Source organism: Bacillus sp. P14.5 (assembly GCF_003316765.1).
In the GTDB taxonomy this organism is placed as follows: Bacteria; Bacillota; Bacilli; order Bacillales; family Bacillaceae_B; genus Rossellomorea.
This window is the reverse complement of sequence record NZ_NIJF01000113.1, coordinates 1-57,671: the sequence shown is the minus strand read 5'-3', so window position 1 is coordinate 57,671 and position 57,671 is coordinate 1. Positions and strand designations below refer to the sequence as shown.

Here is a 57,671-nt window from a genome sequence, read left to right as displayed (position 1 = left end):
GGTGCATGGCCCAGAGAGTATAGCCCAAGAGTTAATGTATTTGGAATTGTAACTCATGATATTGTCAGAAATCATTGCGCCGGTCGGGGCAGCCTTAACCTCACTGGCTTCCTGCTGATTGCACACTGGTAACCCCCATAATTCACATGCTTTAAAAAGCCTCCTATGGTAATAATAGGCTGTTTTTGCAAGGCTCTTATCGTAAACTTTGTTGCTATTTGATACTATTACGAAGAAATATCTATACCAAGAAGGAAAAAATACGGTAATCATGAAAAGAAAAGATCTGCTCTCCCCGGATACTAAGGTATTTCTCACTATTCAGGAAGACCATCTCTTTTCTTACTTACCGGGGCTTTTTTGTGAACCAGGGCGTTCACTTACGAATAAAATTAAATAGCAGCAAAATTTTCAAAGAATGCCAAATAAAAAAGCAGATTCACTAGGAACCTGCTCATCCGTTCATTAACAGAAACTTGCACCAACGATGATCAAAAGGATAAACAAGACAACGATCAATACGAATGTTGAGCCGTATCCATATCCTTGGTTTCCACAGCCATAACCATACCCATACATAGTTATCACCTCTCTTTATTTCTGGCTTCTACAGTATATGTAGAGATGATTACCTATGTATGGGCTCTTTAATCACCTGTCTGAGGACCAATCATATAAATCGATGGTTAATTTGCCCGACGAATCAGATTGGGCAAGAAAAACGTTTTCCAATATGAAGTGCCTGAGCTTCAGCTGATTTACAAGCCATGCTTCTGTGCACCCAGCATTCCTCAGTCCATTTTTTACGATTTCTCCGTCACTGATGACAGAATGGATCGGAAAAACATTTAATGAGGTTGGGTAAACGTCTTCATAGAGTAGGGGCTGCTTTTCCTTTTTAAGAAGCACACTTAGCTCGCCATTACTATCAAGAAAGGCAAATTCCACATCAGATACCCTGTAGATATTCTTTTTCCTTAACTGTTCAAGCAACTCATCCAAGGAAATTTTTTCTTTCTTTAATGCCTTCTCAATGATATTCCCTTCTTCTATGAACACTGTCGGATTACCCTCTACAAAGTGCCTGAATCTGATACTTTTAAGAGAAATGAAAGAAAAATAAATGACACGGAGAACCATAGGAAGATGCTCATCAACCCTTCAAGCAGCTTCAAGTCAAGATCCATTGACAGTGTCCCTGCGATGCTTCCAACGATAATACCGGTAAAGTATTCAAAAAAGATAGCTGTGAAAGCTGCTTCTTTCCTAGTAATTTCGTTATAAAAAATAACGCAATCAAGACAAAAAGGCTTCTAAGCGCCACCTCTAAATATTCAGACACCTGCCCTCATCCTTTCGGCTTGAAAATCAATGCACCGATGAACCCAAAAATGATGGCAGCTGAAATACCTGAGCTTGTCACTTCAAACATTCCTGTAAGCACGCCAACCAGACCATGCTGATCCGCTTCCTGCATCGCTCCTTGAACCAATGCATTGCCGAAAGAGGTAATTGGAATCGTTGCCCCTGCACCCGCAAAGTCAATTAATGGCTCATATAGACCAAAGCCTGCCAGGATTGCCCCAATAACGACCAGCAGACTTAATGTATGAGCGGGTGTCAACCTGGCAATATCAAACAAGAGCTGCCCTATTACGCAAATGCTGCCGCCTATTATAAATGCCCAAAAAAACATTGCCAACATGGTGTTTGCCTCCTTTCGACTGATTAGATATATTCTATTGACACGGCATGTGCTATACAGGGTATTGACTCACCCTGTTGAAACGTCAGCGGAGACAAAAGCGCACCAGTCGCAACCATCAAGATTCTCTTGTATACACCCTTTTTCATTTGGTTAAGCAGGTGTCCATAAAATACTGTGGCGGAACACCCCGGGCCGCTGGCACCAGATTGTACGGGCTGATCTTGTCCATAAATCAGCAGACCGCAGTCCTGGAATTGCGTTTCCGTCAGGTTGAATCCCTTTTGCTGAAGCAATTCCTTAGCGGTTTTCCGGCCGATTTCAGCCAGGTCTCCTGTAATAATTAGATCATAGTAAGAAGGATCTCTCCCTAAGTCTAGAAAATGAGCTGATATCGTGTCAGCGGCTGCCGGCGCCATGGCCCCTCCCATATTAAAAGGATCTGCCAGGCCCATATCAACGACCTTTCCGATTGTGGCAGAAGTGACTCTGGGAACAGGGCCCTTTTCACCTTCACTATTTCCCACAACAGAATATCCTGCGCCAGTGACTGTCCACTGAGCGGTAGGCGGTTTTTGGCCCCCATATTCAGTAGGGTAACGAAATTGTTTTTCCACGGCTGAATTATGGCTTGAAGCACCTGTGACGATATAATCGGCCCCTCCTGAATCCACTAAATATGAAGCTAACGCAAGTCCCTCCATAGACGTTGAACATGCTCCAAATATACCGAGATAAGGAATTTCATTTGTCCTGGCCGCAAAGGAGGATGGCGTAATCTGATTGATCAAATCTCCTGACAGGAAAAATTGAATTTGATTTTCATGCAGTTCTCCTTTTTCCAGTGCCAGTTTCACTGCATCTTCAATCATTAAGCGGTTTGCTTTTTCATATGTGTTTTCTCCCATCCATAAATCATCATAGAAGCGGTCAAAGTCTTCGGATAGCCTCCCTCTTTTTTCAAAGGGACCTCCAACCACTCCTGTGGAAACGATGGCTGGCTTATTTTGGAATGCCCAAGACTGCTTCCCTCGTAACATCAGATCACCCCCCATTTAATCAGCAGCGTTTTGATAAGCGCTATGACAAAAGCAGAAAATACACCAAAGACAATGACAGAACCGGCCAGCTTAAAAATATTTCCTCCCACACCAAGGACAAGCCCCTCTGTTCTATGTTCAATGGCTGCTGATATAACCGCGTTACCAAATCCTGTTACCGGTACTGCGCTTCCTGCACCGGCAAACTGTCCAAGATGATCATAAATGCCAAAACCGGTCAGCAGCATCGAAAAGAAGACCATGGTTGCGACTGTCGGATTGCCCGCTGTCTGCTCTGTAAAGTTGAAAAAGTAAATGTAGAAATACGTTACTGCCTGGCCGACCAAACAAATTAGGCCTCCCACGAAAAAAGCCTTAACGCAATTGAGGAGCACTGGCCTTTTTGTTTCATGCTTTTTTTCAAGCTGTTCATATTGCTTCTGGTGAGGGGTTTTTGTTTTCTTAACCATCACTTGCTCCTTTCTAGGTTAGCTCCTCTTTTAGCTTAATGATTTCCTGAAATCTCTTTTCTGCTTCTTTATTAGATATATTTTTTTTCTTCATTTTATCTTTGAGTCTGACCGTCTCAAGAAAAATCTTATAGTCACTGGAAACGATGAAATTTTCATCAGGGTATTTCTTTTCCAGTTTTTTTGTCATCTTTTTTTCGATTTTCTTCATATGAAACCGATGGGTATGCTTTACCTTATAGGATACAAGGATTTCCTCCTTCCCTTGTATGACTGCTACATCGTAAAGTTCTTCAAGCTTTGCAATATCTTTTTTGACTGCATGACCGATACTATCCGTTTCTGGATTTTCCACAAGTTCCACTGGCGGCGGATCTGTTACCTTAATCAAGGCTCCCTTGCTGTCTGCGCCGTCTTCCTTATTTGCAGCACAGCCTGAAATACATAACGTTATAATCAGTAGACCGAGCAATTGTTTGTTCATAGTATCCCCTCTATTTGTAGTATGGCTGTGTGTCAGAATCATCTGCAGAAGTAAAGATTTAAATATCCAGTATATATAGATGTGCAAAAAGCAGCTTGCTTATATGTAGTCTTATATTCTGCAAAGATGGACAATTTTATGAATAAAAAAGGCCTGGTTCTCATTAACTAAACTTTCTTAGTTAGCTGTGAACCAGGCTTTTTATTAAAAAAACTTACAATTATTGTGTGGTTAATTTTGTTTTTTCTTTTTGCCGCACCCGCAGCCTATTTTCTTTCTTTTAGATTTTACAGGCTTAATTTGTGAAGCGGATTTCTTCATCATCTTTATTCTTCCTCCTCCAATGATGGAAATTCAGAAAACAGCGCCTTCTTCTGGCAAGTGTTCGCAAAGCAAAAAATATCTACACCATTCTATGCAGCAGAATTAACGCTTGTTCTCTTATTTCAAGAAATCCACTTTTGTATCAAGGTTTCAATTATCGATGCGATTCCGGCAGCAGCCAAAATGGTGATGAGCGGATAGGCTATAGCAGGGTAGAAAATATAGAGTCCATAAAGCCCTCCCGCTGCCCATATGCCCGTGCACCAATGACAGCTGAGCAATTCGCCCATCCAGTTCTTCGGGACTAAATATACTTCCACATTCCCTGCTTTGTCCCTCTCTTCCTCTTCCTCAAAAAAAGGAGCCCGTAAGAACTCCGTGATTTTGTCATAGACAATCAGGTGCGTCAACCGGAATACAGCCACTCCTAAAACGGCCATTTGCATTAAAGTCAGATCCACTTCTTTAGCTCCTTTTCATTGACTTAAAATTACGCGCAATCCCCCTGGTCAAACACTATGGGTATGTCACAGAGAGAAGAAAAGACGGTTTTTCTTTTTTCTCTGTGTTATTTAACCCCAAGGGCCTGAGTCCTTTACAAGTAAAAGTTGAAAGTCATGTTCTTGTTGAGTAACTAGTGGTGAAAAAAGTGAAAATTTTTCCGTTAATTGCAGGCAAAACTTCAATTTGTTGTTGAATAGGAGAAGTTATTTCCCTTACTTGAAGAAAAGTACTCTCTTTTCAGCATTTTGACTCTATTTAGAGAAGATTTTTTTATTCGAGCTGTTTTCGCTCCTATTAAGTAAATTAAAGGAATTTAATTTCTCTATTTGAAATGCTCTTTTCTAAATTTTATTGCTTTTGGTTTCCTGTTTTACCTAAAAGCGCAAACGCCTGGATCAGCCCCGACCGGCAAATGTCCCTTAAAGAAAAAAAGCGCTCTTTCCTTTTATTCTCTTTGGGTTTTTTAACCCAGAGAGGCTGAGGGTGAAGCTCGATGCGGATAACACAGTTAAGAGGCGGGTTTTACAATTTCAGAATCAAATGTGACACACCGCCTATTTTGACGAAAAAAGGGCTATTATCCGTAACTTAAACTCCTTGGCTACAATATGTTATTAGTGTAGCGATAAACAATTAAAAGGAGGATTTTCTAATATGGGTTGTGGAAAAAGAGATGATGTAGGTGGAATCCGTACAGATAACTGTGTGTGTGAAGTAGTACGTGCAATTAAAGACATCCAGGATGCTGCGGTAGCTGATGATTGTCTGGATTGTACTACCAGCTGTTTCCTTGAGCCGCTTGGCGATTTGAACAGCCCTGCTATGAGACGTCGTGCAGATACTCGTGTGTTCACACTGACAAATAAAAACGGTGAACTATTTAAAGCATTGTTCAAACAAAAAGATGGCCAATGTGATGCAAACTGTGTAACGATTTATTTCCGTGTGGAAGAAATTTTCGATAACTGCTGTGCAACGTTGAGAGCTTTAAGACCTAACAAAGATATTATCAACGACTATGGCAAATTGGATTATGGCGCAATCTGCCATGTGGACGAATGGTTCAGAACAAACAACTGTATCACTGTTGACCTGAACTGCTTCTGTGCGATTCAATGTATCGCGGATGTTGACCTCGATATTTGTGAATAATTCTTAGAAAGCCTGCCGGAGAAAAACATCCGGCTGGCTTTTTCCTTTTAGACATTCATCATAAACCAATGATCTTGATGGCTCGTAGTGATTTCCGCTTTACGTCTATTTCATCTCCCTGGAACGTTTTTAGGACAAGCGTATCTCCTTCAGCACTGAGCAAGATTCCCTTATACCTTTCTTCTTCGGTAATAAATTCACAAGGGAACGGTGCTTTTCCGTTAATATAACGGGAAAGATACGTGATTTTCTCATCAAGTTCCATCTCCCTGAATGGTTTCAGAGGTTTGAAAGAGTAGGTTTTTTGCTTTTGTTCCAGGTTGCTATCCCCTGGCTCTGAATTCCCACTTTTAAGACTGTCAATGGCTTCCTGCTGAGCTTTTTCTTGCGCCGGCTCTTCTCCATATAAAGTACCCAGCTCTTCTTCAAAGTGAGAACGTTTCTTTCTCCTTGGCTTTTTTATTCCTGCTTCTGCAGAAGGCTTTTCCAAAGGTTTAGGTCTCGCCTCTTTTGAAGAATAGGATTGCTGCATATTAGCCCTCGATTCTTTAAATGCGGGCTGCTGGATGTATAATAAGGGTGTTTTTTATGGTTTTCAGGATTTTTTTTCATGAGCTGCACCTCCCGTGGTTCATTCCTTTTACAATGTATGCAGCAAATGCCTATAGGTTTCTTGAATGTTTCCAAATTATTTTATTGCGGCTTCCATCAAAAAAAACAATAGAGTTAGCGGCATGCTAATTGCTAATTCCCCGCGGGCTAATATTACGAGATACTGCCGCTGAATCTGGGCAAGGATTGCGTAAGGAAAGTGTTAACACAGGATTTTAATTGTTCTTAAACAATAAAAAAGTTCAAAAGCGGCTGCCTTTGAACTTTTTAGTCATTCGTTTACTGTTTGTTAACCAAGTACATGATATCCTGAATCTACATGAATGTTTTCTCCTGTGATTCCGCGGCTCATATCGCTGAATAGGAATACAGCTGCATCCCCTACTTCTTCTTGTGTCGTATTTCTGCGGAGCGGAGCTCTCTCTTCAATTTCTTTCAGGATTGTATTGAAATCACCTACACCTTTTGCAGAAAGAGTTCTGATGGGACCAGCCGAAATAGCATTGACACGGACACCTGACTTTCCAAGATCACTAGCAAGATATTTGACACTTGCTTCAAGAGAAGCTTTGGCTACGCCCATGACATTATAATTTTCGAGAACACGCTCTCCGCCAAGATACGTTAGCGTTACAATGCTGCCGCCTTCAGTCATAAGGTCTTTCGCTGCTTTCGCCACAGCAGTGAGTGAATATGAACTGATGTTGTGGGCCAGCAGGAAGCCATCCCTTGTTGTGTTCATGTAATCACCGGCTAATTCTTCTTTTTTAGCAAATGCGACACAATGCGCAATGCCATGGATGGCGCCCGCTTCTTCCTTAATTGTCTGGAAGCATTTTTCGATATCCTGATCATCAGTTACATCACATTGAAGGAAAAGGTTATCGCTGCCTTCAAGTGTCCCCGCCAGATCCTTGACACTCTTTTCGAATCTCTCGCTTGCATATGTAAAAATCAATCTCGCTCCAGCCTGATGAAGGCTTCTTGCTATCCCCCAGGCGATACTTCGTTTATTCGCTACACCCATTACTACATATGTTTTTCCTTGCAATGAAAGAGTCATATAAATCCTCCTTAAATTAATACATGTTATTAGTACCTGATACTAATTTTATCCCATTTCTTTCAGGAAAGAAAGTAATTGGAACAAAAAATAAATGCACTTTAGAAATCAACCAAAGAAGAGGACGAAACCATAATTGGTTCCGCCCTCTTTTTCTTCTATAATAGTTGCTTTTTTCCCTTACCAGTACATTCCCTTGTATATCTTCATTCTCAATCAGCAATACTCACAAAATTCCAACTCACGCTTCAGTTCATCTACATATTCTTTTGAACCTGTTACAATTAATCGGTCATTCATGTGTAATTCTGTATCACCATGAGGGACGATCGAATCTTTTCCTCTGAAAATACGGACAAAGATGACGTCCCCGGTAAAAGGAAATTCCCTTAAGGTCATACCTTCAAACTGGATGTTCATCATTTTGATTTCATACAGTGATGTTTCCTGATTAGTAAAGATGTTCATTACGGAAGGAGACTCAATAAGAGCTTTCAGCAAAGCCTTTGTAGAAAGCATGACTGAGAATACCTCTATGTCGTGCTCTCTCAGCATCTCTTCCAAATCAGGGCTTTCCACCCGAACGATTACGCGATCGATTCCCGACTCTTTTGCAGCAATTGCCAGTGTTGCATTCTGGTCTTCATCACCTGTCGAAATGACGATGATATCTGTGTCAAAAACATTATTTTCCTCAATTGTTTTCAATTCAAAATTATCCATTTCATTTATCTCAAACAAAGAGTCGGAAATACTTTTGTTCGATTTGTCCTGTCTTGTATGATACAGCACCGGCACATATAGGGATGACTTCAATTCCCTGGACACAGGAAGAGTCATCTGGTTGGCACCAAGGAAAGAAACTTTAATTTGCTTTTCCCCACTCGCTTCTTTAGGGAAAAGCTTTTTAAACACTATCGGAGTAACCAGACAAGTAATAACGGCTACCAATATTAATGTACCGCTCATTTGCGCGGTGATGATTTCCATGCGCTCTGCTATTTTGGCAGCAGCGATGACTAATGACAGCGTCGATGTTAACAGGAATGCCGAAGCAATCGTCGTTTTGTTATCATACCATTTCCTTAAAAGGAAGACTGGCAGAAGCTTTGACAACAGAAACGCCAGCATCAGCAATGGAATCAAAATAAGCATTTTAGGGTCACTCAACAATGACCAAAGTTCAAGTTCTACCCCAACCATTACAAAGAAAATCGGAATGAGGAACCCATAGCCGAATGAATCGAGCCTGTGAACCATTTCCTGGTTAGGAGAAAGCAGGGACACCAGCACCCCTGCGAGGAACGCTCCAAGGATGTTTTCTGCACCAACCGATTCAGATACTGCGACGAGCAAGATGATCAGTGTAAAAATAGCCCTTGTGCCTATTTGGGTCGTTCCGGTGGATAATGTCTTCATTAAGGCATTATTTTTAAATCGTTTTGCCAGGAAGTATAATAGAACTCCCGCACCAAACAACAGAAGCAGCAGCCACATGTTGCCATGACCTTCACCATACAGTGAGACAAATACGGCAAGCAGAATCATCGTCACCAAATCGGCAATCACGGCTACCAGCAAGATGATCTGGCCTATGCCGCTTTTCATGATATGTGCTTCCTTTAGAGTGGGTACTACAACCCCGAGTGAAATCGTTGAGATGATAAGCGTCATCAGGAAGGCATTATCAATCAAGCCTGCCAAAACGAATAAATATGATAATCCCAGCGAAACAAAAAAGATTCCTGCGAAAATCCACATTGAAACCTTAAGCCTGTTCGGTTCTGGTTTCCCGCTTGGAAGGACCTGTTTTTCTTTCCATCATTCGAAAAAGCAGAAAAATCAATTTCCAGCCCACTTAAAAACATAAGAAATATAAAGCCCAGAGTTGACAGTGTTTCCAGCCACATGTCCTGTTGGACGAGGTCAAAACCACTCCTGCCGATAATAAGGCCGACTATGATCTCTGCAATTACCACTGGAATAAAGTTAAGCTTCAATCTATGAAGCAATATTGGCGTAATGAATGCCGCAAGAATTACAATGACCAGTGAAGCCACTGATGCACCATGTTCCATACCCTTTCCTCCTCTTCTATACTAAATAGTTCATGAATAGCGTTGCCATGCCAAAATAAATCATGATACTGATAATGTCATTTATAGTGGTGATAAACGGCCCGGAAGCCACCGCAGGATCCACTTTTAGTTTGTGCATCAGAAGCGGCACAAGCGACCCTGCCAATGTGGCCACAATTAAGGAAACCATGATGGAAATACCGACAAGAAATCCTAAAAACAATTGTCCTTTCCATACGTATACAGTAAACATCACAACTATTCCACAAACCGTTCCGGTGATTAATCCTGTACCAGCTTCACGGACCACCAGCTTCCATTTGCTTTCTTCCTCCAAATCACCGGTGGCAATCCCCCGGACGGCCACTGCGAGTGCCTGTGTCCCCGTATTTCCTGCCATTCCGGCAATCAATGGAATGAATACAGCCAATATGGCTACCTTATCAAGAGTCTCTTCAAACCTTCCTATCAGACTCGCTGTGAACATTCCCAGAAATAACAATGCTATCAGCCATGGCAGCCGCTTCTTTGCGGCAGTGAACGGATTACGGTCCACGGTATCCACATCTGATATACCTGCAAGCTTAGAGTAGTCATCTGAAGCTTCTTCATCAATGACGTCAATGATGTCATCAACAGTAATGATTCCCAGGAGATGATACTGAAAATCAACAACAGGCAGGGCCAGGAAATTATAGTCTCTCATTTTTCTGGCGACAGCCTCTTGATCTTCTCCAACTGATACCGATACCACCCGGTCACTCATGATCTCGGCAATCATCATTTCATCATCACTGATGATCAAGTCACGCAGGGAGATGACTCCTGCCAGCCTTCTGAATTCATCAACCACAAAGATATAATAAATGGTTTCTGCATTAGGTGCCTCATTCTTCAAAATCGTCATGGCAGAACGGACCGTCTGGTTAGCCGATATTGCTACAAACTCGGTGGTCATGATGCTTCCCGCGGTATATTCCTCATAATGAAGGAGTTCTTTTATTTCCCTGGCAGATTCATCATTCATGATGGTCAGGTAACTTGCCACCTGGTCTTTATCCAGTTCATTGAGCACATCGACAGCATCATCGGCATACATGTTAGACAGCATGTCCGCAGCATAGGCCGGATTCATTTCGGAGAGTATATCCTGATACTCTGTTTCGTCTTTGTCAAGGCTTTCGAATAACTCAGCCATTTCTTCTGGCGATAAATAATGATACATCTTTAACCGCAGAGCATCATCTATTCTTTCAAAGTACTTTGCTTGGTCATACGAGTGGAGTGAATTAAATTCTTTTCGGAAGATCTCCATCTGTTCATTTAGAAGGGCCGAGGTCAAGTACTCTTCATCGAGCTGGACTTCTCTTTTATCTTGGTTTTCTGCCGCCATCGGCATACCCTCCTTCTTGCGGTTTCAATGTTTATTTTAAAGTGTCTATTTTAAAGGCTATTTTCTTAAACTTTGCTGCTATTATATACGAACTTCGTAAGATAGCGCTATTACTCATCAGAAATATTCTGGTAAGCAAGAAGAAAAGAGCTACTCCCCATTTAGAGCTTATTTCTAAATAGTTGTTGCTTTAGAATACGATTTTACCTTCATTCCCCCTTTACGCAGGGGATTGAAGCGGAAAGCGTACGATCTCCTGCGGGACTAGCGGTACAGGTGAGACCCAGGTAACATACCCACTGGAACGCAACCATGAATCCAATTCCCGCGGCCAGCCGCGCGGAGTCGTTCGCCTGGAGCGGAAATCCATTAATTCTCAATAGCCGCACTCTTTGCGAAAAGAGCGGTCCACGCCATTTGGAGAGAAACCTCATAGTATCCAGGGGTGAAATCAGGCTCTTAGGATTTTACCGAGAGCAGCAATCTATACGAATACTGCTATTTTAGCATGAAGCTTCAGTATACTTTCTTTATAGGAATAAAAAAGAAAAGTGCCGTTTAAAAATATAGGAAAAGAGAATTATTATAAGAGGAGCAGGCACACCTCTGTGTGTGTACTCCTGAACTATAATCCTTTAAGGTCACTAAAGCAGTCCTAATTATACTAGCAAATTCTAAAAAAAATGTCTCCCCTAAAAGATTATTCGCTGAATTAAAAATATTATTTACTTTTGTTTTTATAGAAAGGAGAGGACTTATGAAAATAGATATTATCGGTGATATCCATGGTTGTTTTGACGAATTTAAAGAGTTGACGGGCAAGCTTGGATACCAGTGGAATTCAGGGATTCCGATCCACCCTGATGGCAGACTGCTTGGATTTGTGGGAGACTTAACAGACCGCGGTCCCAACTCCCTGAAAGTGATTGAAACGGTTTGGAAGCTGGTGAAAAATAAACTGGCTTACTATGTTCCGGGGAATCACTGCAATAAGCTGTACCGCTACTTTCTGGGGAACAAGGTCAAGATTCTCCATGGCCTTGAAACAACCATTGAGGAATTAGGCAGGCTTACGGAAAAAGAAATGGCACGATACAAGAAGATGTTCATTGAGCTATATGAAAATGCACCACTCTATCAACAGCTTGATTCAGGGAATTTAATTATTGCCCATGCCGGAATCAAAGAGGAACTCATTGGCAAGCAAAATAAGAAGGTTAAAACGTTCGTCCTGTATGGAGACATCACAGGAGAAACTAACGAAGACGGCACTCCTGTCAGAAGGGACTGGGCATTCGATTATAAAGGGGAAGCCTATATTGTGTATGGACATACACCATTTTCTGAAGTGAGAAACATTAACCGGACCTATAACATTGATACCGGTGCCGTATTCGGCGGAAAGCTTTCCTCCTTTTCATACCCGGAGATGACAACTGAAAGCGTAAAATCGAGCATGCCTTATACGGCAGAAAAATTTCGTGATGTTAACCCTGATAAATAAGAACATGGAGAGCCCGTTCAGCGCATACTAAGATAAACATAGGGTCTCCCTGCTCTTCCAGTATGGAAGCCAAGAGTAATCTTCCTAACCTCCAAATTGCAAAATCAAAACCACCAGTGAGAACTGGTGGTTTGCTCTGCGGCTTGAATCCCCTCTTACCGGCTTAGCGCAAAAAGACCCGCTGATTGATTTCATCAGCAACTTATCCCCAATGAAAAATTTTTAAGAAATAAGGGAAGAAATTCCGCTTATTTTTAAAAAGGGTACCAAAAACAGCTAAATTAAGCGGAGAGATTCCGCTTATTTGCTAAAAAGATGTAGAAAATGGTCCATCAGCTGTACTCAAGCGGAAAAATTCCGCTAATCTACCTCATATGGAAGCCAATTTTGCAGCTTAGCCGGAGAAATTTCGCTTATTTTAGATTAAATACATGTCCTTCACAGGTAAACCGCCTGCTTGAATGGTAAGAAGCGTCAGGGAAACCTGCTTATCCCTCTCGAAGGAAGATTTCTATACCCCGCTATATACTCGCTGGCCACCCGGCATAGGACCGTTAAAGAACAAGCCGGCTGTACATACAGCCGGCTTGTTCTATGTGTCTCTGAGCAGACTTTTCATATCTTCAGGCAGCGGAACTTCAAAATGAAGCTGCTCATGGGTCATCGGATGAAAGAAAGAAAGGGAAAAGCAATGCAGGGCCTGCCTCTGGATTTCTTCAGCATTTCCTCCATATAAGGTATCCCCCAGCAGCGGATGACCTGTATATGACATATGAACCCGGATTTGATGAGTCCTCCCCGTTCCCAATACTAAGGAGAGGTGGGCAAAACCTTCAAACTGATTAATGACGGTAAAGTAAGTAACCGCAGGCTTTCCATCCTGCCTTACTTCCCTTTCAATTATCGAGGTTTCTTTTCTTCCGATGGGTTCATTTATCGTTCCTTCCACCTGCAAAAAATGACCTTGTGCAAAAGCTTGGTATGATCTCTTGATTTCTCTTTTTCTCTGCTGCAGGCTCATTAAGTGATGGATGTGCCGATGCTTGGCGATCAAAACAAGTCCCGAAGTATCCCTGTCAAGCCTGGTGACTATATGAATCGCAGAACCTATATCCTTTTTTAAATAATACCCGTGCAGACCATTGGCAAGGCTTCCGGCAGGATGTTCCCTTGAAGGAATCGTACTCATGCCGGAAGGTTTATTGACCACCAATACATCTTTATCCTCATAAATGATATCCAACTGAAGGTCTTCCGGACTTAAAGCGGCGCTTTTAGGCTCCGGAGGAAAGACAACAAGCAAATGATCCCCAGGCTTAAGTCCATGACGGACAGTGGCCTCTTTCTGATTCACCATGATCTTTCCGCCTGCATATTTGATATCTGTCAGCATTCTTTTTGAAATATCCTTATCATTCAGGAATGTTTTAATATCTTTTCCTGCTTCATTATGCGAAATGCTCCATTCCATTTTGTACCTGATCATATGTTATCAATCATCAGCGATGAAGGAGTCCCTGACTCTTTTCCAGAAAGGAAACGGCCGGAATCTCGCAAAGCGGATTTTTTCATCAGCAACCCTGTATTGAATCGATTTAACATCTTTATGCAGAAGCGTCAGGTGATCAATCGTAATCATGAAATCAGGTACATTGACTGGTTTAAGCATGCATGTATGATGTGCCGGCAAAATCAAAGGAGAACCGATTGTCCTGAATACCCGATTGTTAATGGAAGCCATTTCAGCAAGCTGTATGGCAGGAATCGAGGGATGCAGTATGGCTCCGGCTAAAGCTTTATTATATGCGGTACTGCCCGATGGTGTAGACAGGCAAAGGCCGTCTCCCCGGAATCGTTCAAAGTGCTGACCTCGTATCTCAACGTCCATTACCAGAGTCCCTTCCACACTTTTCACTGTCGATTCATTCAATCCCAGATATCGTGTTTCCTTTCCGCCATTTTGATAACGGATGATCGTTTCCAGAAGAGGATATTCAATAATCTGGTAAGGTGTTTTCGCTATAGCGATGACAAGCTTTTCAATTTCCTCAGGCACCCAGTCGGCATAGAATCCAAGATGTCCAGTATGTACTCCAACAAAAGCGGTCTTATCAAGTCTTGAACTATAACGGTGAAATGCATACAAAAGTGTACCGTCACCACCGACTGAAATGACGATATCCGGTTCTTCTTCGTCATACACCAACTCAAAATCCTGAAGATACGTACGCATTTTGTGCATCAGTGTATTCGACTTTGGATCTCCTTTAGAAGTGATTGCAAATTTCATATTGGCTACACCCTTTTTTTAGATTCTTTTCCCTCTCCCTCAAGGCCGAAACTTATTGCCCTTTAGGTTTCCGGCTTTTTTCGTCCTGATCTTTCTTATTAGAGAAGAATCTTTGAGCTTCCTGGATTTCTTCCCTGATGAGGGACATTTCCTCATCCAGCCTGAATGCAGCTTCAGCGGCTCTCATCAGTCTCGTTCTGATTTCATCTGGAAACTGGCCGCGGTATTTATAATTAAGAGAATGCTCAATTGTAGCCCAAAAATTCATCGCCAGTGTCCGAATTTGAATTTCAGCGAGAATGATTTTTTCCTCATGGACCATCTGGACGGGATACTCGATTACAACATGGTAAGAACGATATCCACTCGGTTTTTTGTGCGATATATAGTCCCTTTCTTCTACTATGCGAAAATCGTTTCTCGCCCTTAATAGGTTCACAACAGCATGGATATCCTCAACAAATTGGCACATTAACCGCATCCCGGCAATATCTTGCATTTCAGCACCAAGCTTATCCAGGGGAATCCCCTTTTCGTTCGCTTTATCCAATATACTGGCAATGGGTTTGACCCTTCCCGTCACAAACTCAATAGGGGAATGCGTCCGCTCCAGTTCATAGAGACCCCTCATCCCTTTAAGTTTGATCTTCAGCTCATCTACAGCCTGTTTATAAGGTCCCAAAAACTGTTCCCAATGATTCACTACATTCACCTCTTCTTACGATGGCTTATCAGATTATGTTAAAAAGATGCTCATGAAAGTCTTATCTTTCTATTACACTCTTTTCAGAAAGGCCGGGACTGTTTTAAAACTAGTGGATCTCCGCTCCAGGCGGACGACTCCGCGGGGCGGGCGGTGAGCCTCCTCGGCTGCGCCTGCGGGGTCTCACCTGTCCCGCTACTCCCGCAGGAGATCGTACGCCTTCCGCTCCAATCCTCCTACATTAAGGGGAACGAAGGTAAAAACGCATTCTAAAGCAAAAATAGAAAAAGCCTCTTAAATAGACTGGTTTCTCATTTATTGTTGCTTTTGTAAATATCCACAGTGCTGGATTCTCCCCTGATACAAAGATTTTTCTCTCTAAACGTGGAAGCAGCTCTTTGTTTCTTGCTTACCAAAATATATCCTGTGAATAATGGCGTTAACTTACGAAGTTCATATTATATAGCAACAGAGTTTACGAAAACATCCTTAAAAAAGTCTTTTGAATAGAACCTTCTTTTAGAAAAGTTCTCGTTCTCTTCAATCCAACCTTGAAAGCAGTTCCTGATAACCCATTTTTTCTTACACAATGTTAATCTCATTTTTGCAGCAGAGGAAAATCCTTAATGCTCTGCATGTTTAATCTAATGCGGTAAATCAGACTGATAGCTGTTCAAACCTTACCGCCTCTACTTTTGTCCCTGCCTACTCAGCCTTTTCTAAAAAGACTGATTCCACTTTCTTGACCATTTCATCTCCGTAATTGCTGTTGCCTTCTATGTTTTCAATCAGGTAGTCCAATTCATGGTGAAGTCCTTCTAATTCGAAGGTCGTTTCTCCAAGGTTTGCAACTACAGGTATATTCTGTTTAAATCCTTCCTTTAAGGCAGTCCAACATCCCTCTTGAATGTGCAGCAATACATAATCCTCATCAGATTCGGCCAGATATACGAATGAATAATTATCTGAGTCCACAATCACCTGACCTGCGGGTTTTAAATGTTGTTCGCTAAATCTTTCGCTGCTATGTAAGATTAATTTTTCTTCAAGAAGTTCAGCTCTCGTTAAATATATATTTTTTCTCATATGATATGTGATGCTCCTTTCAATGCTTTATGCCTCCTATTTTAACACATTCCCCCCCTTGCCATCTAAAGATTGAAGTCAGCCCCGTAGAAGGAGATAATGTATATGGAAGCAAGGACCTTGTATCTGTCTATTAAGACTTTGCTGCACCTTAAGGTATTTTGATTCCCGTTACAGGCGCTCCAGCCTTGCTGCCCATGTGTATCCAACGTATTCCGCTGCAGCCAATGATCCCAGAAGGTTACAGTAATCTATTTCTACTATACAAAATAGATTTTTGTAACCTTCTGGGAATGAAAAGATAAATAACACTATTTTTCACTAAATGGTTTTTGAAAGGAAGAGTGTAATGCCCGAAGAACTCGAGATAGAATTTAAAAACATGCTCACTCAAGGTGAATTCAACAATATTAAAGAATATTTTTCCTTCAATGATCACGATTTCGCCCTGCAAAAAAATCATTATTTTGATACACCTGCCAATGATTTGAGAGAGAAGCAGTGTGCTCTCCGTATTAGAGAAAAGAATGGCAAATTCGAGTTAACTTTGAAACAGCCTGCTCAGGAAGGATTGCTGGAAACAAACCAGGCTGTTACGGAGGAGGATTGCAGGACGATGCTGGCGGAAGGTTCTCTACCACCGGGAGAAGTTGAATCAGCTCTGAATAAATTGGGGGCAGCTGCAAAAACCTTCCATCACTTAGGAACCCTCTCAACCAACAGGGCAGAGTCCAGGTATAAAGATGGATTAATGGTACTCGATCATAGTTTTTATTTAAACAATGAAGATTTTGAGTTAGAATATGAAGTGAAAGATAGAGAATCAGGACAAGAAAAATTCCTGGATTTTCTTAAAACCATGAACATTCCTATTCGACAAGCCGATAATAAAATTAAAAGATTTCTTAAATCTGTAAATCCATATTGATAGTTCTTATAAAGGAGACACATAGTGATGAATGTGCAAGTGTTAAAAACAATGATCGAGCTGCAAGCTTTGCAGGGACTAAATTCCAGAAGTGATCAGTCAGTAACTCAAACCGGCTCTTCTCTGTTTCAGCAAATGCTCACCGAAACCCTTGCCAGCGGTTCCAATCAGCCTCAGCTTTCAAAACTTGGTTCAGTCAGCCAGATGATTCCGCTGCTTCATAATGGGAACAGTCTTGTGAGTAAAAGCGCAGCTTCTTATGTCACTAATGCCTCTTCCGTTTCGGCAAACAATGCTCCTGATCATTCGATACAGCAAATTATCAGCAGGGCAGCTGAAAAATACAATCTGCCTGTTAATTTGATCTCATCTGTCATCAAGCAGGAATCAAATTTCAATCCCAACGCTGTCAGCCATGCAGGAGCTTCCGGTTTAATGCAGCTTATGCCTGCCACCGCCCGCGGGCTTGGTGTCACAGATGTATTTGACCCGGAACAGAACGTTTTTGCAGGCACCAAATACCTTCGTCAAATGATGGACAAATATAATGGCAACCTTGAAATGGCACTGGCCGCTTATAATGCCGGTCCTGGAAACGTAGATAAATATAATGGGATTCCTCCATTTAAAGAAACGATCCAGTATGTACAAAAAGTGTCTCAACAGTATTATTCTTAAAAAAATTTATTCTCAATCTGCTCACAGGCGATGTGAGTTTTTTTTATGTGCAAATTTCAAACTAATCTCAGATTAAAAACGTCCAACCGGCCGAATTTTCCACCTCTATTGGCAGATACTAACTGAAATCGAGTCTTATGAATGCTATTTGTTTGAGATATTTTTCGGCGATTGCTAAAATAAAACAAACAATCAATGCAAAAAGGAGTCTACTTATGGAGAAACATAAGACGCCGTATGAAACAATTGGCGAAGAAAAGCTCTCAATGCTTGTAGATGCTTTTTATGCAAGAGTGGGGAACCATCCTGATTTAGTCCCTATATTTCCTAATGACCTGTCTGAAACCGCCAGAAAACAAAAGCAGTTCCTAACCCAGTATTTGGGCGGACCGCCTTTATATACTGAGGAACACGGCCATCCAATGATGCGCGCCAGACATTTACCTTTTGAGATAACACCAACAAGGGCAAAAGCATGGTTGAAGTGTATGAGTGAAGCCATGGACGAAACCGGTCTTGAGGGTCAATTCCGAGAAGAATTCTTTTCCAGGCTTGTGCTGACTGCCAGGCATATGGTCAACTCGCCAGACGGGACACAAGGTGAAGAAGATTGAGCAGCATGATTAATAACACAAACCTTCAAAGGTGCAAGCCAGACAAGAAGCCTTTAGAAATATATATGTTCATCGACCCTCTGTGCCCTGAATGCTGGGCATTGGAACCGATTCTAAAGAAGCTGCAGATTCAATATGGACAATATTTCAGGATTAAAAATGTTCTAAGCGGAAAATTAACCTCCCTGAATTTGTCTAATAAAAAGAAACAAGAAAACATCGCAAGCCAGTGGGAAAAGACCGCAAGCCGATCGGGTATGTCCTGCGACGGAAACCTTTGGTATGAAAATCCGATTGATTCTCCATATCTGGCTTCGATTGCCATTAAAGCTGCAGAATTGCAAGGCAGGCATGCAGGAACCCGTTTTTTCAGAAAACTGCAGGAGACTCTTTTTCTCGGAAAGCAAAACGTATCCAACCTTGAAGTTCTTACCGATATTGCCTCTAACAGCAAGCTTGACTTAAAGGAATTTCAAAGCGATATCCATTCCGAATCAGCTTCTAAAGCTTTTCAATGTGATTTAAAAATAACCGCTGAAATGGATGTTGAAGAAATACCAACAATGGTCTTTTTTAACGAAAACATTGAAGATGAAGGAATCAAAGTGACCGGAATGTATCCCTTCGAAGTGTATGTTCAAATATTGGAAGAGATGCTTTCAATCAGGCCGGAACCTCAACCCCTGCCGCCATTGGAACATTTTTTAGAGTACTACCAGATGGTCGCTACCAAAGAAATTTCAGTCGTGTATGACATGAGTATGCTTCAAGTTGAAAAAGATATGAAGAGGTGGATTCTGCAAAAGAAAGTTGAGAAAGTCACAGCCAAACACGGAACGTTCTGGCGGTACCTCTCTTCCTGATTGAAATCACCAGGAAAATTTCATATAGCCTCTTATCAAAATCTTCTGGGAAGCTAGAAATAAAAGAGGGTCCTGTACTTGAGATTTATCTGCAAGCAGTAATTTATCCGAAACAGCCTTCGCAGAAGATATATTGAAATAAGAATAAAAAGAAAACCCGTTATCCTGAGATAACGGGTTTTCTTATACAAACAAAGGGGATGGGAGAAATTTTTCACGGTCAAACAAAGGGGTATATGTTTGTTGTGATCAACTTCTTGTATTTAATATAGCATGGGACAACTTGTATGTGCAAGTTGTTTGTTTATTATTTCACAATATTGTCAAATTGTTTCTTTAAGCTGCTCTGCTTTAACGAAGCCACTGAAAAGTTCAGAAGAAAACAAAAGGCAGAATGGCTCACTAAAGAGCGATTCTGCCTTTTCACATCAGGTTTTATGAAAAAGTGTTGATTTCCGTTCCAGGTGCACGACTCCGCGGGGCGGGCGTTGAGCCTCCTGGGCTTTGCCTGCGGGATCTCACCTGTCCCGCTAGTCCCGCAGGAGGTCGCGCACCTTCCACTCCAATCAACGTTGAGAAAAAGAACGCTATTCGCGAATAAACCTTACTCTATAATAGAACCATCATTATAAGTGAGGGTCTCAAATGATACTAGATCTAACAATAATGTTCAGTAAGTATATAGATCTTTAAATATCGTAGTTCCTTAGGACAATATGCTCTCTAAAAAACAATTTAGTCGACTTATCCTTAATTTTCGGAAAGCTAAAGGATAAGTATTGTAAAGCATAAAGTTGATTTTTTTCCTTTTAGAGTCAGCTTTTGCTTTATTTATCAAAGTGATATTCTAAGAAAATAGCAGATATTTAGTTGCCTCGCTTCAACTTCGCCGCTCTTCACTATAAATTTTTTAAAACTTTCATAATTACTTTGGATATCCTGCTAAGAAAAAATAAAAGAATCCAAATGGAAGTCAGTGTCAGTATTCTTAAAATATCCCTCACCTTCATAGGTATGGAAACAAGCTTTAAAAATCATATAGTGGAGACAGCATGTATTTTCAGCAAAGTTTCTCATATAATTTATTGATACTCTTAAAAGGAGGCTCTTATCTATGAGTCCTAATCTGAAATTAATTCTTCTTATTTCGTTTATACTACTTTCCTTCATTCTTAATATTTTTGGGCTGATGTTTCTTTACCCCATTTATCTAACGTCTCCACTGCTCTTTATTTCGCTCCTTCTTCTTATGCAATTTCTTAATAATCGAAAGAGATTCAGAGGATTTTGACTGCAGCTGGAAATAGAGGATAGGTTAAACTTTTATGAATCTACCCTTGAGAATTTCTGCATTTCCATGTCATGATATATTCCACTTTGAATTCCCTTGTACCATAAGGGAAAAGGCAAAAGAGGCTGGGACAAAACCTTATAAAAAGCTCTTTTCAAAAGAATGTGTCTGAGTATAAAGAAAGGATTTCCGCTCCAGGTGCACGACTCCGCGGGGCGGGCGCTGAGCCTCCTCGGCTTTGCCTGCGGGGTCTCACCTGTCCCGCTAGTCCCGCAGGAGGTCGCACACCTTCCGCTCCAATCCGCCTACGATCAGGAACTGGCGGATAACCTAATCTAAAAAATAACATCTTTAAGGTGAGAGCCTACTAACAAAAATGAACCGCATGAGATCAAGTATATAACCTTGATCTCATGCGGTTTTATTTTTGATGATTTCTACTTGCATCAATTAGTTTTCTACTTTTGTCCCAGCCTCCTAATTTTTCTCTTGTATTTTGATCACAGATTAAGAAAGCAACTTTTCCATTTCATTCAGGTTTTCTTCAAAAACCTTCATCGCTTCTTCGATTGGCTGTGAAACAGTCATGTCAACCCCAGCTTTTTTCAGTACTTCGATCGGATAGTCAGAACTTCCGGACTTAAGGAATTCAATGTATCTTTCAACTGCCGGCTGTCCTTCTTCCAGGATTTGCTTGCTTAATGCTGTTGCTGCACTGAAGCCTGTCGCATACTGATACACATAATAATTGTAATAGAAGTGTGGAATCCGTGCCCATTCAAGACCGATTTCTTCGTCGATTTCAATGTCTTCTTCCCCAAAGTACTTCTTATTCAATTCATAGTATTCCTTTGAAAGCATTTCTGCAGTCAACGCTTCGCCTTCTTGTGCCTTCTTATGAATGATGTGTTCGAATTCAGCAAACATTGTCTGACGGAATACAGTACCTCTGAATCCTTCCAAATAGTGATTAAGAAGATACAAACGCTTTTTCTCATCATCAATATTATTCACTAAATAATTATTTAATAGCGCTTCATTACAAGTAGAGGCCACCTCAGCAACAAAGATTGAATAATTGCCGTATGGATAAGGCTGCGCCTTCCTCGTGTAATAACTGTGAACACTATGTCCGAACTCATGCGCAAGTGTGAACAAGTTATTGACATTGTCCTGCCAGTTCATAAGGATATAAGGATTCGTACCATATGTTCCCGACGAATAGGCACCGCTTCTCTTTCCTTTGTTCTCTAAGACGTCTACCCAGCGGTTCTCAAAGCCCTCTTTCAAGACGTTCATATATTCTTCACCAAGCGGAGTAAGGCCATTAAGAATCATATCTTTGGCTTCTTCGTACGGGATATCCATTTTCACTTCTTTAACCAGCGGAGTGTACAAGTCATACATGTGAAGCTTTTCCAGTCCCAATACTTTTTTCCGCAATTTGATATAACGGTGAAGCAGGTGCAGGTTATCATTAACGGTTTTGACGAGATTTTCATAAACCGTTTCCGGGATATTATTAGCAGACAGTGCAGCATGTCGGGCAGAATCATAGTTTCTTACTTCTGCGCTGAAATTATCTTTTTTTACTGTACCGCTTAATGTACTTGAAAATGTATTCTGGAATTTTCCATAGGTTTTATAGACAGCCTTGAATGCCTCTTCCCTTACCCGGCGGTCATCGCTCTCAAGAAAACGAATATATCGGCCATGCGTGATCTCGACTTCTTCTCCATTTTCATCAGTGATTGTTGGAAATTCCATATCAGCATTATTCAACATTCCGAATGTATTCGCTGAGGCACCCAGTACTTCGGATGCCTGGGCAAGAAGCGCCTCTTGTTCGGCAGATAAAATGTGAGGGCGCTGAAGATTAATTTCTTCAAGAGCATGCCTGTACAGGTGAAGCTCTTTGTTTTCTTCCAGGAAGCTGTTCAGCCTGTCTTCATCAATTGCCAGGATTTCAGGCACCAGAAAAGCAAATGAACTGGAAAGCTGAGTATATAAGCTTTTTGCTCTGTCATCGAGCCCTTGATAATAGGAATTAGTCGTATCCTGGTCGTATCTCATGTGGGAATAGGCGTACAGTCTCCCCATTCTCTCGGATATTTCATCCTGGAATTTCAGAGCTTTATAAAGGTGACCGGCACTTTCAGAAAGTGTACCTTTATAATCCCCTGCCCCTTTTATCATTTCTTGTACCTCTTTAAATTCTTTTTCCCATACTTTATCATCAGCAAAAATATCTTCAAGTCTCCAAGTCAGTTCTTCCTTGATATCCTTACGGTTAGGAAGACTCTTTACAGCTGTTTCATTTGTCATATGTATCCTCCATTCTTTCGCTATTCGAATTAATCCTTTCTTCTTACATTCTCTATCAAAAAAGAAAATCCTGCAAGAAATGGATGATTTCGATAAGAAATCAATTCCTTGCCTTAAAAAAACTTTTAACTTTATTTAGTATGTGTTCCTGTCACATAATATTCTTCGTTCCTGATTTCTTTTATTATGCCTCTTTTAACTAGAATCATTAAGTATTCTTTCAGTGCCTCCACTTTCATTTCTTCTCTAACAAGCGGAAGACTTCTGCAGCGGATAAACCCCGAGCTCATTCTCCTTAGAAAAAAGTTGTACAACTCCCAAAATCTAACTATGGAACCCTTTGATTTCTTTCTAAACCCATCATTCCAAACGTAATACTGCCATTCGATCGGGTGGCTTATAAAAAGCAGCGTATGTTCTGTCGGAACACCTATGAAGTCCGGTATGCTCAATAGATGGTCCCTGTTTAAATAAAGAGCTTTTAAGAACCGGTCATTTACCCCGCTGTTATACATCAATTTATTTTTGATCCAGGTATCATTTGAGTTTCGGTAAACTTCGAATTGCAAATTTTTCTTGTTTTTAAAAGGGAGTTGAAATGGAAATAGGACGGAAGTAAGGGGAAGAATGATTACTTCAGAAGTGAATAGTCTGGCGGAAAGAGATGTAAGGTTGTAATAAAAGAGCATACTTTCTTTATCAGCATCTAAATATGAGATCCAGTAACCTGCATGGGGACTATAGCGGATGAATTGCTGCTGCCAATGGGGTAAGGAAATTCGCGGACCTGCTCCTTTCATGTTAATCCTGCTGCCTAAGATCCAGACTGGTTCAATGCCTTTATTCTGATAGCCTTTTGTCCTGACAAGAAAATCATCGCTGCTGATAGCCGCACATTGAAATTCGACAGCATAGCTTTTGTCCTTCAACGAGATATAGACATCTGGCCTCTGTTGAATAGAGGGCAGGTACTGTTCTAATGAAACTGTGGAAATAAGAGAAGAAAAATGTTGGAATAGAAGTTTTTTCCTTTCATATGAATGGATGTTTCCGGCTCAGTGCTGCCTCCACAGTCCGTCCCTGAAAGGTGTGCAAAATGGGGGATTTTGATTTCGCCCGCTTTAATGATTACGGGGGAATGGCATTCGGGGCAATAGAACTTGCACCCTTTTAAATCTGCGACCTCTTGATCTGAAAGGCGGATTAATGTAGTCCACTGCAGATTTTTGTCTAATGCGGTCAGCATTTGTTCACCTCCTGTTAATATATTCTTCGAGGTTGGAGGCTTATTTCCTTTTTTAAGAGTGGTCATTTTTATGAAAAGTTGTTGTAATGCGACTTCAAACTAATTCTCTAAAAGCAGGGTTAATGAATATACACTTATTCTATACTTGGATAATACAGTGGTGAGAACCTCTTAGGAACAATGGGAAATGACAAAAAATAAACGCACTCTCCAAAGAGAATGCGTATTAATTAATAATTCAACTGAAATGTTTAGCAGTCGTTTTGAAAACATCCTCATCCATAATTGTTGTTCCATACTCAATCAAACGGTGGACTGTAAGGCTTGATTCATTTCCATACTCAAGCATAATGCTTAACACATTATCGATTTCTTCTTCTGTAAAGTACTCATCAGAAAATTCAATATGAACGTAATAAGTACCTTCAAAGGAAAACAACTTGGTGGATAGATGCTCATAATCGGACACACTCATCTTCTTCGATAGAGAGATAACATCTTCAAACTCTTTGAACTTAATCGTGAATTCCAAAGATCCTTCATCTTCATTTTGATCCTGTTTCAGCTGAAAATGTTCATCAAGGAAATCTTCTATACGTTCATCCACAGGGAGGTCCTTGATTTTGTCCTCTGGGATAGGCAGTTCGAACTTCTGTCCATCCTTGGTGACTTGCGCCCTTGTGACAAGTACTTCCAATCCTTTATCAAGAGCTTGTACCTGGATCCATAAAGGGCCTTCAATAGTGAAGTTCTCTTCCTGGTGGACTTCATCCATCATCTCCCAGAATAATTCTTCACTTCGTTCCCTGTTGTACCATATTTCTTCTCGGTCAAAGCCTCTTTCTTCTATATCGCCATATGAAATGTAAAACTTTACTGTGTTATCATTTATACGTTCTATCTCCATCAAACACCTCTCCCTTCTGTTCAATGTTGGTGAAGGGACTGCACCCCTGAGCACTAGCTCTGATAATTGATGTAGGCTGTTCACATTAATGGCAGAGGCTTTTCAATTCTAATATAAAGAAAGCTTGCCATAAAAGAATGTGATGATTATTGAATGTTGAATTAGTTTATACCTTGTACTCCTATTTTATGATAAAACATATAGAAATGGAATTAAAAATGTGCCTATTTTTCAATACTGAGAATACTACTATACAATCCAGTGTTTTGGTTATTTTAGCTCATACCCATTGAGAATTCAAGTTTTTAGTTTCTCCTTATGTTAATCAATAACCTTAGGAAGGCCATTTAAAACCTTTATATACTCTCGATGAAAAAAAAGACCTCCATGCATGAGCATGAAGGAGATAAATAGATATATTAGTTGACCATTCGCTGAGCTTCAAGCAACTGGAAAGTACGCACTTTTCGTGGCAGGAATCGACGGATTTCGTCTTCGTTATATCCTACTTGAAGTCTTTTTTCATCCATGATGATCGGTCTGCGGAGCAAACCAGGATTTTGCTGGATCAATTCGAAAAGGTTTTGCAAAGGCAGAGCGTCAAGTTCAACATTCAATTTTTGGAATGTCTTTGAACGGGTAGAGATAATTTCATCTGTTCCATCCTCAGTCATTCTCAAAATTTCTTTGATCTCGTCAATACTCAATGGTTCCGAGAATACATTTCTCTCTTTATATGGAATTTCATGATCTTCTAACCAAGCTTTCGCCTTCCGGCAGGATGTACAACTAGGTGAAGTGAACAAAGTTACCATGAACCATTCACACTCCCTTATATTATTAAGACTTTTTATTCACATGTAGAGTTTTCTCTAATTAACTTTCTCATTTAATAATTAGTTTAAAGAAGAAATCTCTATTATGTATTATACATGAAAATAACTAAAATGAATATAGTTTTAAATAAATTGTCAACTTTGAATACAAAAGTTATACAAATTGTAAGTACTACTTAACATATACCCGAGCGTCAAACCTTTAAACCTTAAAACCAAAAATTTATTTAGATTTTCAAATTGCTTCAGGTTTTATAAAAAACTTATACATTTAAAAGGCATCCTTAATATCAACGTGATAGCCATCCTTATCAAAAGGCTCTTTTCTATTGCTGCTTTTGAAAATCGAATAAAAGGAAAGCCCTCTTATTTCTTTAAGGCTGTTTTCGCAAAGCTTGTTGCTGTTTTTAGAGTAATGGATTTCCGCTCCAGGCGCACGACTCCGCGGGGCAGGCGTTGAGCCTCCTCGGCTTCATAAAAAGCGGAAGCGGCCGTTCAGCACCGTACGGATTTAAGGGCTCCTGAATGAGATAAAGGAATCACGAAGAGCGACAGCGATTCGATGATGACTTATCGCAAGGAAGGAGACAGTAATCCGCTAGGTGCTGGCCGCTGGAACTGGATTCGCCTGCGGGGTCTCACCTGTCCCGCTAGTCCCGCAGGAGGTCGCACGCCTTCCGCTCCAATCGTTCTATGTAAAATGTTGAGGAGGATAAAATAGCAACAATCTCTTAGAAAAGAGCCTTCTTTAAAAACATTTGCCTGTAGGGATCTGTCAGGGCGCTTAGCAGGACAGGATGCTCAACGCCAACCCCGCAAAGCCACAATCCTTGAGCGAAAATCCATTACTTTTAAAAATCAAACAGAAAAACCTTATTGTTGAACAATAAGGTCATTTAGTGGTCAAATATCTTTCAAGATATCTGTATCTCTACCGTCTTCAATATTCAATACTTCCTCTGCTGGCTGATAAGACGCACCATAAAACTTAGTGTCTTTATATGTGTGAATCAGCTCATAGGTTTTGACCATGGATTCATATACCATCTCTTCTGATTCATTGCCGGGTGCCCAATAGAGGATTTCCATCTCATTAATTTCATTGGTCGCAAGAGATCTGCGGCGGTACCCAATGCTAGAAGCATGTTCAAAGCCTTCCCTTTTATAAAACTTCAAACGTTTCTCAGAATCGGTATCTTCATAATCCACCGGTTCAACTTCAAGGATGATGGCTTTGCCTTTCTTCTTCAACTTCTCGATTAACTGATGTCCTAACCCCTGTCCTCTGGCTTTAGAAGAAACAAACAGATAATCAATAAAAATGAACTTTTCCAGCTCAGCGTACATCAGTACATGAAGTTCGTCTTCATCTTTGTGATAAATGTCGCTTCGTTCTTTGAGCAGGGTTTCCATATGTTCCTTAGATTTCATTTCTTCCACTGGGAAATATTGATTTAACTTCTCATACCAATGCATTGATCTACTCCTTTTGTTATCAATTAAGTCAACTATTTTCGCCAAACTACTTACTACTCAATTCATAAATACTATACCCTTAAAGATTATAAACAACAGCAGCTAAGTCATGTACTTAATTGTATTTTGGGATTTTCAATTGCTTTCAAGAAGTTGTGAAAGCGTAAGTGGGAAAAAGTGGATGTTAAGCGGTATTCTTACCAATTTAATTGTATCGTATTGAGAACAAAAGTCAAATGAGAACCAACTCTTTCTCATTTAGTGCCTACTTTCTTCAACACTATCTAGGTCAGCTGAGGAACATTAAGCCATCAAAATATTCTCGGTTCCATTAACGGTTTATCGCAAATCTTTCACCTTTCCTCCTCTCGTTACCATGCCTCAACACAAGGACATTACTATGTGTCTGCTTAATAATTAAATTGTTTTAATTAGGCTTTTACCGCAAATATTGTGTTGTTTTAAAAGTATGGATTTCCGCTTCAGGCGCGCGACTCCGCCGGGCGGGCGTTGAGCCTCCTCGGCTTCGACTGCATAAAAAGTGGAAGCGCCCTGGTCAGGTCAGACCCGACAGGCAAATGTTCTCAAGAGAAAAAAATGCGCACTTTCCTTTTATTCTCTTGAGGTTCTTTGACCCCGAGGGGCTGGGCGCTGGAACTGGATTGGGGGTTACGTTCCAGTGGGTACGTAACCTTGTTCTCACCTGTCCCGCTAGTCCCGCAGGAGGACGCCTTCCGATCCAATCTTTCTAAGGGGATAAGTATTAATTAGCATATAGAAGCAAATTTTTTTAGAATGGCTGTTGTAACAAATAAAATCGGGTTTTAAAAAATCCCCTGGAGCCGAGCCGGAATTACCCTCCGGATATTAGAATGCTCTATTTAACATGGAGGGAACAGCTCTTTTCTCATAAACTGTTGCTTTCGAGAAAACCACAAAACCGGATTTTTCTCCGAATGCCAGAGTTATTCTCTTTATTCGGGATGAGGAGCTCTCTTCTTTTTAACTTACCAGGATATTTTAGTGGCATTAGCGCATTAGCTTATCAAATCCATGATTAAAAGCAACAAAGTTTTCAAAAAAAGCCATAAAAAAGGCAGCAGGAAGTCCTGCTGCATTAGTGGCATTAGGGTGTAAAATCAGCACTTTCAGTATAATTATTACCTGCATTCCAAAGTAGATATTCATTGATCCCTTGATCTTGAAGAGCTTTAATTTGAGCTTCCACTTCAGCTTTTCCATATTCCATATAATTCCCTGCACCCAGCCATGAAGCTGTGAAATCCTGCAGCCATGGACGCGAAACAGGCGGGTTTTCCAATTCGCCAAGTTTGGTGTTTTCCAGCTTAGCATATTCAGAGATCAGATTGTAAGGCTCTAAATCTGGTTTGGCAATGCCGAAATAAGAAGTCCAATGACTTGGATAAATCATGGATGAAATAACATCTACGTGTTCGGAAATCTTTGTAAAGTTCTGGCCAATCCCCGGTGCTTCAGGCAAAGTTGCTGTGTAGCCGAAGATATCCACAGATACATCAACATCATATGGTTCAAGCTGTTCTTTTGCATAGGCTACGAAATCCGTAACTGCATGCACTCTTTTTTGGACATTGTCTTCATCCATCTCTGCATATTCACCCATACTGTACTTTAGTTCTGTATCCCTCTTTTCAAAACCTTCGGGAAACCGTACATAATCAAACTGTATTTCCTGGAAACCCATTTTAGCCGCTTCTATAGCAATACCAACATTATAATCCCAAACTTCTTTAAGGAATGGATTTACAAATGATTCACCGCTTCCATTCGCCCAAACTTCGTTTCCTTCCATATACGATAACTCTGGTTTTGACTTGGACAATACAGAGTCCTTGAAAACCACCACACGTGCAATAGGATAAATTTCTTCTTCTTCCAGTCTTTCCAGCATTGCTCTAGGGTCCTTAATATATGACTTTCCTATGTCTTTGTATTCTGACTTTTCATCTTGATAAGTGATATTACCCCAGTCATCCTTTACATCGATGACCATGGAATTAAGATCGGTTTTGTCCATTAAGTCTATCAGACTCTCAAAACGGCTTCCGCCAGCTGAGTGTCCTGTAACATAAACTCCCCTTACAGCATCCGGATATGTAAATTCCAAACCACTATCATAAAAAAACGGGAAAGCTGCTGAGGGATGGTCTTTTGTTTTAGGCTCAAATCTAAAGTGTGATGTTTTTGGACTTTTGACTCATTTGCTTCTTCTGCACCTGCAGTATTAAACGGCAGAAGACAGAGTGCCGATATCCCTGCAGCTGTCAGTACGTTTCTTAAATTCAAAATTAACCTCTCCTCTTAGACAATTATACTATTTAAAATGCCCTTATTATATTTATATGTTATATACCCTATTTTACCAATGGAAGTGCATAAATTGAAAGGATTTTCATTAAGAAACTTGTCGGAATTTCCAGGGAAATTATTTAGATAGTGTTTAGCCGTATTTATTAAGGGAAAACACGGGCAAAAGTGCAAGCGCTATGCTCAGCCTCGAAAGCCAAATTTTCCTAAAAGTATGAATAAAAAAGACCTCAGAAAATTCTGAGGTCTTAAGTTAATTAATTTTTATACTGTGCTTTATATTGACCGAATTCCTTTTCAGAACAGTACACGAAGTGTCCAGGAGCAACTTCGCGAAGCTCTAATTGATCATCTTCTGTATAGTTATGAACTGCTGGATCGTAATTTTTACGCTTACGGGAGCGTTCATAATCCGGATCCGGCAATGGGATCGCAGAAAGAAGCGATTGAGTATAAGGGTGAAGCGGATTCTTGTACAAGGAATCACTTGGAGCAAGTTCTACAAGTTTACCATAATACATTACACCGATTCTATCACTAATATACTTTACCATTGAAAGGTCATGCGCAATAAAAAGATATGTTAATCCTTTTTCTTTCTGGAGGTCCTTCATCAGATTTACAACCTGAGCCTGGATTGAAACATCTAATGCAGAAATCGGCTCATCAGCGATGATGAAATCAGGATCCACGGCAAGTGCTCTCGCAATACCTAATCGCTGGCGTTGACCGCCGGAGAACTCATGCGGATAACGGTTCGCATGTTCTTTATTCAAGCCGACTGTCTCTAAAAGTTCGTGAACTTTTTTCAGTCTCTCTTCTGAAGAAGAAGCTAATCCGTGAATATCAATTCCTTCCGCAATTAAATCCGCCACCTTCATACGAGGGTTAAGGGATGCATAAGGATCTTGGAAGATCATCTGCATTTTACGGTTGAACTTTTTAAGCTCTCGGCGCGATTTCTTTCCATGTACATCTTCACCTTCAAACAAAACCTGTCCGTCAGTCGCATCGTATAGGCGGATGATGGTTCTGCCTGTGGTGGATTTACCACAACCGGACTCACCAACGAGCCCTAAAGTTTCTCCTTTATAAATATCAAAAGAGATATCATCCACAGCTTTTACCATGTTAGGTTTTCCCGGATTGAAATATTGCTTTAAGTTTTTGATTTCAAGTAATTTTTCAGCCATTATGAACGAACCTCCTCGAGTAATACCGGCTCATCATAGTTGGAAGGCATTGTACGCTGCCTTAATTTAACAGCTTCCGGCGGCTCGACTACAGGAGCGTTCGGATGCAGTAACCAAGATTTGACAAAGTGTGTATCAGACACTTTATAAGTCGGCGGTTCTTGTTCGAAATCGATCTTCAGAGCGTACTCGCTTCTAATTGCGAAAGCATCCCCTTTTGGAGGGTTCATCAAGTCAGGAGGAGTACCAGGTATCGCTTTAAGCTGCTGACCTGTTTCAGTGTCCAGTGTCGGCATGGATGCAACAAGGCCCCAAGTGTAAGGGTGTCTTGGATCATAGAATATCTCATCCACTGTACCTGTTTCAACAATCTGTCCTCCATACATTACTGCTACCCTGTCTGCCACGTTTGCCACAACGCCTAGGTCATGTGTGATGAAGATGATCGATGTATCGATTTTGTTTTGCAGATCTTTCATCAATTCAAGGATTTGAGCCTGAATTGTAACATCCAATGCCGTTGTCGGCTCATCCGCGATTAAGATTTTCGGGTTGCAGGCAAGCGCAATCGCTATTACAACACGCTGTCTCTGACCGCCAGAAAATTGATGAGGATACTGTTTGAAACGGCCTTCAGGATTAGGCAGACCAACAAGCTTCAGTAATTCGATCGTACGCTTTTTCGCATCCGACTTACTCATGTTCTGATGCTTTAACAGCGGCTCCATGATCTGTTTTCCGACTGTCATTGTAGGGTTGAGAGATGTCATTGGATCCTGGAAGATCATTGAAATGTCTTTTCCTCGGATCTTCTGCATATCTTTTTCTTTAATCTTAGCTAAATCTTTGCCTTCAAAGTTAATCTCACCGTTTTTGATGAATCCTGCCGGATGAGGTAAAAGCTTCATGATAGCTTTGGTTGTAACTGACTTACCTGAACCAGATTCACCAACGATTGCAAGCGTTTCACCTTTATCAAGGTGAAAATCCACGCCTCGGACGGCTTTAACTTCTCCCCCGTATGTTGTGAAGGAGACTTCTAAATCTTTTACATCTAATACTCTGCTCATATTTTCTACTCCTTCCACTATTTACGCATCTTAGGATCGAGGGCATCACGCAGTCCATCAGCAAGCAGGTTAAAGCTCAGGATTATAAGTGAGATAACTACAGAAGGAATTAACATCATATGTGGATATGACTGTATCGATCTGTATCCATCGTTTACAAGGGAGCCTAATGAAGCTTGAGGTGCAGCGATACCCAAACCGATAAAGCTTAAGAAAGCTTCAGTAAAGATTGCGGCAGGAACTGTAAACATGGTCGTTATGATAACAGGACCCATTACGTTAGGAAGCAAGTGTTTCCAAATCAATCTGTTGCTTGATGCACCTAGTGTACGTGACGCAAGTACAAATTCTTGATTTTTCAACTGCAGGATCTGCCCCCGGACTATCCGGGCCATGCCGGTCCAGCCGGTTATTACCATAGCCATCGTTATCGTAAACAATCCAGGTTCAAATACCAGAATGAACAGGATAATAACAATCAAGTTAGGAATTCCGACTAAGATCTCAATGATACGCTGCATGAAGTCGTCAATTCTGCCGCCATAGTAACCAGATACCCCGCCATATGCAATTCCGATAATTAAGTCAATTGTAGCTGCAAGTACACCAATGTACAGAGAAATTCGTGTTCCCTGCCATGTTCTTGTCCATAAGTCACGCCCTAAGTCATCTGTACCAAACCAATAATTCTGCTCGACTTGACGCTGTTCATAGACGTCGTTACCGTTCTTATCAATTCCATCAAACCAGCTTATCCCAGAAAGGGCTTCGATTTTTGGAGGCAATTTAGCATGGCGGATGTTTTGGTCTTTATAAGACATTTCTGTCATCCCTGGTCCAATGATAGCCATGAAGATTACAAGAATCATAATAGCTAAACCAATAATTGCTCCTTTGTTTTTGAATAGGCGCAGCCATGCATCATGCCAAAAGCTGAGGCTCGGCCTCCCTATGATTTCTGATTCTGAATCGCTTGCACGGCGTGGTTGGAAAAGGTCAGGGTTAATGTTCTCTAAGTTTTTTCTATTGTTAGTTTCCATTATTTCTTCCCTCCAGCCAAACGAATACGAGGGTCAATTATTCCATACAGGATGTCCACAAGGAAAATAACTCCTATGAATAAAACACTATAGAATAAGGTTACACCCATTATTACTGTGTAGTCACTTGTGTTGATTGAGTTGACGAATTGTTCCCCAAGACCCGGTACTGAGAAGATTCGTTCAATTACCAGCGTACCTGTCATAATACCGACCGTCATTGGGCCTAAAATTGTGATGATCGGAATCATTGCATTTCTGACTCCGTGCTTTAAAACTGTCGCTGTCTTTGTAATACCTTTTGCTTTGGCCAGAAGGATATAATCTGAACCTAGGACTTCCAGCATTTCTGTTCGCATAAAACGGGCGATTGTGGCTACAACTCCAACAGTTAAAGCCAGAGTAGGCATGATCGTGTATTCGAATCCACCCCATAATGCTACAGGCAGCCATCGGAGTTCAACCCCAATCCAATATTGCATAAGACCCGCGAAAACAAATGATGGTATTGAAATACCTAATACAGCGATAAGTGTTGCACTATAATCCAGCCATGAATTATGTCTTAATGCTGCAATAATCCCAAGTGCTAATCCGATAAATGTTCCTAGTACGATTGCTTGGAATCCAAGTTGTGCGGAAGGACCAATACGCTGACCGATAATGTCTGTAACCGGGCGGTTGTCGTATTGGAATGACAATCCTAGATCACCTTGCGCTAAGTTTGTCATATAAGTTACGTATTGTACTGGGAGAGGATCGTTCAAACCATACTTATCCAGGATGATTTCCTTCTGTTCTGGTGTCAGCTTTTCTTGGTTTGTAAGCGGCGATCCAGGAAGGAGCTTCATAAGGAAGAACGTGGCTGTTGCAATGATGAGTAAAGTTAAAAACATATAAGCTAGTCTTTTCATAGTATATCTGATCACTCTTTAGCCCCCCTTTTTCTTTTTATTTTTTTGGCTACCCTACATATTATATCTTATTTCGACAAATTTTCAATCTATTTCTTAAATTGCAATTTCTTTTAAACACTCAGGGAAAAAGGAGAGCGTATGCCAATGCATACACTCTCCTTTTGAAAGTTTGTTTCATTGAGCGCTTATATGTTACTCAATGTGTGCCCATTTGTAAGATGCATCTGCACCGAAAGCGTGGCGAAGGATTCCTTTTACGTAAGGTCGTTCAAGGTAAGCAACACCTCTTTGGTACATTGGAGAAATTGCTGCATCTTCAAACAAGATTTTTTCAGCTTCTAGCATTGCATCCCAACGAGCTTGCTCATCATCAAGCAATGTAGTTTTAGAATCTTCAATCAATTTGTCGTAATCAGGGTTAGAGTAGCCCATTTGGTTATGAGCACCGTCAGTTACGAACATGTCAACAAATGTCATTGGATCTGGATAATCCGGGCCCCAGCCAGCGAATGAGAAGTCATAGTCGCCTGCAGACTCAAGATCAAGTTTTTGTGCGAAAGGCTGTTGAGAGATTGTTACAGTCAAACCTTCAAGGTTTCTCTCCAACTCTTCTTTAAGGAACTCTCCAACTTTTCTTGAACTTTCAGAATCATAGTTCAATAGTTCAAGAGAGACTTCTTCAAATCCAACTTCTTCTTTAGCTTTAGCCCATGCTTCTTTAGCAGCTTCAATGTCAGTTTCGTTGAAGTTACCGTTAGTTTCACGGAAGTCAGTTCCGTCAGGACCGTATACGAATTCTTGTGGTACAAGGTAGTAAGCAGGGATAGATCCGTTGTTAAGAAGTACATCTACAAGACCTTGTTTATCCCAAGCCATATCGATTGCTTTACGTGCATTAACATTAGCTAGAGTTTCATTTCCTTGGTTAAAGCGAAGGAAGTAAACAGCTGTGTCTGCACGTGTTTTGAAGTTTTCGTCATTTCCATATTGATCAACGAACTCAGCAGAAAGACCTGCGATATCCGCTTTTTCTGTTTCGTAAAGGTTAACACCTGTTGCAGTATCTTTTACGATGTTGAAGTTGATTTCTTCAAGCTGAACAACATCAGCTTCCCAGTAATCAGCATTCTTTTGCAGTTGGAAGCTTTGCTCATGTTTCCAGTCGCTAAGTACGAAAGGACCATTGTAGATAGAAGTGTTCGCTTCAAGACCGTATTGATCGCCTTGCTCAGTTACGAATGCTTCGTTTTGCGGATAGAAAGTTGCGAAAGAAAGAAGAGCGTCGAAGTAAGGAACTTGTGTTTCAAGTTGAACTTCAAGAGTCTTTTCATCCACTGCTTTAACTCCAAGCTCGTCTAGAGGAAGATCACCAGAGTTAACACCTTCTGCGTTTTTGATATCATACATGATGTATGCATATTCAGCAGCAGTATCAGGATTCAAAGCTTTTTTCCAAGCATATTCGAAATCGTTAGCCGTTACAGGATCACCATTGGACCAAACAGCGTCACGGATTTTGAAAGTGTATGTTTTGCCATCTTCAGAGACAGTAGGCTCTTCTGCAGCCATACCAAGAACAGCTTCATCGTTTTCACCTAAACGGTAAAGACCTTCGTAAACCTGGTTCATTACATTGAATGAAACAGAATCAGTTGCTAGTGCTGCATCCATAGATGGGATCTCAGATGCTTCTAGCAGGTTAAGTACTTGTGCTCTCTCTTCTTCAGCAGGCTCTTCCTCGCCGCCGTTATTTCCAGAGTTAGCGTTATTTCCGTTATTTCCTGCGTTGTTGCCGTTGTTTCCGTTGTTACCGCCGCAAGCAGCCAGGAAAGTTGCTAGTGCCAATAATAGCACTAAAAGAAATGAAAACTTTTTCTTCATCTTGAAATTGACCTCCTCGTATTTCATATTTATTTATCTTCCGATTTATCAGAAGATTCGTTTTCTATTATACAACATACAGAAATTATTGCAATATTAATTTAACAGTTTTTTTGCAAAATTATCACAACACCTCACAAACCCTTATATACCAACGTTTTATAAACTTATTAAATGGTGTAAAAACTATTACAATCTTTACAATAGTAGCTGACAGAGCATACATTTCCAATATATACATATTTATTATTCGTATTAATAGAGAGTCTAATCTTATTTTTATGCATATTAATGAATTTTTATTTCCTGCATTTAATTTCTTCTATTGTTATTTATATTCTACAACCTTCTATTAATATAGCTGTTGTCAGAATTAATTGAATATTACTCAAAATACTAGAATGAATATATATTTAAAAAATCTTGATAATACCCTTATGTATTCGTTATACTTATAAAAAATAATGTTGGTGAATAGAATTGAGAAGAGTATTTTTTTCAGTATTAACAATATATCTGCTCTCTGCTGTCTTATCATTTTTCTCCGGAGAGGATTTCAGGCTGGGAATCATCAATATTTCCTTTTTGATTGGAATGGGTCTCCTGGTAATAGGCGGATTGATGAAAGTGGTTGAATCAGGTTTCTTCAATGGAATACAATATGCTTTTAAGCGTTTCCGGAAGAGTACAAAAGAGGGGAGCTATATCTCCAAATTCGATGATCTGGATGATACAAGCGAGGCATACCAAGAGTTTAATAAAAGGAACAATTATCCTTTAACAGCGCCTATCCTGTTAAGCGGAAGCTTTGCAGTAGGCGTGGACCTGATTGTCTCCTATGTTTTCTATACTTGATTTTGGTATCTTTATTCTTTTATAATCATTTCTGGATAATAATCATGCGATGACAAAGAGTAGTACACACATATTGTTTTTTCAGAGAGTTTGTGGCTGGTGCGAACAAACAACAGGTGTGTGGAATGGACTTTCGAGCATCATCAGTGAACTGAAGTAGCTAATGACGGCAGCCTTCCGATATCCGGGCACCATGTTATCATGGACCAAGCGGCCTTTCGGGGCAACTTAGGGTGGCACCGCGGAAAATCCATTCGTCCCTATTTTTATGGGCGGGTGGATTTTTTTGTTTATTTATACTATTAGAAACAAACATTTTGAATGGAGGAATGGAAATGGAAACGATTTTCAGCGGAATACAGCCAAGCGGTACGATAACCTTGGGGAATTACATTGGAGCTCTTAAGCAATTTGCAGAACTTCAGGAGGACTATAATTGTTACTTTTGCGTCGTCGATCAGCACGCTATCACGGTTCCGCAGGACAAGCTGGAGTTAAGGAAGAACATTAAGAGTCTTGCAGCACTTTATATAGCAAGCGGAATTGATCCTGATAAATCTACATTATTTATTCAATCCGAAGTCCCTGCTCACGCTCAAGCAGGCTGGATGCTGCAATGTGTCGCCTACATAGGAGAGCTTGAGCGGATGACTCAATTCAAGGATAAATCCCATGGAAAAGAGGCTGTTTCGGCAGGCTTGCTTACTTATCCTCCATTAATGGCTGCGGATATCCTGCTTTACAAGACAAATCTGGTGCCTGTGGGAGAAGATCAGAAACAGCATCTTGAACTGACCAGGGACCTGGCAGAGAGATTCAATAATAAATACAACGATATTTTCACTGTTCCTGAAGTAAGGATACCTAAAGTTGGTGCAAGGGTGATGTCCCTTCAGGACCCATTGAAAAAAATGAGCAAATCAGATCCCAACCAAAAAGCTTTTATCACTCTCTTGGATACTCCTAAACAAATAGAAAAGAAAATCAAGAGTGCGGTGACTGACTCTGATGGTATTGTAATATACGACAAAGAATCAAAACCAGGAGTTTCGAACCTTCTATCTATTTACTCTATTCTCACTGATACCAGCATCGAAGATTTAGAAGCCAAGTATGAAGGCAAAGGCTATGGAGATTTCAAAGGAGATCTTGCCGAAGTTGTGGTGAATGCCCTGGCCCCTATTCAGCAAAGATACAACGAGCTTATTAATTCAGAAGAGCTTGATGAGATTCTTGATAAAGGCGCCGAGAAAGCTAATTTTGCCGCGAATAAGATGGTTAAAAAGATGGAGAAAGCCATGGGACTGGGCAGAAAAAGATAATAAACATCTAAGGGGGCTTCACCTGTTTTACTGCACAGATTGTTTAAGTGATTAGAGAGAAACCTTAATATTGGGGAAATCCTTTTACTGTGATTTTTCTTAAAGCAGCAATGTATGACTTGAAACAGTTTTAGGTAAGGAGTGATTTTACAGACTAAAAGAGGCTGGGGACATATGTAGAAAACTAATCGATTCAAGTTGAAATAATCGAAAATAAAACCGCTTGAGATCAAGTTTATATACTTGACTTCATGCGGTTTTTTTATTTTATTAGGCTCTATTTAAAAGATGTTGCTCTTAAGGTTATTTACCGCTTTTTCCTGTACGTATACGGATTGGAGCGGAAGGTGTGCGACCTCCTGCGGGACTAGCGGGACAGGTGAGAGCCCACAGGCAAAGCCGAGGAGGCTCACCGCCCGCCCCGCGGAGTCGTGCAGCTGGAGCGGAAATCCATTCTTTTTACTCAGTTACATTCTTTACGAAGAGAGCCTTTAAATACGGTTTTGTCCCAGCCTCTTTTAGTTTACTTTTGGACGGTTTTCCATTTCCCACAGTTTCTCGAAAAACGGCTGTCCTTTTATTAGATTTTCACAAAATAGTAAATGCTTATCTGTCCATCCATCTTTTGTTTCTTCAAAAAGGCTTTGCCACGCTTCTTCAAAGTCCAGGGATTGAATTCTTTCATAGTTTTCTGGTGTCCACTCAGTACACCAATACCTGATTTCCGCGGTGTTTTTTGAAGAGTGCAGCTGATCAAGCGCCATGAACATCAATTGCTTCAGCTGCCGCTCTCTCCTGGTCAAACCACTCATAATAGTTGGTTTGGGAGAAAGAATATGATAATCTTTTTCCGATTTTTCCTGAAGGAAATTATATCTGTACGGCTCTTGATCTTCTGTCATCTCATATACCAGCTGTTCCTGACGGGGAATGATCCGGCTTTTCCTGATTGGCATGGAATAGCCGATTGTATCCACAGCTAATATGCCTGTCCCATCTGTAACAATAAAGCAGTACTCCAATTGGATTCTCTCATGGTTTTTCCTCAGATATGCTTTCTGGTAGATATCATTGAGCAGTGACTGAGGCAGTTCTGACAAGTCATTCTCTATGTAATGGAAAAACTCAGGTGTTACTTTGATAAGAGGCACCTGATCAAGAAGTTCAATAACATCCTCTTTCCTCCACTCATGAAAATGACAAATATTATAACCGTTTTCTTCACCTTCAAACCAATTTACCCATACATCATGAAGATATAGCATGATTGACCCCTCGCTTCACCCTATTTGTCAATCAGTATAGGCAATCCACACCCAATTTATTCCTTCTGAAATACTTTTTCCAACACTATTTAAAAGACCTTTATACATGACCAGCTGAAAATCTAATCTGCGATTCAATTCTCTTCTTCTTTCCGTTGGTAAAAAATTATTTATAGCAGGAAACGCTTGATTTCCACATTTATTCTCTAAGCTAGTTCTTTCTTGAAGGAGAATAAATGGAGATAGTAATCAATAAGATACCAGCGAGGAGAAGATAACTTTCAATCCTTCCTAGGATAAATTGAAAATAGTCCGGAAACGTCAATCCAGCAGCCAGTAAGTTAAGGTACATTATCAGAGTTACTCCACCCGATACGGATAATCCAAATCCTATTACTAAGACAAATACTCTAAACATCATTCCTTCCGCCCTTACCGTCCAGATTTTCAATATATTCATTTTCTCACCTTTTCTGCTTGTCCATGTACTAGCATTCTATGATGAGATAAAGGGATATATGAATGTTCCTAAAGGAAGAAAATCATGGAGGATTTCCAGGGAAGACAGGTTCTTTACTAAGTTACTTCTTAAGCCTTTCTGACTAGCCTGATGTATGTCATAATCACAAAAAGCCCTCAAGTATCATTGAGGACTCGTTACCGTCTTTAGTATTCCAGGTCTTTTTCATCTTCTATAAATCGATCAGAATCAAGGTTCATCATTTCTTTTGCTGACAATCCCTTACTCTTCCTGAATTTACCTACTATATAGTAGCCTAGAGCATAGCCCAGCATGTTTGGGTATTTCCCTCTTCCCAGAAGAAGCTGATCATGCTTGGAGTCTTCTCTTCTTAGGTGAAGTTCATTTTTTACATGCTGATTCCACAACTTTTGCAGAAGGAGCTCACTATATTTCTTTGTCCAGCTGCTGACATACTGGTCGCCGCAATATTCTTTCACAGCATCTTCCGCTAGACCTTCAAATATGAGGGAGTCCAGCAGCGTATATTGTTCAGGGTTTTTCTTTAACAGGTTCATCCTTGTACAATGGTGATACTCATGGACAAATAATGCTTCCCATTCCTTCTCATCCTCTTCGTCAGAAAGAAATAAGTAAACTTCCTCTTTAAAGGAGACACCCGATTTCTTTAAACCACTGCTGAAAATCCCCCTGGAAGCTTGCACAGGAAATATATATACCGGTATTGAAGGTCCCTTCCACAATGCACGGTACTTTTTATAATATGTATTGATCTTTTTCCAAGCATCGCGCTCTTTCAGCGAAAGAATTATCTGTTTCGTATATAAGGAAGGCGTGTACATACCAAAGGATTTCAGATAGCTGTATAACTCAGCTGCTTCCTTGCTTGTCATCCCTTTCTTCATTAGCAATTTCTCAGGATCTTGAGCATATTCGTCCAGCCATTTACCTGTCTCAACAATTCCCATTAAACAACCTCCCTTTTCAGTCTTTTATTAAAAATTGATTTAGTTCCGTTCCCTTTCTTCTAACTTATTCTGTTATCTGTTCAAATAAACCAATCACTCAGTGGAGCACCTTGTAATATTGAGAAGTCTCCTTAAAAAAAGACTGTTTCATAAGGATTTCTTAATCCTTATGAAACAGTCTAAAAAATCATTTATACTTTTTAAATACGATTGTTGCATTATGGCCGCCAAATCCAAGTGAATTACTCATAGCCACATTAACTTCCGATTTTCTTGCCCCTTCTGTAACATAATCCAAATCGCAATCAGGATCAGGTGTCTCAAGGTTGATCGTTGGCGGAAGTACATTATCCTTCAGTGCGAGAACAGAGAAAATCGCTTCAACTCCGCCGGCTGCTCCAAGGAGATGGCCGGTCATGGATTTTGTTGAGCTGACAGCCAATTTGTACGCATGATCATGGAATACTTCTTTGATTGCCATTGTTTCGTATTTGTCATTGTAAGGAGTGCTGGTTCCATGTGCGTTGATATAATCTACGTCTTCAGCGGAAAGGCCTCCATCTTCAAGGGCGATTTTCATTGCCCTCGCACCGCCTTCTCCACCTGGCGCAGGAGCCGTAATGTGGTGGGCATCCCCTGTTGAACCATACCCTACGATTTCGGCATAGATTTTCGCTCCGCGGGCCAGTGCATGCTCAAGGTCTTCCAAGACGATGATTCCCGCCCCTTCACCCATGACAAAACCGTCACGGCCGGCATCGAACGGCCGGGATGCTTTACTTGGATCATCATTTGTGGATAGAGCTGTATTGGCACAGAAGCCTGCCATGGACATTTTGGTAATCGGCGCTTCGGTTCCGCCTGTCACCATTACATCTGCATCTCCGCGCTGGATGACTTTAAAGGCATCCCCGATTGAATTAGTCCCAGTGGCACAAGCTGTCACTGTACAAGAGTTGATGCCTTTCGCACCAAGCAGGATGGAAACCTGTCCGGCAGCCATATCTGGAATGATCATAGGAACGAAGAAAGGGCTCACCCGGCGGTATCCCCGCTTCTGGAAAGTCTCAAATTGATTTTCGAATGTTTCCATTCCGCCTATCCCCGAACCAATCCAAACTCCAACACGGTTGGCGATTTCATCTGTGATTTCTAGGTTTGCATCTTTCACTGCCATCATGGAAGCTGCCACCGCGTATTGAGTAAAGCGGTCCATCTTCCTCGCTTCTTTTCGTTCAACATATTGCTCAGGATCGAAACCTTTTAGCTCTGCAGCCACTTTTGCAGGATATTCATCCGCGTCCAGCCTTGTCAACGGGCCAACGCCGCTCTTCCCATCGAGTATACCCGACCAAGTTGTTTCTATATCATTACCAAGCGGAGTTACCGCACCTAATCCTGTTACTACTACTCTGCGCTTATTCACTTTCATTCCATCTCCTTTTTTGTTGGCTGTTTTCGCATAAATTGTTGCTTTCGGATATCCCCGGATACTAAGGGATTTCTCTCTAATCGGGGAAAGTAGCTCTTTTCTTTTCATGATCACCGGGTTATTAAGATGAATGATGATTAGTTTTTGGAATTAGTTCCAAATAGCAACAAAGTTTACGAAAAGAGCCTTTTGGTTATAGAAGAAATGCATTATTTTAAAATCTGCTCTAATTCGTTACCTTCCCCATCTAAGGGCTATGGCGCCCCAGGTTAATCCGCCTCCGAAGCCTACCATCACAAGGACATCATCCTCTTTTATCTTGCCGGCTTCCAACTCCTCAACCAGTGAAATCGGAATGGATGCAGCCGAAGTATTTCCATACTTATGAACCGTTTTGGACATCCTTTCCTCAGGAAGTTCAAGACGCTGCCTTGAAGCTTCCATGATTCTGATGTTCGCTTGATGCGGGATAAGAAAGTCTACATCTTCTTTTTTCAGTCCGGCTTTTTCTATGACATTGATGCTGGATTCTCCCATCTGCCTTACAGCAAATTTAAAGACTTCCCTGCCATTCATATAGATAAAAGCGTCATCCTGGAACAAATGCTTTCCACCGGAACCATCAGCACCAAGTTCAAAAGAAAGAATTCCTCTTCCCTCGGAAACCGGCCCCATGACTACTGCTCCTGCTCCATCTCCGAAAAGGACGGCTGTATTCCTGTCATTCCAGTCAGTGATTCCAGAAAGCTTTTCAACTCCAATTACCAGGACATGCTTATAAGCCTTGTTTTCAATGAACTGCTTAGCGGTGATCATCCCATACATGAATCCGGCACACGCTGCACTTACATCCATTGCAGCTGCTCTATTGGCCCCCAGCCGTTCCTGAAGGATTGTTGCAACAGAGGGAAACGGCCGGTCGGGTGTAACAGTAGCCACAAGGATCAAATCGATTTCATCCGCAGAAATGCCGGCATCCTCGATGGCCTTTTTAGCCGCTTCATAACTCATATCCGAGGTTTGCATATCATCCCCCGCAATTCTTCTTTCTTCGATGCCAGTCCTCGTACGGATCCATTCATCTGATGTATCAACCATCTTCTCTAAATCGGCATTCGTTATAACCTTTTCAGGCAAATATCTCCCAATCCCGATAACACCAGCATTCATATAAAGTCCCTTCTTTCTGGTTATATTGCCGCAGCAGCCGATGACACTTAGGTCGAGGCACTGCGTATGTATACTCTAACTAAAGCTTATAGTTAATCTTTATATCAATTATTATGACTTGGTACTAATTTTATCGAAATTCACTCCCTGTTGCAACATTTTTATATTTCCGCTCACTATGCATTTGTCTATACAGGACCGGCAGATGAACATATTCTATTTATATTAGAGCCCTATTTACAGGAAGGAGAATTGTTATGGAGCAGAAAGAACATCGTCCGCATCCCTTTGATATCATGGTGATGGGAAGGCGGGAAGAATCCCCGGCTGATAAAAAAGAAAATCATCTTGAAGCTGTAAATGAAGAAGAATCAAATCAAAATGGAGATCTGATGTCTCACATTGAGACTCTGGTCATTGCGTTTTCGGATTTGAAGCCTCTGGTCAGCAAAGTTATGCCTTTAATCAACAAATGGACAAAATCCTGATTGATTTCCTTCTTAAAGAGTGATGTGGAGGGGAAACACCATTTATTGATGTTACCCCTTCTATATTGATGTTGGGAAGCGGAGCTGTGAAATTCGGCAGTGGCATTTTTTCGAGCATTTGAATTGATGCTGATTATCCTGGCTTTATACCGCATCATGTTTCTGATTTTAAGATTTGATGCTGTTTATAAGATCTTTTCACATCATGTTTTCCATTTATGGACTTAATGCTGTTTAAACCGGCTTATTACTGCATCAAGTTAAAGTTTCGATGATTTGATGCTGTTTATCCTGCCTTTATACGGCATCATAATTCTAATATTAGGAGCTGATGCTGTTTAAAAGGACTTTATACCACATCATGTTTTCCATTTTTGGTTTTGATGCTATTTAAAAGGACCTTTTACTACATCAAGTTAAAGTTTTGATGATTTGATGCTGTTTATCCCGCCTTTATACAGCATCATAATTCTAATATTAGGATTTGATGCTGTTTAAAAAGACTTTATACCACATCATGTTTTCCATTTGTGAATTTAGTGCTGTTTAAACCGGCTTTTTACTGCATCATGTTAAAGTATTGATGATTTGATGCTGTTAATACTGCCTTTATACCGCATGATGTTTCTTATTTTAAGATTTAATGCTGTTTAAAAAGACTTTTTACCAAATCACCTTTTCAATTAATGAACTTGATGCTATTGCTTTCTACAACACCTTTCACCTGAGATTTTTAGAGGTAACAAGACTCCCTCCTTGCTAAAGATCTGTCATTTCTAAATCAGATTTAAAGTTTCCACTTTGGGTTAAACGCCTGCAGACCATAAGAGAAGGACGAAATCCTTTTGGAATTCCGTCCTTCTCAATTGTTTTTTTATAGAATTTCTATTTATTTTCTTCCAATGCGTCTCTACGTCCCATTTCATACGCCTCATTCATAACCTGTGTAAAAAGGGTCATGAAGGGCTGAATCATTTCGATGGATAGTTCAATGCCTGACTGCTCTAGCTGATCCTTAGCCTCAGGGAGGTATTTCATGGCAATTTGCATAAATTCCATATTCTTATCTTGCATTTTACTCATCCTTTCTCTCATTCGGGAGCTGCCCCATCTTGATATAATGACTGATGTCAGTCTCGATGTTTTCCCGGAACTGTTCATCTACAGCCGGGCTGAACTTCCCCATCGATATGACACCGTCCTGAAAATCAAAAGGGATATTTCCTGATTTCAGTGTATCATTTGAATATCTTTCCGCAACTACTTCATATAGTTTGTCCACATGCTGAACAGTGCTGGTGAGGACCGTGGATTCTCCCATGTCGGATTGATCCGATACGTATCCAACTGCATGAAGCCCTTTTTCTTTAAGCTTTTCAATGATGGGTATATTATATCCATCTCCGGCCGGGTATACAATGTCCACGCCATTTCTTAATTGAGTATGTAAAAGAACCATTGCTTTCTCTGTATGATCCCAGTCATCTGTATAATCAACAACCACATCGACATTGCTGTCCTGGTACTCGGCCCCTTCAATGAACCCTTTTACTTCGGGCTGCCATGCATAAGAAGCGACAATCCCGATATTTTTGGTTTGAGATTGATTGGCGGCTGTCATTCCTCCAAAGAATCCCATCGCGTACCCTTCAAACTTCAAGCTGGTAGTATTGGGCTGGCTGGCATTTCCATTGAAGCTGACGAAATGGATATGAGGGTAATCCACGGCAATCTCATTAAAGAAAGGGGCATATTCCTGTCCATGGCCAAAAATTAAATTGACACCCTTCTTATCATATTCCGCCACAGCTTGTTCAACCGCCTGCTTCGTTGACATTCCTTCTTTATAGAAAACATCCACTTCGAACTGTGACTGAATTTTGAGTAACCCTTTATACCCTTTTGTTCCCCAAACTTGGTCGCTTATCGTTTCAGGAACAAGCAGCCCTACATTCTGAAGGCTTTTTTGATCACTTTGCCCTGAACATCCAGTCAGTAAAAACAGTGCAATCAAGATGAAATTAAATAATTTCTTCATTATAGCAACTCCTTAAGGATGCCCTCCAGCAGCCGGCTTCCGTTTGTTTTGTAAACGAGCCATGCAGTGTAGGCATCTTGACTCGCAAATACTTGCGAATCCCCTGCAGGAAAAAAGACCTACCGGCAAGGGTTTGACTACTCTATTTTACCTTGCTTTATGGTTGAAGAAAAGAAAAAGTTGACTGGCAGTTCCTTTTCAGGATTTCTTTTGAAGCTCCATTACATCTTCAAACGACAGAGAGGGTTTCACACAGACTTGGTTGGATCTTTTTGGAATAATGTCAATAAGAGTCTGGCGCTCTCCTCTTTCCGTTTCTCCCTTTTTCAACAAACCAAGGCTTTTTTTCCAGCTGTCCTTATCGGCAGAAAGGAGATGGAAGCTTTCCAAATTTCTTTCGTTTAAAAGAATGGTTCGCGCTGCATCTTTAACGTATATAGCGGAACGGATATCATCTACATATTCTGTTTCCTCGCCTGATTGGAAAATCAATTTTTGAAATAGAAAGCTTCCAGGCTGTTTTGGACCAATAAGAGTAGGAAGATAAACAGAACAATGATTGGCGAGTGATTGTTCTTTTAAAAAGGAAAGAAAGTCTGAAAGTTCAACTTCCCCTGTTCTATCAGACAGTACGGTAGGCAGCAATAATACGGCATCTGTAAAGGAGGTTTTGTTTTTTCCAGGAACCTGCTGATTTGCTCCATAGTTTCGCCCTGCTTATCTGTAAAGTAATCATAGAGATTAATAAAGACTGAAGCTTTGTAATCCTTCTCCGGCATTTGCCGATGCATAGGCTGGTAAGTAATATTAGAATTTCTTCCCACCTCCAGCCATCTTTCCCCAGTTTCATCCTTAGAATCGACTGCCAGTACTTCCAAACCCTCTTCCAGCATCGCCAGGCACAACTCAAAACCTAAAAAGCCCAGTGCACCAGTTACAATCGCTTTATCCATAAATTCAGATTCCTCCTCACGTCCACCTTACAATTGTTCATGGGCTGAAAAATAAGAAACGATTTTATATGAAACTTTATGTTTCTTTTCCGGAAGTATAATATAAATTTCTCCAGGGAGATGGGTAATACTACGTTCTTTATATATATCATTTATGAGAGGAAATTGATTTTTATAACGAGATGCATTGATTGATTGAATTGTATATAACGGTTTTTCTGATTTCCTTAGATGTTCGCCAGCCTTAAGTCTGTTATTTACCAAATCCTCGCACTGCCGCTCTTCCAAGTTATAAGCCGCAGCCAGCTCTTTCATAAGTTTCTTATAAAAGAACTTTTGCTCTTTTTCTTGTGAAAAATGTTCATATAGTGATATGCATGGTGTCAGCATGACCACTGACCGTATTTGATGCTCCATGGAATGCAGCAGCTTTTCAACGAACAGCCCTCCCATCCCTTCAACTAGAACGTGGATCTCCTCGTTGATGATTTCCCTCCGTTTAATATAATGATAAACGCGTTGGGTCAGGCTCACTGCTTGATCGCTCCCCCAGTTTGCTCCATATAGGTTCGAATAAAATACAATGTACCCTTTCCCTGTCAATTCACTGATGATCGACTTCCTTGTTTCCTGCTGCAGCCAAAAACTGCTTTTTTCATCTACATAATGATTGATATCACCAATAAGCAGGACAGCAAACCCATTTGGACGGTCAGGATAGTGTACTATACAATGCTCATTATCGATGGTAAAGGTTCGATGGCTCATTTGAAAATTCCCCTTTTATAAAGCTGTGTTTCCGAGCTGCTTCGGTTACTTATGCCAGCGCACAGCTAAACATAACTCGTCATGATAGTTTATGAAAAAAAATTCATATGTTTGGGAGACGGCCTATAAAACAGGAATTTAAACTACAGATTTAGAATTATTCCACCTTTTGTCCTCGAACTGCAACTTCCTGATAAAGGGATGTTCGGATAACCACAGCTAAACATTAAAAGGCAGAATCCTTAAGTTCACGGAACGATTCTGCCCTTTTTCGCCTTCAAAATGCTAAAATGAGTTGTGAGTTCGGTTCAAGGTGTGCGACTCCGTTTGGTTGGCACACGGAGGTGAGGGCTTTAAATTGCCGCCTGCTCCTTAATTAAGTATCCAACGAAAAATTAAGGGGATATTTTCCCGCTAATTGAAAATTTTCAGCTCATATAGGAATAAATAGAGGGAGTTTTTACCCTTATATGAAAAAAAGCATCTATTTTCAAGTGTTTTAATTAGAATAACGGGAATTTCTCCCTCTATTTAAGCTATTTTCAGTGCTTTTAAATAAATAAGGGAAGTTTTTCCCTTTATTCACTATACTGTTTTCGCATATAGTATTGCTTTTGGAAAAATCCCAAAGCCGGATTTCCATCCAGATACTAAGAGTTCCCTCTCTGGCGTAATTTTTCGAAATACATTTTAAATAAGAAAAAAGCTATTTACTAAAAAGCACTGAACCATGCTTATAAGTGCCACCGGTCACTGTTCCATTCTTCGATAGATTTTCAGTACCCATCGATAACCAAAGGCTCATCTCGCTGCATAACATATTTACTGCCTATGAATGTATACTCGGACACAAAGAGTCCATATCTTAGAAAAGGTTTTCATTCCTGATTTGAAATTGATTTATTATTTCTTGATCTTATGGTACTATAATACAGAAAATGTTTTAAATAAGGGATTGCTCAAACTTCCCTTACGGACTCTATAACATTCTGTTATACATAGATGCAAGGAATTGAGGTGAATGTTTTGAAATACTTTTTGACTTTCTTTTGGACTTTCCTGCTTGTAGAAATGCTTACGTATGTAGTCAGTTCCATGACCGGAGCTCCCTTTGAGTTCCAAACCGGGGCGATCATCGCCGTGTTTGTTACTCTTTTGCTTTTTGTCGTTTCAATGATCATTCCGAACGAACCTGTGGAGAAACATTAAACAATGATAAAAAGGAGAATCCGCTATTAACGGATTCTCCTTTTTATTTGTCAAAAACAATTTTATCTTCATTTATATCTATTTTAACTGTGTCTTCCGCCTTGAAATGGCCTGCAATGATTTGCCTTGCCAGCTTAGTTTCAATATGTTTCTGAATATACCTTTTCAGCGGTCGGGCACCGTATACAGGATCATAAGCTCCTTTAGCGATGAACTCTTTCGCGGAATCAGTGATTTCCATGGTGATATTCTGTTCCAGCAGCCGGTCTTGAAGATCCTTCACAGCTTTTTCAACGATTCCTTTAATATTCGATATACTCAATGGCTTGAATAGAACGATATCGTCCACCCGATTGAGGAATTCAGGCCTGAAGGATGACCTCAGTTGACCCAGTACCAGATCTTTCGTTTTCTCATCGATTTCTTCTGAACCTTCTTCTCTCTCCAGCAAAAATTGCGAACCTATATTTGAAGTCATAATGATGACGGTATTTTTAAAATCAACGGTTCTTCCCTGAGAGTCCGTGATTCTGCCATCATCAAGCACCTGCAGCAGTATATTAAAGACCTCGGTATGGGCTTTTTCTATTTCATCAAGGAGTATGACAGAATAAGGCTTTCTTCTGACGGCCTCCGTAAGCTGTCCGCCTTCTTCATAGCCAACATATCCGGGAGGTGCGCCAATCAGCCTTGATACTGAATGTTTTTCCATATACTCTGACATATCAATCCGGATCATCTGCTCTTCGCTGTCAAAGAGAGTATGCGCCAGAGTTTTGGCTAATTCGGTTTTCCCGACACCTGTCGGACCAAGGAATATAAAGGAACCAATCGGTCTTCCAGGATCTTTTATACCCGCTCTTGCCCTGAGGATGGCATCGCTCACAAGCTGGACGGCGTCTTCCTGGCCAATCACCCTCTGATGCAAAATACTTTCCAGTTTCAGCAGTTTTTCCCGCTCACCTTCCACAAGTTTGCTGACTGGAATCCCTGTCCACCTTGCCACAATGCCGGCAATTTCTTCTTCTGTGACTTCTTCACGTAGCAAGCGGTTTTCCTGTTCATTCGCCATTGCTTTTTCAAGATCCTGCAGTTCCTTTTCAGTCTTAGGAATTTTACCATGCCGCAGTTCAGCCGCCTTATTTAAATCATAATCTCCTTCCGCTTCTTCAAGCTGCCGGCGGAGCTGCTCCAATTCTTCCCTTTTTCCTTGCAGCGTGTTGATTTTTTCTTTCTCCATCTGCCATTTCGCCTTCATCTCATTGCCTGCTTCTTTTAGGTTGGCTAGTTCTTCTTGCAGCTGCATTAAGCGGTTCTTGCTTGCTTCATCCTTCTCTTTTGAGAGAGCTGCTTCTTCTATCTCCAGCTGCATGATTTTCCGGGTTACTTCATCCAGCTCAGATGGCATGGAATCGATTTCTGTCCTGATCAGGGCACACGCTTCATCAACCAGGTCAATGGCTTTATCTGGAAGGAAGCGGTCGGTGATGTAACGGTCAGAGAGTGAAGCGGCGGCTACAATCGCCTTATCATGGATATTGACCCCATGATGGATTTCAAATCGCTCCTTCAATCCTCTTAGAATGGAGACCGTATCTTCAACATCAGGCTCCTTGACCATGACTTGCTGAAATCTTCGTTCCAAAGCTGGATCCTTTTCAATGTACTTTCGATACTCATTTAAAGTTGTAGCTCCAATACAATGGAGTTCACCTCTGGCAAGCATAGGCTTCAATAGATTGCCTGCATCCATCGCCCCTTCTGTTTTTCCTGCTCCAACAATTGTGTGGAGCTCGTCTATGAATAGAAGGATATTACCATTGCTTCTTTTTACTTCATTCAAAACCGCCTTCAATCTTTCTTCAAATTCACCGCGGAATTTAGCCCCAGCCACAAGGGCTCCCATGTCCAGCTCGAAAATCTGCTTATCTTTGAGCCCTTCCGGTACATCCTTCCTGACAATGCGTTGAGCAAGCCCTTCGATGATTGCGGTCTTCCCCACCCCCGGCTCTCCTATAAGAACCGGATTATTTTTTGTTTTTCTTGATAAAATTCTGATTACATGGCGGATTTCGCCATCTCTTCCGATGACCGGATCCATTTTTCCTGTTTTCACTTCTTCTATCAAGTCTCTTCCATATTTCTTCAGAACTTCATACTTGGATTCAGGATTTTGTGTATTCACTTTCTCTCCTCCTCTGATCTCCTCAATGATTATAAAAAGCTGTTCTTCTGATGTGAAATCTTCAATGTATCGTACTGCAGGATGCGGCTGTTCATGAAGTGCAAGCGCTAGATGTTCAACCGATAGGTACTCATCATCCATCCTGCTTTTTATCTTGTCTGCATCCTGGAAAAGCCGGTTGAAGTCATGGGAGGAATACTGGCCATATGTGATTCCTTCTCCTGCTACAGCGGGTTTTTCAGAAAGCAGTTTTTTTATATAGGAAATTAATTCACTTATATTAATACCAGCCCTGCTGTAAATTGAACGCAGCAGGCCATCTTCTTGTGAAAGCAGTGCTTTCCATAAGTGCAGAATTGTAATATCCGTATGCTGAAATTCCTTTGCGATCTCACCTGCTGAAATAATTGCGTCCTGAACCTTATAAGTGAAACCTTCAATATTCATAGCACACCTCCGTTTTGACCATTATTGACCTTTAATTTCATTATAATTATATCCTCAAAAAAGTAAAGCCATCCGCTTGAGGATGGCTTTACTTCATGACTATTGAGTCTTAGGCATATATGTCCAATAACGTTTGTCATTCGAGGTTTCCGGAAAGCGGTCTCCGGCTTTGAGTTTGACTTTCTTCGGGTTCATGACACCGCTCCCTGTTTCACCTATCTCGAGATAGATGCCGTTATTCGGCGCTTTTTGTCCTGAGCGAAATTGTCTTGACTGGCCCATTTCAGTCCCTCCCTTAATGCAAATTTCCTTTTTAAACAGACTCTAACGAAGGGCGATTTGATGAATCGCTTATACTTACTATGACATTCATTGAACAAAAAGATTCGCGGCTTTTATTGCCATTGCGAGACATTAAATCTCCAACAAAGAACATGCTGTTATCAAAGCTCCGGGATGGATGCTGTGCTATACTGAAAAATCACTTCATGTCATTACTTCTCTGTCAGGCTGTTCAGTTTTGTCTTGCAGGTATCCGCTCTTTGTTGTTAAATAGATAGATGTGAAGAAATTTTTCTATGGAGGAAAACAAATGACAGAAACTGCATACGAGCTCCTGAAGTACCTTTTTCTTGGGTTATTTCAAGGATTTACTGAACCGATTCCGATCTCCTCAAGTGGACATTTACAACTCGCCCAGCATTATCTAAATATAGACCTTCCAGGATTGACATTCGAACTGCTTGTCAATACAGCCTCTTTATTTGCGGTGCTCATTATCTACCGTGGAGACATTATGCGCCTTATAGTAAATGGGCTGGGATATTTTAAAGAAAAGACCCCGGAAACTAAACGTGACTTTTATTTTATTATTTACCTGATTGTCGGAACCATTCCTGCAGGGGTGATTGGTGTATTATTCGGTGATTTTATTTCTGAAGAGCTTTCAGGAATCAAAACGGTTGCCATCACCTTGATTATTACAGGATTTGCGCTCTGGCTGATTCGAAACCTTCGAGGCCGCAAGCATGATGGCGACCTTACCTTCAAGGATGCCATCATCGTAGGTTTGGCGCAGGCAGTTGCCTTGATTCCAGGGATCAGCCGTTCCGGTGCAACAATTGTCGCAGCGATGGCAAGAGGAATGAATCAGGAAACAGCACTGCGTTACTCTTTCCTTCTGTTTATTCCGGTCAGTTTTGGAGGCATGATTCTCGGCTTTTCCGACCTGCTTGATTATGAAAACTTAAAAGAGATGCTCATGCCATACACCGTGGCCTTCCTGGGCTCATTGGTGGCTTCATACTTCTCGCTTAAGTGGTTCATGAATATCATGGCAAAAGGCAATTTAAAGATTTTCGCCATTTATTGCGTAATTGTCGGTGCAGCTGTACTGATTTTCTAAAAGAACGGATTTTTTCCGTTCTTTTTTCTTGGCTTTTTTCGAATTAATTGTGGCTTTCGGATATCCCCGAATACCAGGATTGTTCTCTCTATGTGCGGTGAGCAGCTCTTTTCTTTATGAAAGGTTCCGTTTCAGGCAATTGCGGGGAGGAGGCAAACTGCCGCTAATAGACCAGACTGCAGAGTTTTTCTTTTCAGGTGACTCTCACGAGAAAAGCCGTATGATATAATTACGTTACTTAAATTGTGGCGAGGTGATAAGATGAGCGAACCCATAAATCCTTTTTCTGAGATCGAAAACCTATTCAAAAACAATGCAATGATAAAAAAAGTTGCAAAAGGCCGCTATCTGTTTCAGGAAGGTGCGACAGCCAAAGAGCTCTATCTTGTAAAAAGCGGAAAGGTTCAGATTGGAAAAGTGATCCCCGATGGAAGGGAACTGAGCTTAAGGATTTGCTCAACTGGTGATGTGATAGGAGAATTGACGTTATTTTGTGACGAATCCACTTACATGCTCAATGCCAAGGTAATGGAGGACTCCGAGGTTTATATCCTCTCTAAACACCTTTTTGAAGAAAACCTCTCAAATGAGCCTCAATTGACTGTGGAATGGCTGAAATGGGTTCAGCTGCAGAGCCGCAAGAACCAAACGAAATTTCGCGACCTTATTCTGCATGGAAAAAAAGGGGCTCTTTACTCCACCTTGATCAGACTCACAAACAGCTATGGAAAATCAGTTGAGGAAGGTATATTGATCGATTATCCTATGACCAACCAGGAGCTTGCCAATTTTTGCGGTACTTCAAGGGAAGTGGTCAATCGAATGCTAAGTGATCTGAGAAAAGAAAAAATCGTTTCGGTAGAAAAAACAAAATCATTGTCCACCATTTAGACTACCTTAAAAAAGAGATTGATTGTGAGAACTGTCCAATAAACGTCTGCACAATAAAATAGTGTTATTAATGAAGGAAACTGCCTTATTGTTTGGATGGCACTGAAAAAGTCGAACAAAATAAAAAGGCAGAATCGTTAACTGCAAAGAACGATTCTGCCTTTTTCACTTCAAACAAAAAAGTGTGATTTCCGTTCCAGGCACGCGACTCCGCTTCAATCAACGTTGGGGAATAGTATACTTCCGCTGATAAAGCCTTACTTTATAATAGAACCATCAAAATGATTTAAATATTCCTCTTACAAACAATGTGGTTCAGTAAGTATGTCGTGCTTGAGTATATAGTTGTTCCTCAAAGACAATATGTTACAGAGAATAAAGGAATCAATCGTCTTTTTCTAAGTTCATCCAGTTGGTTTTCCATGCAGTGATAACAAAAAAGCAGTGCACATTCAGAGGAATGGACACTGCTTTTTTATACTTTTATCGAATTCCCAATGCGATTTTCGCATATCTGGACATTTTGTCTTTGCTCCAAGGTGGATTCCACACGATGTCTACTTCTGTTTCTTTGACTTCTGGAAGGTCCGCAAGAGCTGCTTTCACCTGATCCACAATCGTTCCTGCCAACGGACAACCCATCGATGTTAAAGTCATGGTAACCGTCGCTTTGCCTTCTTCATCTAAATCCACATCATATACTAAGCCAAGGTTGACGATATCTATTCCCAATTCCGGGTCGACAACTTGTTCAAGTGTCCCCATCATACTGTCTTTCATTTCCTGGTCCATTCAATTTCACTCCTTATCTGCACCTTTTTCTATTTTAATCTTAACAAAGAATGTTATGTATAGAAAGTGATACGGCTCTTCGCAGTGCCTTTTGATTAGAGATTCTCTGCAAACCATTCCACACTTTTCAATACACCTTCCCGCGATACTTTATGTCCTGCGGATTCGTCTGTCATAAATTGCAAATCCTTCATTTGCGGTTTACCGTTTTCAGAAAGACTTTTATAAAAATCATATGCCGGCTGATAAGGGACAATGGTGTCCTGCTTTCCATGCCAGAAGAAGAGCGACTTGCCCTCGAGTACTTCCGGCTGTAATGTTAAATCATATTCTTTGAGCATTTCCATGAGCCCATTGAGTTTCTCATCAGAATAAGGAAGCTGATATCCTTTTCTTCTTAATGAACCGATTTGGGCATTTGCCAATGCTGTATAGGAAGGGCAGCCCATCAAACTGACCGCAGATTTTATCCATGGAAACTTTGTCAGAGCCCCCAACGTAACGATACCGCCCATGGAGGTGCCGGCTGTACCGATTCGTTGTTCATCAATAAGACCGCTTTTGATATAATGATTTTTCAACATGCCCAATTCCTCAATAGTCGTCAGGACGATTTCCCAAAATCGCATACTCAATCGGCTCTCGTTTAATCCTTCCCCTCTTTCTCCATGAAGCAGTGAGTCAGGCATTATCACTCTGAATCCCTTTTCCGCCAAGTAATATGCATAATGGAGGTTGTGTTCTTTAGCACTTGTAAAACCGTGTATAAAGAATACCGCAGGAAGCCTCTCATTTGACGTCTCCTGCAAGCTTAGATGCAGCACTGGTATATTTTCGATCTTCTCTTTTCTTATTGTAATCATCTGCATGACTCCTTTATCAGGGTTAAATTACTGTAAAAGTTTGTATAAATCAGTTTACCATGGTGGACTTCTGTTTTACGAAACATATACACTATACTTGTATATAAAATTTAGAATGGAGATTGATTTGATGAGTATGGAAAAGCATTTAATCGTTCTGGATCTTGATGGTACACTTTTAACAGATGAAAAGAAGATTTCCGAAAAAACCAAACTGACCTTACATAAAGCGAAAGATCATGGCCATGAAATCATGATTGCAACTGGAAGGCCGTATAGAGCAAGTGAAATGTATTACAATGAATTGGTGTTAAATACACCTATTGTCAACTTCAATGGTGCCTTTGTCCATCATCCTCTAGATAAAAACTGGCAGACTTTCCATCAACCTATGGAAGTCGGGGTAGCAAGGGAGATTGTACAGGCCTGCCATGATTTTGATTTCAATTTCAGGAACATCATTGCTGAAGTGATGGATGATGTGTACTTCCACTATCATGACGAACGCTTGATTGATGTGTTTAATTTTGGAGAACCAAATGTCACAACAGGCGATTTACGCAGCTATTTAACCCACTCCCCTACTTCCATGCTCATTCATGCGGATGAAGAGCATGTAACCGAAATCAGGGAGCATTTAAGTTCTGTTCACGCCGAAGTCATCGACCACCGCCGCTGGGCAGCGCCATGGCATGTCATTGAAATCGTTAAGAGCGGATTGAACAAAGCAGTAGGGATAGAAAAAGTGGCAAGCCACCTGGGCATCCCTCAGGACCGCATAATTGCATTCGGAGATGAGGATAATGATCTCGAAATGCTTAAGTACGCAGGTGTGGGGGTCGCAATGGGAAATGCAATCGAACCTTTGAAGAGCGTCGCTGATGACATTACATTGAGTAATGAAGAAGACGGGATTGCGGCATACCTGACCAGCCACCTCCGTTTAACCTGAATAAACAAACATTTACAAGGCTGGCAATAATTCTTTACTCTAATCACGCGCTTTTACGTTCATACTATATATGAGCACAAAGGTTTGGTGCTTAAATTGACAAAGGGGTGCTGAAGATGGGCAAAGGAAATAAATCCAAAAGATTTGTTCAACAAGGGAAAGACGCGGTCTCCAAACACGATGACCGTATCCCTTACCACTCCACACTGGCTGAAGCTGAAGCAAAAAAATTAGAGAACGTTGAAAATTCTTCGCTTGGAGGCATATAAAATGGGTAACCGATTATTTCAGGAAGCCCGTCAATACGTCCAATTAGCAAAGGATGCTTCAACCGAAGGCAGTGAAGACACCCAGCAAACCATTCAACGTGCCAAGAACGCACTATCTTCTGCGTATGCCAACACCACCACAGCAGAACAAGAGCAGCTGCGTGAATTACAGACCGAATTGAATCAGTTACAATAAGTCCAGTGCATCCGGAGTTAATTCCGGATGCTTTTTTTATTTAGGTGTTTTCGCAAAGATTGTGGCTGTCTTAAAATTAATGGATTTCCGCTCCAGACGTGCGACTCCGCGGGGCGGGCGTTGAGCCTCCTCGGCTTCGCCTGCGGGGTCTCAACTGTCCCGCTAGTCCCGCAGGAGGTCGCACGCCTTCCGCTCCAATCCTTCTACGTAAAAGGCGGAGGAGGATAAAGAATAGCATTCAAAATCTTGTAGAAAAGAGCTGTGCTTTTGTTGTGGAGACATATCGCCTCCCCAAAAGCTCCTCTCGTGTATCTACTCGGCCGGCATTGATACATATCTCTGCTCTAGAAGCTCTTCTCATGTATCCACATGGTCGACTTGGATACATATCTCCATTCAATATGCTCCTCTCGTGTATCCACCCCAGCGACTTGGATACATATCTCCGCCATAAAAGCTTATCTCATGTACCCGCACGGCCGACTTGGATACATATCTCCACTCAATATGCTTCTCTCGTGTATCCACCCCAGCGACTTGGATACATATCTCCGCCATAAAAGCTTATCTCCTGTACCCGCACGGCCGACTTGGATACATCTCTCCACTCAATATGCTCCTCTCGTGTATCCACCCCAGCGACTTGGATACATATCTCCGCCATAAAAGCTTACCTCATGTATCCACACGGCCGACTTGGATA

53 protein-coding genes, 4 pseudogenes and 1 other annotated feature are annotated in these 57,671 nt (G+C 41.0%); of the genes and pseudogenes, 15 read left to right on the top strand and 42 right to left on the bottom strand.

Going from position 1 to position 57,671, the window contains the following annotated elements:
• Nucleotides 1–465: 465 nt before the first annotated feature.
• The 7 genes from B9Z54_RS22175 to B9Z54_RS22145 all read right to left on the bottom strand — a co-directional run bounded on the left by B9Z54_RS22175 (nucleotide 466) and on the right by B9Z54_RS22145 (nucleotide 4,484).
• On the bottom strand, nucleotides 466–579 hold the full coding sequence (locus B9Z54_RS22175; protein ID WP_113930526.1) for a YjcZ family sporulation protein: 114 nt from the start codon (nucleotides 577–579) through the stop codon (nucleotides 466–468).
• A gap of 72 nt (nucleotides 580–651) precedes the next feature.
• Nucleotides 652–1,059: a DUF421 domain-containing protein gene (locus B9Z54_RS25960; RefSeq protein ID WP_240190062.1), complete on the bottom strand. Its 408-nt coding sequence runs from the start codon at nucleotides 1,057–1,059 to the stop codon at nucleotides 652–654.
• A gap of 289 nt (nucleotides 1,060–1,348) precedes the next feature.
• Complete coding sequence (spoVAE, locus tag B9Z54_RS22165) at nucleotides 1,349–1,705, bottom strand: stage V sporulation protein AE (protein ID WP_113930525.1); 357 nt, start codon at nucleotides 1,703–1,705, stop codon at nucleotides 1,349–1,351.
• A gap of 23 nt (nucleotides 1,706–1,728) precedes the next feature.
• Complete coding sequence (spoVAD, locus tag B9Z54_RS22160) at nucleotides 1,729–2,745, bottom strand: stage V sporulation protein AD (protein ID WP_113930524.1); 1,017 nt, start codon at nucleotides 2,743–2,745, stop codon at nucleotides 1,729–1,731.
• Nucleotides 2,745–3,215, bottom strand: a complete 471-nt coding sequence (spoVAC, locus tag B9Z54_RS22155) for a stage V sporulation protein AC (protein WP_113930523.1) — start codon at nucleotides 3,213–3,215, stop codon at nucleotides 2,745–2,747. The genes spoVAD and spoVAC overlap by 1 nt, the downstream gene beginning before the upstream one ends.
• A 13-nt stretch (nucleotides 3,216–3,228) precedes the next feature.
• Nucleotides 3,229–3,699, bottom strand: a complete 471-nt coding sequence (locus tag B9Z54_RS22150) for a sporulation protein (protein ID WP_113930522.1) — start codon at nucleotides 3,697–3,699, stop codon at nucleotides 3,229–3,231.
• Between the two features lie 446 nt (nucleotides 3,700–4,145).
• Entirely contained in the window at nucleotides 4,146–4,484 is a 339-nt protein-coding gene (locus tag B9Z54_RS22145) for a DUF1360 domain-containing protein (protein ID WP_113930521.1), read from the bottom strand.
• Nucleotides 4,485–5,181: 697 nt separating this feature from the next.
• Here B9Z54_RS22145 and B9Z54_RS22140 point away from each other — a divergent pair.
• A complete protein-coding gene (locus tag B9Z54_RS22140) occupies nucleotides 5,182–5,679 on the top strand; it encodes a CotY/CotZ family spore coat protein (protein ID WP_113930520.1) in 498 nt (165 codons plus the stop codon).
• 58 nt (nucleotides 5,680–5,737) lie between these two features.
• Here B9Z54_RS22140 and B9Z54_RS22135 read toward each other — a convergent pair.
• From B9Z54_RS22135 to mgtE, 4 genes and pseudogenes are all read right to left on the bottom strand, one after another.
• A pseudogene (locus B9Z54_RS22135) lies at nucleotides 5,738–6,253 on the bottom strand (CotO family spore coat protein); the annotation flags it as partial.
• A gap of 327 nt (nucleotides 6,254–6,580) precedes the next feature.
• On the bottom strand, nucleotides 6,581–7,354 hold the full coding sequence (gene fabI, locus B9Z54_RS22130) for an enoyl-ACP reductase FabI (RefSeq protein ID WP_113930518.1): 774 nt from the start codon (nucleotides 7,352–7,354) through the stop codon (nucleotides 6,581–6,583).
• A gap of 216 nt (nucleotides 7,355–7,570) precedes the next feature.
• Nucleotides 7,571–9,432, bottom strand: a pseudogene (locus B9Z54_RS22125) (monovalent cation:proton antiporter family protein).
• A 16-nt stretch (nucleotides 9,433–9,448) separates the two neighbouring features.
• Entirely contained in the window at nucleotides 9,449–10,825 is a 1,377-nt protein-coding gene (gene mgtE / locus B9Z54_RS22120) for a magnesium transporter (protein WP_113930517.1), read from the bottom strand.
• 757 nt (nucleotides 10,826–11,582) lie between these two features.
• Between mgtE and prpE the strand changes: the two genes are divergently transcribed.
• Nucleotides 11,583–12,329 carry a bis(5'-nucleosyl)-tetraphosphatase PrpE gene (gene prpE, locus B9Z54_RS22115; protein WP_113930516.1) on the top strand — a complete coding sequence of 249 codons (747 nt, stop codon included), beginning with the start codon at nucleotides 11,583–11,585 and terminating at the stop codon, nucleotides 12,327–12,329.
• Between the two features lie 592 nt (nucleotides 12,330–12,921).
• Here the strand turns inward: prpE and B9Z54_RS22110 are convergent.
• The 4 genes from B9Z54_RS22110 to B9Z54_RS22095 form a co-directional block, all read right to left on the bottom strand.
• Nucleotides 12,922–13,800 carry an RluA family pseudouridine synthase gene (locus tag B9Z54_RS22110; RefSeq protein ID WP_481747815.1) on the bottom strand — a complete coding sequence of 293 codons (879 nt, stop codon included), beginning with the start codon at nucleotides 13,798–13,800 and terminating at the stop codon, nucleotides 12,922–12,924.
• A 21-nt stretch (nucleotides 13,801–13,821) separates the two neighbouring features.
• Nucleotides 13,822–14,619, bottom strand: a complete 798-nt coding sequence (locus B9Z54_RS22105; protein ID WP_113930514.1) for an NAD kinase — start codon at nucleotides 14,617–14,619, stop codon at nucleotides 13,822–13,824.
• A 52-nt stretch (nucleotides 14,620–14,671) separates the two neighbouring features.
• Nucleotides 14,672–15,322 carry a GTP diphosphokinase gene (yjbM, locus tag B9Z54_RS22100; RefSeq protein WP_113930513.1) on the bottom strand — a complete coding sequence of 217 codons (651 nt, stop codon included), beginning with the start codon at nucleotides 15,320–15,322 and terminating at the stop codon, nucleotides 14,672–14,674.
• Between the two features lie 705 nt (nucleotides 15,323–16,027).
• Nucleotides 16,028–16,408, bottom strand: coding sequence for a UPF0738 family protein (locus tag B9Z54_RS22095; protein WP_113930512.1), 381 nt, complete (start codon nucleotides 16,406–16,408; stop codon nucleotides 16,028–16,030).
• A gap of 349 nt (nucleotides 16,409–16,757) precedes the next feature.
• On the opposite strand from B9Z54_RS22095, the gene B9Z54_RS22090 reads away from it, so the two are divergent.
• The 4 genes from B9Z54_RS22090 (at nucleotide 16,758) to B9Z54_RS22075 (ending at nucleotide 19,491) form a co-directional block, all read left to right on the top strand.
• A complete protein-coding gene (locus B9Z54_RS22090; RefSeq protein WP_113930511.1) occupies nucleotides 16,758–17,336 on the top strand; it encodes a CYTH domain-containing protein in 579 nt (192 codons plus the stop codon).
• A gap of 27 nt (nucleotides 17,337–17,363) precedes the next feature.
• Entirely contained in the window at nucleotides 17,364–18,014 is a 651-nt protein-coding gene (locus B9Z54_RS22085) for a lytic transglycosylase domain-containing protein (protein WP_113930510.1), read from the top strand.
• Nucleotides 18,015–18,229: 215 nt separating this feature from the next.
• The gene (locus tag B9Z54_RS22080) at nucleotides 18,230–18,628 is read left to right on the top strand and encodes a globin domain-containing protein (RefSeq protein ID WP_113930509.1); all 399 of its coding nucleotides are present in this window, start codon (nucleotides 18,230–18,232) and stop codon (nucleotides 18,626–18,628) included.
• Nucleotides 18,629–18,633: 5 nt separating this feature from the next.
• A complete protein-coding gene (locus tag B9Z54_RS22075; protein WP_187444481.1) occupies nucleotides 18,634–19,491 on the top strand; it encodes a ClpXP adapter SpxH family protein in 858 nt (285 codons plus the stop codon).
• A 1,798-nt stretch (nucleotides 19,492–21,289) separates the two neighbouring features.
• On the opposite strand, the gene pepF is transcribed toward B9Z54_RS22075, so the two are convergent.
• The 12 genes and pseudogenes from pepF to B9Z54_RS22005 form a co-directional block, all read right to left on the bottom strand.
• Nucleotides 21,290–23,107, bottom strand: a complete 1,818-nt coding sequence (gene pepF / locus B9Z54_RS22065; RefSeq protein ID WP_113930507.1) for an oligoendopeptidase F — start codon at nucleotides 23,105–23,107, stop codon at nucleotides 21,290–21,292.
• A gap of 131 nt (nucleotides 23,108–23,238) precedes the next feature.
• Entirely contained in the window at nucleotides 23,239–24,102 is an 864-nt protein-coding gene (locus B9Z54_RS22060; RefSeq protein ID WP_481747816.1) for a competence protein CoiA family protein, read from the bottom strand.
• Nucleotides 24,084–24,353 carry a competence protein CoiA family protein gene (locus tag B9Z54_RS26780; RefSeq protein WP_162785330.1) on the bottom strand — a complete coding sequence of 90 codons (270 nt, stop codon included), beginning with the start codon at nucleotides 24,351–24,353 and terminating at the stop codon, nucleotides 24,084–24,086. The genes B9Z54_RS22060 and B9Z54_RS26780 overlap by 19 nt, the downstream gene beginning before the upstream one ends.
• Before the next feature lie 238 nt (nucleotides 24,354–24,591).
• Nucleotides 24,592–25,260 carry an adaptor protein MecA gene (gene mecA / locus B9Z54_RS22050; protein WP_113930504.1) on the bottom strand — a complete coding sequence of 223 codons (669 nt, stop codon included), beginning with the start codon at nucleotides 25,258–25,260 and terminating at the stop codon, nucleotides 24,592–24,594.
• Nucleotides 25,261–25,679: 419 nt separating this feature from the next.
• Nucleotides 25,680–26,075 carry a transcriptional regulator SpxA gene (spxA, locus tag B9Z54_RS22045; RefSeq protein ID WP_113930503.1) on the bottom strand — a complete coding sequence of 132 codons (396 nt, stop codon included), beginning with the start codon at nucleotides 26,073–26,075 and terminating at the stop codon, nucleotides 25,680–25,682.
• 924 nt (nucleotides 26,076–26,999) lie between these two features.
• Nucleotides 27,000–27,572: a GNAT family N-acetyltransferase gene (locus B9Z54_RS22040; RefSeq protein WP_113930502.1), complete on the bottom strand. Its 573-nt coding sequence runs from the start codon at nucleotides 27,570–27,572 to the stop codon at nucleotides 27,000–27,002.
• A gap of 1,126 nt (nucleotides 27,573–28,698) precedes the next feature.
• A pseudogene (locus B9Z54_RS22030) lies at nucleotides 28,699–29,879 on the bottom strand (putative glycoside hydrolase).
• A 296-nt stretch (nucleotides 29,880–30,175) separates the two neighbouring features.
• Complete coding sequence (locus B9Z54_RS22025; RefSeq protein ID WP_113930501.1) at nucleotides 30,176–31,111, bottom strand: ABC transporter ATP-binding protein; 936 nt, start codon at nucleotides 31,109–31,111, stop codon at nucleotides 30,176–30,178.
• Nucleotides 31,111–32,181 (bottom strand): ABC transporter ATP-binding protein, encoded by a 1,071-nt coding sequence (locus B9Z54_RS22020; RefSeq protein WP_113930500.1) that lies wholly within the window; start codon nucleotides 32,179–32,181, stop codon nucleotides 31,111–31,113. The genes B9Z54_RS22025 and B9Z54_RS22020 overlap by 1 nt, the downstream gene beginning before the upstream one ends.
• Nucleotides 32,182–32,198: 17 nt before the next feature.
• Complete coding sequence (gene opp3C, locus B9Z54_RS22015) at nucleotides 32,199–33,221, bottom strand: oligopeptide ABC transporter permease (RefSeq protein WP_113930499.1); 1,023 nt, start codon at nucleotides 33,219–33,221, stop codon at nucleotides 32,199–32,201.
• Complete coding sequence (opp3b, locus tag B9Z54_RS22010) at nucleotides 33,221–34,150, bottom strand: oligopeptide ABC transporter permease (RefSeq protein ID WP_113930498.1); 930 nt, start codon at nucleotides 34,148–34,150, stop codon at nucleotides 33,221–33,223. Before opp3b ends, opp3C begins: the two co-directional genes overlap by 1 nt.
• A 180-nt stretch (nucleotides 34,151–34,330) precedes the next feature.
• Complete coding sequence (locus B9Z54_RS22005) at nucleotides 34,331–36,019, bottom strand: peptide ABC transporter substrate-binding protein (protein WP_113930497.1); 1,689 nt, start codon at nucleotides 36,017–36,019, stop codon at nucleotides 34,331–34,333.
• A gap of 480 nt (nucleotides 36,020–36,499) precedes the next feature.
• Here B9Z54_RS22005 and B9Z54_RS22000 point away from each other — a divergent pair, with 480 nt between their 5' ends.
• Nucleotides 36,500–36,874: a DUF3899 domain-containing protein gene (locus tag B9Z54_RS22000; protein WP_113930496.1), complete on the top strand. Its 375-nt coding sequence runs from the start codon at nucleotides 36,500–36,502 to the stop codon at nucleotides 36,872–36,874.
• A gap of 40 nt (nucleotides 36,875–36,914) precedes the next feature.
• Nucleotides 36,915–37,139 (top strand) — a binding site (T-box leader).
• A gap of 70 nt (nucleotides 37,140–37,209) precedes the next feature.
• On the top strand, nucleotides 37,210–38,196 hold the full coding sequence (gene trpS, locus B9Z54_RS21995; protein ID WP_113930495.1) for a tryptophan--tRNA ligase: 987 nt from the start codon (nucleotides 37,210–37,212) through the stop codon (nucleotides 38,194–38,196).
• A 518-nt stretch (nucleotides 38,197–38,714) separates the two neighbouring features.
• Here trpS and B9Z54_RS21990 read toward each other — a convergent pair.
• From B9Z54_RS21990 to B9Z54_RS21970, 5 genes are all read right to left on the bottom strand, one after another.
• On the bottom strand, nucleotides 38,715–39,461 hold the full coding sequence (locus B9Z54_RS21990; RefSeq protein ID WP_113930494.1) for a YjbA family protein: 747 nt from the start codon (nucleotides 39,459–39,461) through the stop codon (nucleotides 38,715–38,717).
• Between the two features lie 211 nt (nucleotides 39,462–39,672).
• Nucleotides 39,673–39,912, bottom strand: coding sequence for a YuzI family membrane protein (locus B9Z54_RS21985; RefSeq protein WP_345840759.1), 240 nt, complete (start codon nucleotides 39,910–39,912; stop codon nucleotides 39,673–39,675).
• A 215-nt stretch (nucleotides 39,913–40,127) separates the two neighbouring features.
• Entirely contained in the window at nucleotides 40,128–40,910 is a 783-nt protein-coding gene (locus B9Z54_RS21980) for a DUF2268 domain-containing putative Zn-dependent protease (RefSeq protein ID WP_113930493.1), read from the bottom strand.
• Nucleotides 40,911–41,097: 187 nt separating this feature from the next.
• Nucleotides 41,098–42,336: a beta-ketoacyl-ACP synthase II gene (fabF, locus tag B9Z54_RS21975; RefSeq protein WP_113930544.1), complete on the bottom strand. Its 1,239-nt coding sequence runs from the start codon at nucleotides 42,334–42,336 to the stop codon at nucleotides 41,098–41,100.
• A 240-nt stretch (nucleotides 42,337–42,576) separates the two neighbouring features.
• On the bottom strand, nucleotides 42,577–43,512 hold the full coding sequence (locus B9Z54_RS21970; protein ID WP_113930492.1) for a beta-ketoacyl-ACP synthase III: 936 nt from the start codon (nucleotides 43,510–43,512) through the stop codon (nucleotides 42,577–42,579).
• Nucleotides 43,513–43,769: 257 nt separating this feature from the next.
• Here B9Z54_RS21970 and B9Z54_RS21965 point away from each other — a divergent pair, with 257 nt between their 5' ends.
• On the top strand, nucleotides 43,770–44,000 hold the full coding sequence (locus B9Z54_RS21965) for a hypothetical protein (protein ID WP_113930491.1): 231 nt from the start codon (nucleotides 43,770–43,772) through the stop codon (nucleotides 43,998–44,000).
• A gap of 885 nt (nucleotides 44,001–44,885) precedes the next feature.
• On the opposite strand, the gene B9Z54_RS21960 is transcribed toward B9Z54_RS21965, so the two are convergent.
• From B9Z54_RS21960 to B9Z54_RS21940, 5 genes are all read right to left on the bottom strand, one after another.
• On the bottom strand, nucleotides 44,886–45,074 hold the full coding sequence (locus B9Z54_RS21960; RefSeq protein WP_113930490.1) for a ComZ family protein: 189 nt from the start codon (nucleotides 45,072–45,074) through the stop codon (nucleotides 44,886–44,888).
• A 1-nt stretch (nucleotide 45,075) separates the two neighbouring features.
• Entirely contained in the window at nucleotides 45,076–46,038 is a 963-nt protein-coding gene (locus B9Z54_RS21955) for a BMP family ABC transporter substrate-binding protein (RefSeq protein WP_113930489.1), read from the bottom strand.
• A gap of 198 nt (nucleotides 46,039–46,236) precedes the next feature.
• Nucleotides 46,237–46,683: a hypothetical protein gene (locus B9Z54_RS21950; RefSeq protein WP_162785329.1), complete on the bottom strand. Its 447-nt coding sequence runs from the start codon at nucleotides 46,681–46,683 to the stop codon at nucleotides 46,237–46,239.
• A complete protein-coding gene (locus tag B9Z54_RS21945) occupies nucleotides 46,617–46,991 on the bottom strand; it encodes an NAD-dependent epimerase/dehydratase family protein (protein ID WP_113930487.1) in 375 nt (124 codons plus the stop codon). The genes B9Z54_RS21950 and B9Z54_RS21945 overlap by 67 nt, the downstream gene beginning before the upstream one ends.
• 27 nt (nucleotides 46,992–47,018) lie before the next feature.
• Nucleotides 47,019–47,759 (bottom strand): hydrolase, encoded by a 741-nt coding sequence (locus B9Z54_RS21940; RefSeq protein WP_113930486.1) that lies wholly within the window; start codon nucleotides 47,757–47,759, stop codon nucleotides 47,019–47,021.
• Nucleotides 47,760–48,785: 1,026 nt separating this feature from the next.
• Between B9Z54_RS21940 and B9Z54_RS21935 the strand changes: the two genes are divergently transcribed.
• Entirely contained in the window at nucleotides 48,786–48,968 is a 183-nt protein-coding gene (locus B9Z54_RS21935) for a YjzD family protein (RefSeq protein WP_113930485.1), read from the top strand.
• A gap of 43 nt (nucleotides 48,969–49,011) precedes the next feature.
• Here B9Z54_RS21935 and clpB read toward each other — a convergent pair whose 3' ends face one another.
• Both clpB and B9Z54_RS21925 read right to left on the bottom strand, forming a co-directional pair.
• Nucleotides 49,012–51,600, bottom strand: a complete 2,589-nt coding sequence (gene clpB / locus B9Z54_RS21930; RefSeq protein WP_113930484.1) for an ATP-dependent chaperone ClpB — start codon at nucleotides 51,598–51,600, stop codon at nucleotides 49,012–49,014.
• 99 nt (nucleotides 51,601–51,699) lie between these two features.
• Nucleotides 51,700–51,882 (bottom strand): YjzC family protein, encoded by a 183-nt coding sequence (locus B9Z54_RS21925; protein ID WP_113930483.1) that lies wholly within the window; start codon nucleotides 51,880–51,882, stop codon nucleotides 51,700–51,702.
• Between the two features lie 310 nt (nucleotides 51,883–52,192).
• On the opposite strand from B9Z54_RS21925, the gene B9Z54_RS21920 reads away from it, so the two are divergent.
• On the top strand, nucleotides 52,193–53,005 hold the full coding sequence (locus tag B9Z54_RS21920) for an undecaprenyl-diphosphate phosphatase (protein ID WP_113930482.1): 813 nt from the start codon (nucleotides 52,193–52,195) through the stop codon (nucleotides 53,003–53,005).
• A gap of 261 nt (nucleotides 53,006–53,266) precedes the next feature.
• Nucleotides 53,267–53,958, top strand: a pseudogene (locus tag B9Z54_RS21915) (Crp/Fnr family transcriptional regulator).
• A 421-nt stretch (nucleotides 53,959–54,379) separates the two neighbouring features.
• Here the strand turns inward: B9Z54_RS21915 and B9Z54_RS21910 are convergent.
• Together B9Z54_RS21910 and B9Z54_RS21905 are read right to left on the bottom strand one after the other, a co-directional pair.
• Nucleotides 54,380–54,688: a metal-sulfur cluster assembly factor gene (locus tag B9Z54_RS21910; protein WP_113930481.1), complete on the bottom strand. Its 309-nt coding sequence runs from the start codon at nucleotides 54,686–54,688 to the stop codon at nucleotides 54,380–54,382.
• 95 nt (nucleotides 54,689–54,783) lie between these two features.
• Nucleotides 54,784–55,551, bottom strand: coding sequence for an alpha/beta fold hydrolase (locus B9Z54_RS21905; RefSeq protein ID WP_113930480.1), 768 nt, complete (start codon nucleotides 55,549–55,551; stop codon nucleotides 54,784–54,786).
• A gap of 136 nt (nucleotides 55,552–55,687) precedes the next feature.
• Between B9Z54_RS21905 and B9Z54_RS21900 the strand changes: the two genes are divergently transcribed.
• The 3 genes from B9Z54_RS21900 to B9Z54_RS21895 all read left to right on the top strand — a co-directional run bounded on the left by B9Z54_RS21900 (nucleotide 55,688) and on the right by B9Z54_RS21895 (nucleotide 56,968).
• Entirely contained in the window at nucleotides 55,688–56,503 is an 816-nt protein-coding gene (locus tag B9Z54_RS21900; RefSeq protein ID WP_113930543.1) for a Cof-type HAD-IIB family hydrolase, read from the top strand.
• A 116-nt stretch (nucleotides 56,504–56,619) separates the two neighbouring features.
• Nucleotides 56,620–56,772 carry a hypothetical protein gene (locus B9Z54_RS25365; protein WP_187442618.1) on the top strand — a complete coding sequence of 51 codons (153 nt, stop codon included), beginning with the start codon at nucleotides 56,620–56,622 and terminating at the stop codon, nucleotides 56,770–56,772.
• A gap of 1 nt (nucleotide 56,773) precedes the next feature.
• Nucleotides 56,774–56,968 (top strand): DUF3813 domain-containing protein, encoded by a 195-nt coding sequence (locus B9Z54_RS21895; protein WP_113930479.1) that lies wholly within the window; start codon nucleotides 56,774–56,776, stop codon nucleotides 56,966–56,968.
• A gap of 396 nt (nucleotides 56,969–57,364) precedes the next feature.
• On the opposite strand, the gene B9Z54_RS25360 is transcribed toward B9Z54_RS21895, so the two are convergent.
• On the bottom strand, nucleotides 57,365–57,526 hold the full coding sequence (locus B9Z54_RS25360; RefSeq protein WP_205207755.1) for a hypothetical protein: 162 nt from the start codon (nucleotides 57,524–57,526) through the stop codon (nucleotides 57,365–57,367).
• Nucleotides 57,527–57,671: the final 145 nt, after the last annotated feature.

Excerpts from the sequence above, each read along its gene's own strand:
- B9Z54_RS22175 (WP_113930526.1), bottom strand. The coding sequence starts at position 579 with ATGTATGGGTATGGTTATGGCTGTGGAAACCAAGGATATGGATACGGC.
- spoVAE (WP_113930525.1), bottom strand. The coding sequence starts at position 1,705 with ATGTTGGCAATGTTTTTTTGGGCATTTATAATAGGCGGCAGCATTTGC.
- spoVAD (WP_113930524.1), bottom strand. The coding sequence starts at position 2,745 with ATGTTACGAGGGAAGCAGTCTTGGGCATTCCAAAATAAGCCAGCCATC.
- spoVAC (WP_113930523.1), bottom strand. The coding sequence starts at position 3,215 with ATGGTTAAGAAAACAAAAACCCCTCACCAGAAGCAATATGAACAGCTT.
- B9Z54_RS22150 (WP_113930522.1), bottom strand. The coding sequence starts at position 3,699 with ATGAACAAACAATTGCTCGGTCTACTGATTATAACGTTATGTATTTCA.
- B9Z54_RS22140 (WP_113930520.1), top strand. The coding sequence starts at position 5,182 with ATGGGTTGTGGAAAAAGAGATGATGTAGGTGGAATCCGTACAGATAAC.
- fabI (WP_113930518.1), bottom strand. The coding sequence starts at position 7,354 with ATGACTCTTTCATTGCAAGGAAAAACATATGTAGTAATGGGTGTAGCG.
- mgtE (WP_113930517.1), bottom strand. The coding sequence starts at position 10,825 with ATGGCGGCAGAAAACCAAGATAAAAGAGAAGTCCAGCTCGATGAAGAG.
- prpE (WP_113930516.1), top strand. The coding sequence starts at position 11,583 with ATGAAAATAGATATTATCGGTGATATCCATGGTTGTTTTGACGAATTT.
- B9Z54_RS22110 (WP_481747815.1), bottom strand. The coding sequence starts at position 13,800 with ATGGAATGGAGCATTTCGCATAATGAAGCAGGAAAAGATATTAAAACA.
- B9Z54_RS22105 (WP_113930514.1), bottom strand. The coding sequence starts at position 14,619 with ATGAAATTTGCAATCACTTCTAAAGGAGATCCAAAGTCGAATACACTG.
- B9Z54_RS22095 (WP_113930512.1), bottom strand. The coding sequence starts at position 16,408 with ATGAGAAAAAATATATATTTAACGAGAGCTGAACTTCTTGAAGAAAAA.
- B9Z54_RS22090 (WP_113930511.1), top strand. The coding sequence starts at position 16,758 with ATGCCCGAAGAACTCGAGATAGAATTTAAAAACATGCTCACTCAAGGT.
- B9Z54_RS22085 (WP_113930510.1), top strand. The coding sequence starts at position 17,364 with ATGAATGTGCAAGTGTTAAAAACAATGATCGAGCTGCAAGCTTTGCAG.
- B9Z54_RS22080 (WP_113930509.1), top strand. The coding sequence starts at position 18,230 with ATGGAGAAACATAAGACGCCGTATGAAACAATTGGCGAAGAAAAGCTC.
- B9Z54_RS22075 (WP_187444481.1), top strand. The coding sequence starts at position 18,634 with ATGATTAATAACACAAACCTTCAAAGGTGCAAGCCAGACAAGAAGCCT.
- pepF (WP_113930507.1), bottom strand. The coding sequence starts at position 23,107 with ATGACAAATGAAACAGCTGTAAAGAGTCTTCCTAACCGTAAGGATATC.
- B9Z54_RS26780 (WP_162785330.1), bottom strand. The coding sequence starts at position 24,353 with ATGCTGACCGCATTAGACAAAAATCTGCAGTGGACTACATTAATCCGC.
- mecA (WP_113930504.1), bottom strand. The coding sequence starts at position 25,260 with ATGGAGATAGAACGTATAAATGATAACACAGTAAAGTTTTACATTTCA.
- spxA (WP_113930503.1), bottom strand. The coding sequence starts at position 26,075 with ATGGTAACTTTGTTCACTTCACCTAGTTGTACATCCTGCCGGAAGGCG.
- B9Z54_RS22040 (WP_113930502.1), bottom strand. The coding sequence starts at position 27,572 with ATGCATTGGTATGAGAAGTTAAATCAATATTTCCCAGTGGAAGAAATG.
- B9Z54_RS22025 (WP_113930501.1), bottom strand. The coding sequence starts at position 31,111 with ATGGCTGAAAAATTACTTGAAATCAAAAACTTAAAGCAATATTTCAAT.
- B9Z54_RS22020 (WP_113930500.1), bottom strand. The coding sequence starts at position 32,181 with ATGAGCAGAGTATTAGATGTAAAAGATTTAGAAGTCTCCTTCACAACA.
- opp3C (WP_113930499.1), bottom strand. The coding sequence starts at position 33,221 with ATGGAAACTAACAATAGAAAAAACTTAGAGAACATTAACCCTGACCTT.
- B9Z54_RS22005 (WP_113930497.1), bottom strand. The coding sequence starts at position 36,019 with ATGAAGAAAAAGTTTTCATTTCTTTTAGTGCTATTATTGGCACTAGCA.
- trpS (WP_113930495.1), top strand. The coding sequence starts at position 37,210 with ATGGAAACGATTTTCAGCGGAATACAGCCAAGCGGTACGATAACCTTG.
- B9Z54_RS21990 (WP_113930494.1), bottom strand. The coding sequence starts at position 39,461 with ATGCTATATCTTCATGATGTATGGGTAAATTGGTTTGAAGGTGAAGAA.
- B9Z54_RS21980 (WP_113930493.1), bottom strand. The coding sequence starts at position 40,910 with ATGGGAATTGTTGAGACAGGTAAATGGCTGGACGAATATGCTCAAGAT.
- B9Z54_RS21970 (WP_113930492.1), bottom strand. The coding sequence starts at position 43,512 with ATGAATGCTGGTGTTATCGGGATTGGGAGATATTTGCCTGAAAAGGTT.
- B9Z54_RS21965 (WP_113930491.1), top strand. The coding sequence starts at position 43,770 with ATGGAGCAGAAAGAACATCGTCCGCATCCCTTTGATATCATGGTGATG.
- B9Z54_RS21960 (WP_113930490.1), bottom strand. The coding sequence starts at position 45,074 with ATGCAAGATAAGAATATGGAATTTATGCAAATTGCCATGAAATACCTC.
- B9Z54_RS21955 (WP_113930489.1), bottom strand. The coding sequence starts at position 46,038 with ATGAAGAAATTATTTAATTTCATCTTGATTGCACTGTTTTTACTGACT.
- B9Z54_RS21945 (WP_113930487.1), bottom strand. The coding sequence starts at position 46,991 with ATGGATAAAGCGATTGTAACTGGTGCACTGGGCTTTTTAGGTTTTGAG.
- B9Z54_RS21940 (WP_113930486.1), bottom strand. The coding sequence starts at position 47,759 with ATGAGCCATCGAACCTTTACCATCGATAATGAGCATTGTATAGTACAC.
- clpB (WP_113930484.1), bottom strand. The coding sequence starts at position 51,600 with ATGAATATTGAAGGTTTCACTTATAAGGTTCAGGACGCAATTATTTCA.
- B9Z54_RS21925 (WP_113930483.1), bottom strand. The coding sequence starts at position 51,882 with ATGGGCCAGTCAAGACAATTTCGCTCAGGACAAAAAGCGCCGAATAAC.
- B9Z54_RS21920 (WP_113930482.1), top strand. The coding sequence starts at position 52,193 with ATGACAGAAACTGCATACGAGCTCCTGAAGTACCTTTTTCTTGGGTTA.
- B9Z54_RS21910 (WP_113930481.1), bottom strand. The coding sequence starts at position 54,688 with ATGGACCAGGAAATGAAAGACAGTATGATGGGGACACTTGAACAAGTT.
- B9Z54_RS21905 (WP_113930480.1), bottom strand. The coding sequence starts at position 55,551 with ATGATTACAATAAGAAAAGAGAAGATCGAAAATATACCAGTGCTGCAT.
- B9Z54_RS21900 (WP_113930543.1), top strand. The coding sequence starts at position 55,688 with ATGGAAAAGCATTTAATCGTTCTGGATCTTGATGGTACACTTTTAACA.
- B9Z54_RS25365 (WP_187442618.1), top strand. The coding sequence starts at position 56,620 with ATGGGCAAAGGAAATAAATCCAAAAGATTTGTTCAACAAGGGAAAGAC.
- B9Z54_RS21895 (WP_113930479.1), top strand. The coding sequence starts at position 56,774 with ATGGGTAACCGATTATTTCAGGAAGCCCGTCAATACGTCCAATTAGCA.
- B9Z54_RS25360 (WP_205207755.1), bottom strand. The coding sequence starts at position 57,526 with ATGGCGGAGATATGTATCCAAGTCGCTGGGGTGGATACACGAGAGAAG.